This window comes from Labrys sp. E2SS-1L, assembly GCF_057073705.1.
This window is the reverse complement of the sequence record NZ_CP172712.1, coordinates 1-55,568: the sequence shown is the minus strand read 5'-3', so window position 1 is coordinate 55,568 and position 55,568 is coordinate 1. Positions and strand designations below refer to the sequence as shown.

At 63.8% G+C, this 55,568-nt stretch carries 53 protein-coding genes and 1 tRNA gene (1 of these 54 running past the window's edge); 29 read left to right on the top strand and 25 right to left on the bottom strand.

Annotated features, from left to right (window positions below):
- Positions 1-596, bottom strand: the 5' portion of a protein-coding gene (locus ACIGJE_RS00270; RefSeq protein WP_311934349.1) for an N-formylglutamate amidohydrolase. Its footprint begins 283 nt before the window's first position; only the first 596 of its 879 coding nucleotides appear in the window; its start codon is at positions 594-596; its stop codon lies off the left edge, out of view.
- A 358-nt stretch (positions 597-954) separates the two neighbouring features.
- Between ACIGJE_RS00270 and cpdR the strand changes: the two genes are divergently transcribed.
- The 6 genes from cpdR to ACIGJE_RS00240 all read left to right on the top strand — a co-directional run bounded on the left by cpdR (position 955) and on the right by ACIGJE_RS00240 (position 5,326).
- Complete coding sequence (gene cpdR / locus ACIGJE_RS00265; protein WP_105864233.1) at positions 955-1,320, top strand: cell cycle two-component system response regulator CpdR; 366 nt, start codon at positions 955-957, stop codon at positions 1,318-1,320.
- 77 nt (positions 1,321-1,397) lie between these two features.
- Positions 1,398-1,472, top strand: a tRNA-Val gene (locus ACIGJE_RS00260).
- Between the two features lie 497 nt (positions 1,473-1,969).
- Positions 1,970-2,686 carry an outer membrane protein gene (locus ACIGJE_RS00255; protein ID WP_415085857.1) on the top strand — a complete coding sequence of 239 codons (717 nt, stop codon included), beginning with the start codon at positions 1,970-1,972 and terminating at the stop codon, positions 2,684-2,686.
- A 398-nt stretch (positions 2,687-3,084) separates the two neighbouring features.
- On the top strand, positions 3,085-3,591 hold the full coding sequence (locus ACIGJE_RS00250; RefSeq protein WP_415085859.1) for a hypothetical protein: 507 nt from the start codon (positions 3,085-3,087) through the stop codon (positions 3,589-3,591).
- A gap of 14 nt (positions 3,592-3,605) precedes the next feature.
- Positions 3,606-4,229 (top strand): L,D-transpeptidase, encoded by a 624-nt coding sequence (locus tag ACIGJE_RS00245; RefSeq protein ID WP_376717638.1) that lies wholly within the window; start codon positions 3,606-3,608, stop codon positions 4,227-4,229.
- 77 nt (positions 4,230-4,306) lie between these two features.
- Positions 4,307-5,326, top strand: coding sequence for an amino acid ABC transporter substrate-binding protein (locus ACIGJE_RS00240; RefSeq protein WP_415085862.1), 1,020 nt, complete (start codon positions 4,307-4,309; stop codon positions 5,324-5,326).
- 10 nt (positions 5,327-5,336) lie between these two features.
- On the opposite strand, the gene ACIGJE_RS00235 is transcribed toward ACIGJE_RS00240, so the two are convergent.
- Positions 5,337-6,242, bottom strand: coding sequence for a ketopantoate reductase family protein (locus tag ACIGJE_RS00235; protein WP_415085864.1), 906 nt, complete (start codon positions 6,240-6,242; stop codon positions 5,337-5,339).
- Positions 6,243-6,511: 269 nt separating this feature from the next.
- The gene (locus tag ACIGJE_RS00230; RefSeq protein WP_311934343.1) at positions 6,512-6,970 is read right to left on the bottom strand and encodes an NUDIX hydrolase; all 459 of its coding nucleotides are present in this window, start codon (positions 6,968-6,970) and stop codon (positions 6,512-6,514) included.
- A 182-nt stretch (positions 6,971-7,152) separates the two neighbouring features.
- Here ACIGJE_RS00230 and ACIGJE_RS00225 point away from each other — a divergent pair, with 182 nt between their 5' ends.
- Positions 7,153-7,929, top strand: a complete 777-nt coding sequence (locus ACIGJE_RS00225; protein ID WP_415085867.1) for an SDR family oxidoreductase — start codon at positions 7,153-7,155, stop codon at positions 7,927-7,929.
- Between the two features lie 141 nt (positions 7,930-8,070).
- Here ACIGJE_RS00225 and ACIGJE_RS00220 read toward each other — a convergent pair whose 3' ends face one another.
- The 5 genes from ACIGJE_RS00220 to ACIGJE_RS00200 form a co-directional block, all read right to left on the bottom strand.
- Positions 8,071-8,727, bottom strand: a complete 657-nt coding sequence (locus ACIGJE_RS00220) for a hypothetical protein (protein WP_311934342.1) — start codon at positions 8,725-8,727, stop codon at positions 8,071-8,073.
- 522 nt (positions 8,728-9,249) lie between these two features.
- Positions 9,250-10,194: an ABC transporter substrate-binding protein gene (locus ACIGJE_RS00215; protein ID WP_311934340.1), complete on the bottom strand. Its 945-nt coding sequence runs from the start codon at positions 10,192-10,194 to the stop codon at positions 9,250-9,252.
- 72 nt (positions 10,195-10,266) lie between these two features.
- The gene (locus tag ACIGJE_RS00210; protein WP_311934339.1) at positions 10,267-11,268 is read right to left on the bottom strand and encodes an ABC transporter permease; all 1,002 of its coding nucleotides are present in this window, start codon (positions 11,266-11,268) and stop codon (positions 10,267-10,269) included.
- Positions 11,265-12,785 (bottom strand): sugar ABC transporter ATP-binding protein, encoded by a 1,521-nt coding sequence (locus tag ACIGJE_RS00205; RefSeq protein ID WP_367625986.1) that lies wholly within the window; start codon positions 12,783-12,785, stop codon positions 11,265-11,267. The genes ACIGJE_RS00210 and ACIGJE_RS00205 overlap by 4 nt, the downstream gene beginning before the upstream one ends.
- Positions 12,786-12,983: 198 nt before the next feature.
- A complete protein-coding gene (locus tag ACIGJE_RS00200) occupies positions 12,984-14,006 on the bottom strand; it encodes a GlxA family transcriptional regulator (protein WP_415085870.1) in 1,023 nt (340 codons plus the stop codon).
- Between the two features lie 65 nt (positions 14,007-14,071).
- Here ACIGJE_RS00200 and ACIGJE_RS00195 point away from each other — a divergent pair, with 65 nt between their 5' ends.
- Positions 14,072-14,764 (top strand): DJ-1/PfpI family protein, encoded by a 693-nt coding sequence (locus tag ACIGJE_RS00195; protein WP_415085872.1) that lies wholly within the window; start codon positions 14,072-14,074, stop codon positions 14,762-14,764.
- A gap of 297 nt (positions 14,765-15,061) precedes the next feature.
- The gene (locus ACIGJE_RS00190) at positions 15,062-15,754 is read left to right on the top strand and encodes a DUF1194 domain-containing protein (protein WP_415085874.1); all 693 of its coding nucleotides are present in this window, start codon (positions 15,062-15,064) and stop codon (positions 15,752-15,754) included.
- 52 nt (positions 15,755-15,806) lie between these two features.
- On the opposite strand, the gene ACIGJE_RS00185 is transcribed toward ACIGJE_RS00190, so the two are convergent.
- Positions 15,807-16,454, bottom strand: a complete 648-nt coding sequence (locus tag ACIGJE_RS00185; protein ID WP_415085876.1) for a VOC family protein — start codon at positions 16,452-16,454, stop codon at positions 15,807-15,809.
- Positions 16,455-16,735: 281 nt separating this feature from the next.
- On the opposite strand from ACIGJE_RS00185, the gene ACIGJE_RS00180 reads away from it, so the two are divergent.
- Positions 16,736-17,377, top strand: a complete 642-nt coding sequence (locus ACIGJE_RS00180) for a PadR family transcriptional regulator (RefSeq protein ID WP_311934335.1) — start codon at positions 16,736-16,738, stop codon at positions 17,375-17,377.
- Positions 17,378-17,595: 218 nt separating this feature from the next.
- Positions 17,596-18,948 carry an MFS transporter gene (locus ACIGJE_RS00175; protein ID WP_415085879.1) on the top strand — a complete coding sequence of 451 codons (1,353 nt, stop codon included), beginning with the start codon at positions 17,596-17,598 and terminating at the stop codon, positions 18,946-18,948.
- Positions 18,949-19,045: 97 nt separating this feature from the next.
- On the opposite strand, the gene ACIGJE_RS00170 is transcribed toward ACIGJE_RS00175, so the two are convergent.
- Complete coding sequence (locus ACIGJE_RS00170; protein ID WP_311934333.1) at positions 19,046-19,726, bottom strand: L,D-transpeptidase; 681 nt, start codon at positions 19,724-19,726, stop codon at positions 19,046-19,048.
- Positions 19,727-20,202: 476 nt separating this feature from the next.
- Between ACIGJE_RS00170 and ACIGJE_RS00165 the strand changes: the two genes are divergently transcribed.
- A complete protein-coding gene (locus ACIGJE_RS00165) occupies positions 20,203-20,895 on the top strand; it encodes a corrinoid protein (RefSeq protein ID WP_311934332.1) in 693 nt (230 codons plus the stop codon).
- 76 nt (positions 20,896-20,971) lie between these two features.
- Positions 20,972-21,595 (top strand): DUF1638 domain-containing protein, encoded by a 624-nt coding sequence (locus ACIGJE_RS00160; protein ID WP_311934331.1) that lies wholly within the window; start codon positions 20,972-20,974, stop codon positions 21,593-21,595.
- A gap of 248 nt (positions 21,596-21,843) precedes the next feature.
- Here ACIGJE_RS00160 and ACIGJE_RS00155 read toward each other — a convergent pair whose 3' ends face one another.
- A complete protein-coding gene (locus ACIGJE_RS00155; RefSeq protein ID WP_367625902.1) occupies positions 21,844-22,005 on the bottom strand; it encodes a hypothetical protein in 162 nt (53 codons plus the stop codon).
- A gap of 102 nt (positions 22,006-22,107) precedes the next feature.
- Between ACIGJE_RS00155 and ACIGJE_RS00150 the strand changes: the two genes are divergently transcribed.
- Positions 22,108-22,668: a queuosine precursor transporter gene (locus ACIGJE_RS00150; protein ID WP_367625901.1), complete on the top strand. Its 561-nt coding sequence runs from the start codon at positions 22,108-22,110 to the stop codon at positions 22,666-22,668.
- A gap of 131 nt (positions 22,669-22,799) precedes the next feature.
- On the opposite strand, the gene ACIGJE_RS00145 is transcribed toward ACIGJE_RS00150, so the two are convergent.
- The 4 genes from ACIGJE_RS00145 to ACIGJE_RS00130 all read right to left on the bottom strand — a co-directional run bounded on the left by ACIGJE_RS00145 (position 22,800) and on the right by ACIGJE_RS00130 (position 26,649).
- The gene (locus tag ACIGJE_RS00145) at positions 22,800-23,363 is read right to left on the bottom strand and encodes an invasion associated locus B family protein (RefSeq protein WP_311934329.1); all 564 of its coding nucleotides are present in this window, start codon (positions 23,361-23,363) and stop codon (positions 22,800-22,802) included.
- Positions 23,364-23,562: 199 nt separating this feature from the next.
- Positions 23,563-24,060 (bottom strand): hypothetical protein, encoded by a 498-nt coding sequence (locus ACIGJE_RS00140; protein ID WP_311934328.1) that lies wholly within the window; start codon positions 24,058-24,060, stop codon positions 23,563-23,565.
- 125 nt (positions 24,061-24,185) lie between these two features.
- Complete coding sequence (rlmN, locus tag ACIGJE_RS00135) at positions 24,186-25,457, bottom strand: dual-specificity RNA methyltransferase RlmN (RefSeq protein ID WP_415085883.1); 1,272 nt, start codon at positions 25,455-25,457, stop codon at positions 24,186-24,188.
- A 157-nt stretch (positions 25,458-25,614) separates the two neighbouring features.
- Positions 25,615-26,649, bottom strand: a complete 1,035-nt coding sequence (locus ACIGJE_RS00130) for a glutamine synthetase beta-grasp domain-containing protein (RefSeq protein ID WP_311934326.1) — start codon at positions 26,647-26,649, stop codon at positions 25,615-25,617.
- Between the two features lie 375 nt (positions 26,650-27,024).
- Between ACIGJE_RS00130 and ACIGJE_RS00125 the strand changes: the two genes are divergently transcribed.
- From ACIGJE_RS00125 to ACIGJE_RS00110, 4 genes are all read left to right on the top strand, one after another.
- Complete coding sequence (locus tag ACIGJE_RS00125) at positions 27,025-27,219, top strand: DUF2735 domain-containing protein (RefSeq protein WP_311934325.1); 195 nt, start codon at positions 27,025-27,027, stop codon at positions 27,217-27,219.
- A 347-nt stretch (positions 27,220-27,566) separates the two neighbouring features.
- Positions 27,567-28,463, top strand: a complete 897-nt coding sequence (locus ACIGJE_RS00120) for a fructose bisphosphate aldolase (protein WP_311934324.1) — start codon at positions 27,567-27,569, stop codon at positions 28,461-28,463.
- Positions 28,464-28,672: 209 nt separating this feature from the next.
- Positions 28,673-29,326 (top strand): DUF6963 family protein, encoded by a 654-nt coding sequence (locus ACIGJE_RS00115; protein ID WP_415085886.1) that lies wholly within the window; start codon positions 28,673-28,675, stop codon positions 29,324-29,326.
- A 61-nt stretch (positions 29,327-29,387) separates the two neighbouring features.
- Positions 29,388-30,860, top strand: coding sequence for an N-acyl-D-amino-acid deacylase family protein (locus ACIGJE_RS00110; protein WP_415085888.1), 1,473 nt, complete (start codon positions 29,388-29,390; stop codon positions 30,858-30,860).
- Between the two features lie 281 nt (positions 30,861-31,141).
- Here the strand turns inward: ACIGJE_RS00110 and ACIGJE_RS00105 are convergent, their stop codons facing one another.
- Together ACIGJE_RS00105 and zwf are read right to left on the bottom strand one after the other, a co-directional pair.
- The gene (locus tag ACIGJE_RS00105; protein ID WP_415085890.1) at positions 31,142-31,912 is read right to left on the bottom strand and encodes a transporter substrate-binding domain-containing protein; all 771 of its coding nucleotides are present in this window, start codon (positions 31,910-31,912) and stop codon (positions 31,142-31,144) included.
- A 185-nt stretch (positions 31,913-32,097) separates the two neighbouring features.
- On the bottom strand, positions 32,098-33,573 hold the full coding sequence (zwf, locus tag ACIGJE_RS00100) for a glucose-6-phosphate dehydrogenase (protein ID WP_311934355.1): 1,476 nt from the start codon (positions 33,571-33,573) through the stop codon (positions 32,098-32,100).
- Here zwf and ACIGJE_RS00095 point away from each other — a divergent pair.
- The 4 genes from ACIGJE_RS00095 to ACIGJE_RS00080 all read left to right on the top strand — a co-directional run bounded on the left by ACIGJE_RS00095 (position 33,551) and on the right by ACIGJE_RS00080 (position 38,144).
- Positions 33,551-33,676, top strand: a complete 126-nt coding sequence (locus tag ACIGJE_RS00095; RefSeq protein ID WP_311934366.1) for a hypothetical protein — start codon at positions 33,551-33,553, stop codon at positions 33,674-33,676. The genes zwf and ACIGJE_RS00095 overlap by 23 nt on opposite strands.
- Before the next feature lie 136 nt (positions 33,677-33,812).
- Positions 33,813-34,358 (top strand): cytochrome b, encoded by a 546-nt coding sequence (locus ACIGJE_RS00090; RefSeq protein ID WP_415085892.1) that lies wholly within the window; start codon positions 33,813-33,815, stop codon positions 34,356-34,358.
- Between the two features lie 184 nt (positions 34,359-34,542).
- On the top strand, positions 34,543-37,143 hold the full coding sequence (gene clpB / locus ACIGJE_RS00085; protein ID WP_311934319.1) for an ATP-dependent chaperone ClpB: 2,601 nt from the start codon (positions 34,543-34,545) through the stop codon (positions 37,141-37,143).
- A gap of 293 nt (positions 37,144-37,436) precedes the next feature.
- Positions 37,437-38,144, top strand: coding sequence for a DUF899 family protein (locus ACIGJE_RS00080; RefSeq protein ID WP_311934318.1), 708 nt, complete (start codon positions 37,437-37,439; stop codon positions 38,142-38,144).
- Between the two features lie 76 nt (positions 38,145-38,220).
- On the opposite strand, the gene ACIGJE_RS00075 is transcribed toward ACIGJE_RS00080, so the two are convergent.
- The 4 genes from ACIGJE_RS00075 to ACIGJE_RS00060 all read right to left on the bottom strand — a co-directional run bounded on the left by ACIGJE_RS00075 (position 38,221) and on the right by ACIGJE_RS00060 (position 42,086).
- Entirely contained in the window at positions 38,221-39,273 is a 1,053-nt protein-coding gene (locus ACIGJE_RS00075; RefSeq protein ID WP_311934317.1) for an ABC transporter substrate-binding protein, read from the bottom strand.
- A 95-nt stretch (positions 39,274-39,368) separates the two neighbouring features.
- Positions 39,369-40,163, bottom strand: coding sequence for an ABC transporter permease (locus ACIGJE_RS00070; RefSeq protein WP_311934316.1), 795 nt, complete (start codon positions 40,161-40,163; stop codon positions 39,369-39,371).
- A gap of 4 nt (positions 40,164-40,167) precedes the next feature.
- Positions 40,168-41,022, bottom strand: coding sequence for an ABC transporter permease (locus ACIGJE_RS00065; RefSeq protein ID WP_483679067.1), 855 nt, complete (start codon positions 41,020-41,022; stop codon positions 40,168-40,170).
- On the bottom strand, positions 41,019-42,086 hold the full coding sequence (locus tag ACIGJE_RS00060) for an ABC transporter ATP-binding protein (protein ID WP_367625893.1): 1,068 nt from the start codon (positions 42,084-42,086) through the stop codon (positions 41,019-41,021). The genes ACIGJE_RS00065 and ACIGJE_RS00060 overlap by 4 nt, the downstream gene beginning before the upstream one ends.
- Positions 42,087-42,270: 184 nt before the next feature.
- On the opposite strand from ACIGJE_RS00060, the gene ACIGJE_RS00055 reads away from it, so the two are divergent.
- Both ACIGJE_RS00055 and ACIGJE_RS00050 read left to right on the top strand, forming a co-directional pair.
- Entirely contained in the window at positions 42,271-43,110 is an 840-nt protein-coding gene (locus ACIGJE_RS00055; protein ID WP_415085899.1) for an IclR family transcriptional regulator, read from the top strand.
- Between the two features lie 53 nt (positions 43,111-43,163).
- The gene (locus tag ACIGJE_RS00050) at positions 43,164-44,456 is read left to right on the top strand and encodes an NAD(P)/FAD-dependent oxidoreductase (protein ID WP_483679065.1); all 1,293 of its coding nucleotides are present in this window, start codon (positions 43,164-43,166) and stop codon (positions 44,454-44,456) included.
- Between the two features lie 24 nt (positions 44,457-44,480).
- On the opposite strand, the gene ACIGJE_RS00045 is transcribed toward ACIGJE_RS00050, so the two are convergent.
- Positions 44,481-45,815, bottom strand: a complete 1,335-nt coding sequence (locus ACIGJE_RS00045; protein ID WP_311934311.1) for an MFS transporter — start codon at positions 45,813-45,815, stop codon at positions 44,481-44,483.
- Positions 45,816-45,986: 171 nt separating this feature from the next.
- On the opposite strand from ACIGJE_RS00045, the gene cyoA reads away from it, so the two are divergent.
- From cyoA to ACIGJE_RS00020, 5 genes are read left to right on the top strand one after another with little or no spacing between them, the layout of a single operon-like run.
- Positions 45,987-47,171 (top strand): ubiquinol oxidase subunit II, encoded by a 1,185-nt coding sequence (gene cyoA, locus ACIGJE_RS00040; RefSeq protein ID WP_376717635.1) that lies wholly within the window; start codon positions 45,987-45,989, stop codon positions 47,169-47,171.
- Positions 47,172-47,201: 30 nt separating this feature from the next.
- Positions 47,202-49,211 (top strand): cytochrome o ubiquinol oxidase subunit I, encoded by a 2,010-nt coding sequence (cyoB, locus tag ACIGJE_RS00035; RefSeq protein WP_394312281.1) that lies wholly within the window; start codon positions 47,202-47,204, stop codon positions 49,209-49,211.
- A gap of 17 nt (positions 49,212-49,228) precedes the next feature.
- Entirely contained in the window at positions 49,229-49,855 is a 627-nt protein-coding gene (cyoC, locus tag ACIGJE_RS00030; RefSeq protein ID WP_376717640.1) for a cytochrome o ubiquinol oxidase subunit III, read from the top strand.
- Positions 49,852-50,241, top strand: a complete 390-nt coding sequence (cyoD, locus tag ACIGJE_RS00025) for a cytochrome o ubiquinol oxidase subunit IV (RefSeq protein ID WP_367625888.1) — start codon at positions 49,852-49,854, stop codon at positions 50,239-50,241. Before cyoC ends, cyoD begins: the two co-directional genes overlap by 4 nt.
- A 10-nt stretch (positions 50,242-50,251) precedes the next feature.
- Entirely contained in the window at positions 50,252-50,983 is a 732-nt protein-coding gene (locus ACIGJE_RS00020) for an SURF1 family protein (protein ID WP_311934307.1), read from the top strand.
- A 4-nt stretch (positions 50,984-50,987) separates the two neighbouring features.
- Here the strand turns inward: ACIGJE_RS00020 and ACIGJE_RS00015 are convergent, their stop codons facing one another.
- The 3 genes from ACIGJE_RS00015 to ACIGJE_RS00005 form a co-directional block, all read right to left on the bottom strand.
- Positions 50,988-51,530: a response regulator transcription factor gene (locus ACIGJE_RS00015; protein WP_311934306.1), complete on the bottom strand. Its 543-nt coding sequence runs from the start codon at positions 51,528-51,530 to the stop codon at positions 50,988-50,990.
- Positions 51,511-52,806 carry an ATP-binding protein gene (locus ACIGJE_RS00010; RefSeq protein WP_311934305.1) on the bottom strand — a complete coding sequence of 432 codons (1,296 nt, stop codon included), beginning with the start codon at positions 52,804-52,806 and terminating at the stop codon, positions 51,511-51,513. Before ACIGJE_RS00010 ends, ACIGJE_RS00015 begins: the two co-directional genes overlap by 20 nt.
- 112 nt (positions 52,807-52,918) lie before the next feature.
- Positions 52,919-54,859: a peptidoglycan DD-metalloendopeptidase family protein gene (locus ACIGJE_RS00005; protein ID WP_415085909.1), complete on the bottom strand. Its 1,941-nt coding sequence runs from the start codon at positions 54,857-54,859 to the stop codon at positions 52,919-52,921.
- Positions 54,860-55,568 lie beyond the last annotated feature (709 nt).

The following is a 55,568-nucleotide window of genomic DNA, read 5'->3' as shown; positions in this document are numbered from 1 at the left end:
TGCGAGCAGCTCGTGCCGTAGCGGTCGCCCAGCACGATGTCGGCCCGAGGCCTGTCCTCGCGTGCCAGGCCGCAGGACGGCATGGAATGGCAGTCGACCAGCAGGGCCACGCCGAATTCGCGGTGGATCTGGCCGAGGAGACGGCGCAGCGTGCGATGATAGGGCTTGTAGAGCTCCTCGATCCGGCGCAGCGCCTCATCAACCGGCAGGCGGTGGGCATAGATTTCCTGATTCTCGCTGACCACCCGCGCCAGCGTGCCCAGGCCGCCGGCCACCCGCAGGGAGCGTGTATTGGCATAGTTCGGCAGCCGGCCGTCGAACATGCGGGGGTCGAGCTCGTAGGGCTCGCGGTTGACGTCGAGAAAGGCGCGCGGAAAGCGCGCGCTCATCACCGCCGAGCCGGTGGCGGCGACATCGGCGAGCAGGAGGTCGACGAAGGCATCCTCGGAACGGCGCAGCGAAAGCGGATCGAGGCGGGAAGCCTCCAGGAAGGAGCGCGGATAGACCCGGCCGGAATGAGGCGAGTTGAACAGAAGGGGCGCCGAATAGGCAGCCGGCTCGACCACGTCGAAGGGAGGGCTGAGCTCGATTTCCATGCCGTCCACGGACTCCAGCGGCGGTTGCTTTCACCTTCGCGACACGTCCCCGAGGGGACGCGGGCAAGCCAGGCGATACCGACATATCTCGACAAAATCATGCGCAGGCAAGCATCACAAGTCCCACCGCATGATTTTCTCCATCGCGAACAGAAGCAACCCCAGGGTCTGTCATCAGTTAGGGAGGCGATTTGACGGGTGCGGCCGGGGGCGGTGAAGTCGAACCATACCTGATGACAGGCTCTAGCAGCATCACGAATTCGGGATTAACTCTATTGCGATGTAAACGGGGCGTTTACCCTGACGACGGTTTATAGAGTTCGAACAAGCTCCGGCCCTGCCGGGGATTCGGGACGCCATCATGAACAAGATTCTCCTTGCCGAAGACGACAATGATATGCGCCGCTTTCTGGTGCGCGCCCTGCAGAATGCCGGACATGAGGTGATGTCCTATGACAACGGCCTATCGGCCTATCACCGGCTGCGGGAAGAGCCGTTCGAATTGCTGCTCACCGATATCGTCATGCCGGAAATGGACGGCATCGAGCTGGCCCGCCGGGCCACCGAGCTCGATCCCGACATCAAGGTGATGTTCATCACCGGTTTTGCGGCCGTGGCGCTCAATCCGGATTCGCAGGCGCCGCGCGACGCCAAGGTGCTGTCCAAGCCCTTCCATCTCAAGGATCTGGTCAACGAAGTCGACAAGCTTTTGAAGGCCGCCTGAACTTTCCTCAAAAATAGCGGGAGAATGGCTTGCGTGGCCTGATTCAACCTGCTATCAGGCCGGCCTCCGCAAGCGATGGGCGCGTAGCTCAGCGGGAGAGCACTACGTTGACATCGTAGGGGTCACAGGTTCAATCCCTGTCGCGCCCACCATCGCTTCTTCGAACGACGAAAAGACCCAGGGCATCGCAAGCGCGGTGCCTTTTGCGTTTCCGCAGCCCTCGCTGGCTTGGTGTTCTGCCGCTTCTGGCGCATCACACAGGATCTGCCGGCCACATTGACGAAACGCCCTTCAAGCCCCGAGCATATGCGGTGCTCTCGGACGGGCATTCGGGCGGCTTGAGGTTTCCAAAGGCGGGGCTCGCACAAGGTCAAGGATCCGATGCTCGCCAGCGACGGAAACATGGTGATTTGAACGGTCTGGCGCGCGCGACTGAAGAGATTGGAAGATTTGCTTCAAATCATATTTGAATAAATCGAATTGCGTTGCAAATTTAGCACGGTAAAAATCGTACGTTTAGCCGAGTGAATATGTAAAAACTGTTGCTGTAAAAGCACATACTCGCGAGGGATGGCGTGGTAGAAAAGTTCGTCACTCGGCAAGATCTGGGTTTGCGGACATGAAGTTACGGATTTCGATAGCCGCGTTCTTGCTTGCCACGGCCGGTGCTTCGGCTGCCGATCTGGCGCCTGCCGCAGTCGAGCCTGTCGTTCCCGCAACTGCTTATGACTGGACGGGCTTCTACGCCGGTATCAATGGTGGCTATGCCTTCGGATCCAGCCACGACGTAACGATGTCGGAGCTGTTTCCGGCCACTGGCCCCCTCGTGGACGGGTATGGCAGCCTTTCACCCAAGGGGGGCTTCGGCGGCGTCCAGGCTGGCTATAATCGGCAGGCGGGCAATTTTGTTCTCGGCCTGGAAGGCGATATCCAGGGCGGCGGCATCAGCGACAAGGCCGGACGCATCGGCACCGCCACGGGTTACTTCCTGAGCACGAAGAGCCAGGTCAACTGGTTCGGCACGGTTCGTCCGCGAATCGGCTACGCCTTTGACAACATCCTGATTTATGCGACCGGCGGTCTGGCTGTCGGCGGGGTCAAATACACCCAGAACTATGCCAATGGCGATTTCCTCGCTCACCCTCGTACCAGCGAGACCAGAGTCGGTTTCGCGGTTGGCGGCGGCGCGGAATACGCTTTCAACGAGCATTGGACCGCCAAGCTCGAATATCAATATATCGATCTTGGCCGGTCGAAAATCAGCGCGACCGAAATCAATGGTGGCGAGCCGACGGATTACACCATCCACACCAGGCTGCGCACGGTTTTCCATACCGTTCGTCTGGGCGCGAACTACAAGTTCTGATCATTCGATCGCGGAAGGCGCAGGGCTTGGCAAAGGTCGGGCAGCGCGTCACGGCGAATTCACACCAGGTGTCCAATTCTACATCCGCGGCTGATCACGACTCCGGAAGAGACCGGCCGCCAGAGATCCCCGAGCGACCTAACCCCGCCGACGAGGCGGGGTTTTCCTTGCGGTCAGAGTGCAGGTTATGGCCAGAAAACACTTGCGCCCGCCATTGCCAATGTTGCAGCTTGGCACTCGTGATCATTCATGCTCGGTCTTTGGTAAGCTGACTGTTCATAGCCGGCAAAGACGGGTGCTGTCCCTGATTTAACCGAACCACCTACTGATGTGGCGTCCATTATTGCTTGGCCGCTGTCCCGGGGTGGGTCGTTTTGTGTTCCGATGGGGAGGGATACATGGGCGCGGATCTGTTTGAGAAGACTCTCGCGGGGATGCCGCGACAAGGACGGTTCGTGCAGGCGAGCATTCTCCTCGGCTGCGCCGCCTTGCTGGCTGGCTGCGGCGCCTCCTCGGCACCGACGCCGGTGGTGGCGACACCGACGGTTGCGGTGACCTCCGAAGAACTCGTCGGCAAATGGGGCCTGGCCTCCTATCGCGAAGAAACCGACAAGGTTCGTACCGAGGTCGCCGCCAAGGCAGCCTGCTCCAATCCCTATGTGATCGGCAAGGGTGCCCAGGGCGGGGTGACCATGCATCTGGCCGACCAGGCGACGCCGCAGGAAGTCTATCTCAAGACCGCCTCCGATGGCGGGGTCTATATCGGGCCGCAGGGCAAGCCCGGGGAGCGGGCGGACCGCCAGATCCTGTCCTATGACAAGGGCGTGCTGGTGACGCGTTGGGTGGATCCCGGCGTTGCCAAGCGCTACGGCACGATGATGTTCGTGCGCTGCGCCACGGCATGAGAGGAGAGCTTGCCATGACGAGGCGCTCCTGGATCACCCGGCTCGGTGTCGGCTGCATCGCACTTGCCCTGGGACTGGCAGGCTCGATGCCGCAGGCTTTGGCCCAGCCGCGCCCTCTCGATCCCAGCAAGGATCTGGAAAAGCCCGGCTTCGTGCCGGATGCCGCCGAGGAGCAGCTCCTGCCCGAATACCGGCCGCAGCCGGTCTATTATCGCTCCAACGAGCCGCCCGGCACCATCGTGATCCAGACCGAGGAACGCTTCCTCTATCTCATCCAGGACAACAAGACCGCCATGCGCTACGGCATCGGTGTCGGGCGCGAGGGTTTCCAATGGTCTGGCCTGTTGAAGATCTCGCGCAAGCAGGAATGGCCCGATTGGCGGCCGCCGCCGGAGATGATCAAGCGCCAGCCCTATCTGCCACGCTTCATGGCGGGCGGCCCCGGCAATCCGATGGGGGCCCGCGCCCTCTATCTCGGCAGCACCAGCTACCGCATCCACGGCACCAACCAGCCCGAGACCATCGGCTATGCCGTGTCCTCGGGCTGTATCCGCCTGGTCAATCCGGACGTGATCAATCTCTATGACCGCGTTCCCGTCGGCACCCGCGTGGTGGTGCGCCAGGCACCCAAGCTCTAGTCGAGATCAGCCCGCCTCGCCCTTTCGGCGAGGCGCTTTCGTTTGTCCATCATCGAGCAAGGCACGGGGGGATAGCCATGCATCGGATCATTGTGGGGATCGTGGCGGTCCTGCCGCTGCAACTCGGGTTGGCGAGCGGCCCGCAGGCGCAGACCTTGGAGGCTGTCAAGGCGCGCGGCCAGCTCCTGTGCGGGGTCAATGAGGGGCTGGTGGGCTTTGCCAGCAGATCGGCCTCCGGCGAATGGGCGGGCTTCGACGTCGATTTCTGCCGCGCCGTCTCGGCCGCCGTCCTCGGGGATGCCGCCAAGGTGGCGTTCGTGCCGCTGTCGGCGAGCGGCCGTTTCGAAGCCCTGCGCTCGGGCAAGATCGACATCCTCTCGCGCAACTCGACCTGGACCTTGTCGCGCGAGCTCGACTATGGGCTGAGCTTTGCCGCCATCACCTATTTCGATGGCCAGGGTTTCATGGTGCCGCGCAGCGCCAAGGTGAATTCGGCCCTGGAACTTGGCGGCAGCAAGGTCTGCGTGCTCAAGGACACCACCACCCAGCACAATTTGGCCGATTATTTCGAGGCCAATTCCATGAAGTTCGAAGCGGTGCTGGTCGGATCGGCGGCCGAGGCGCTGGAGCGCTACAAGAAAAAGGATTGCCTGGTTCTCACCTCCGACGTCTCCCAGCTCTATGCCCAACGCCTGGACCTCGCCGATGCCGGCGAGCACCTGATCCTGCCCGATGTCATCTCCAAGGAGCCGCTCGGCCCGGCCGTGCGCCTGGACGATCCGAAATGGCGCAATCTGGTGCAATGGGTGCATTTCGCCATGGTCGACGCCGAGGAGCTGGGTGTCTCCAAGGCGACGCTCGATCAGGCCAAGGACTCGACGCGGCCGGCGATCAGGCGCCTGCTCGGCACGGAGGGCAAGCTGGGCTCCGGGCTCGGGCTGGCCAATGATTGGGCGGCCAATGTGGTAGGACAGGTCGGCAATTACGGCGAGGTGTTCGAACGCAATCTTGGTGACGCCACCAAGCTCGGCATACCGCGTGGCCTCAACCAGCTGTGGAGCCTGGGCGGCGTCCAATATGCGCCGCCGGTCGAATAGGGCCGGGCACTCAGGTCGAGGATGACGGCGGACCGGCTTCGCGCAGCTTGACCAGTGTCCACAGCGCCTGGTTCAGCGGCGCCTCGAGGCCACGTGCGGTGGCCCGGCGCAGGATGGCGCCGTTCAGATCGTCGATTTCCGTGCGCCGGCCCCTGGCGAGGTCCTGGGCGGTGGAGGAATATTGCTCCGCCATGCTGGTGCCGAGCCCAAACACGGTGTCCTCCAGCGTCGGAGGCAAGGTGACGCCGTAGGCCTCGGCTACGACACGGCACTCGGCCAGGATCCCCTTCAACAGCACATCCACGCCCTCGCGGCCGACCAGCCGGCCATAGGGCAGGGCGGCGAGCGCCGAGAGGGCATTGAGCGCGCAATTGACCGCCAGCTTGGTCCACAGCGTGCCGACGACATCCGGCGTGACACGAGCCGCAATGCCGGCGGCCGCGAACAGGCCCGCGAATTCCTCGCTTCGGGGCGAGAGGCCGATTACCATCTTGCCGCCGCCCTTGTGGCGGACATAGCCGGCGGCGGGCGCTTCGAGCGCGGCATAGACGGCGACGGGCACGGCCGGCCTGTCGAGGATATGGGCGAGCCTGTCGGCATTGTCGATGCCGTTCTGCAGGCTCCAGACCGAGCAATCGGCGCCAATATGGGGAGCGATGGCGGCGGCTGCCGCCTCGGTGTCGAAGGATTTCACGCAGAACAGCACCAGTTCGGCCCCGGCGACGGCCTCTGGTCTGGTATCGGCGAAAACGGCGACGTGCCAGCGTTCGCCATTGTGCTCGAGCAGCAATCCTCCATCCCTGACGGCCTCGACCAAGGCCGGGCGCCCGATCAGGGTGACGTCATGGCCGGCCTGGGCGAGCAGGGCGCCGAAGAAGCAGCCGACGGCGCCGGCACCCATCACCGCAATCTTCATGATGATGTTTCCTCGGCAAATATGGACAGGGCCGCCGCAACCCACGGTCCCGGCTCATCGCGCAAAGCTCGTGACGGCCGCTTCGAATCGGCTTGGGACCTGAGAGAGAGGCGCGGCATGCTCATGATCTTACCGATAGGCGAGGCCTCTATCCATGCCGATCATGGCCGGCGGTCGGACCGCCGCCAAGGATAGACGGGTTCTCCCGGTCGGCAAGGCCGGCGATAGGCGGGCCACGATGCGATCGCGACGCCCGCGCCTGGAGGCTGTCATGGCAAGGTGCGCGCCAAGGCCAGGGCCTCCCGGGCGAGCGTATCGACGTCGATGCTGGCACGGGCCCGATTCACCAGAAGGGTGGGCAGATCGAACCAGGCTGCTTCCAGGGCATCGTCGGCGGCGACGGCCTCGCCGGATTGCCAGCGGCAGAGCACGCCGACCAGCACATAATGGTGACCGCCTTCATCGATTGGACGGGCATCGATGGAATCGAGGGCCGCGAAGGCCTTCACGGCGTGGGCCGTGACGCCGGTTTCCTCCTGGAGCTCGCGCAGGGCCGCCTGCAGAACGCCTTCGCCGGGCTCGATCTTGCCGCCCGGAAAGCCCCACAGGCCCTGGTCGGGGGGATTGGCTCGGCGAACCAGCAGGAATTCCTCGCCGCGCAGCACCACGGCGAGCACGGCGGCGACCGGACGGGGCAGATTGTCACTTTCGGCCGGATCCGAGGCCATTGTCTGTTTCTCCGGAACTGCCTGCGGGTTGAAGGCTCAGCTATAGGCGCTGCCACGGTGCCATGCCAATCCCGCGGGGCGGTAATTGCGACCTCGCGCGTCTGCCGCATCACACGGGCTTGCCGGCGGTCTGCAGCCCTGCGAAAAGCCTGCTCTCGACCCGCATGAAGAGGCCCAGGACCATGAAGCTCGGTATCGAAGGAAAATCCGCCATCGTCTGTGCCTCCAGCCGAGGGCTCGGCAGGGCTTGCGCGCTGGCTCTGGCGCGTGAAGGCGTGAATGTGGTGATCAACGGTGTCACGCCCGCCACGCTGGAACGCACTGCGGCCGAGATCCGCGCCACGACGAGGGCAACGGTCACGCCGGTGGTAGCGGACGTCGCCAGCGAGGAGGGACGGCGCAAGCTACTGGAAGCCTGCCCGCAGCCCGACATCCTGGTCAACAATGCCGGCGGCCCGCCACCGGGGGATTTCCGCCAGTTCGGCCGCGAGCAATGGCTGGCCGCGCTCGATGCCAACATGCTGGCGCCGATCGAACTGATCAAGGCGACGCTCGACGGCATGATCGCTCGCCGCTTCGGGCGCATCATCAACATCACCTCCGTGACGGTGAAGGCGCCGATCTCCTATCTCGGCCTGTCGAATGGTGCCCGTACCGGCTTGACCGGCTTCGTCGCCGGCCTCGCCCGCGACATTGCCCGCCATAATGTGACGATCAACAATATCCTGCCGGGTTCCTTCGGCACCGATAGGCTGCGGGACAATGCGGCTGCCTCGGCCAAGCCGGGGCAATCGCCCGAAGCCGTCCTGGCGGAATGGCAGGACGGCGAGGCTTCCGGACGTTTCGGCGATCCGGACGAACTCGGTTTGGTCTGTGCCTTTCTCGCCGGTGCGCAGGCCGGCTACATCACCCGCCAGAACATCCTGATGGATGGCGGCAACTTTGCCGGATCGTTCTGAGGGGCTTGTTGCAATTGCGGGGCGATCGGACTGAAACGCCGGTTTCTCCGGCGCTCCCCGCCTCCTCCAAGGAAAAGGGGCTGGCCTTGAAGGCCAGCCCCTTGTCGTTCTGCGCAGTCCGGTTCCCTTCGTGGAACGGATTCAGAGCTTGGCCAGGATCTGGCACAGCTTGATGAGCTGCGCGTCATAGTCGTCGCTGGCCCCGAGGATCAACTTGCAGCGTTTCTTGAGGGCAATGCGCTGGGCGCTGCTCATCGAAGCGAGCTGGCTGGAGACATTGCCTATATTCACGCCCGTGCCGGGAACGCCCGGGGTACCAGGAGTTCCTGGACTGCCGGGTGTGCCGGGCGTTCCGGTGTCGGAACCGGGGACATTGACGCCCACGCCGACGTTCACGCCTGTGTTGTTGTTGAGCGAGGCGCTCACATCCGCATCGGCGAGCGAGGAGTTGACGCCGACATTGGCCTTGACGCCGGTGCTGGGTGTCGCCGATGCACTGACATTGGCCGTGGCGGCGTTGCCGACCGAGGCCGTCGTGTTGGAGTTCAATCCGCCGCTGTTGAGGCTGGTGTTGCTGTTGGCGCTGACCGGGCCCACTTTGGCGCTGACGCCGACATTCGCACCGCCAACGGCACCACCGACCGCGCCCACGGCACCGCCTACGGCGTTGCCGACGCCACCAACAGCATTGCCTACGCTACCGCTCAGAGCGGCCTGCGGAGCGACAAGAAGCAAAGTAGTCGCCAGTCCAGCGAACATTGCAACCTTGCGCCAGTCCTTCCGATAGTGCTCAGACATGTCGACCTCCACCTGGAAAACTCGAACATTCGGCCGGAACTCCGGGGAAGGGAGCCTTGGGTGCTTTCTCGATCGACCGGAAGCTGAATGTCGATAGAAAAATATGCCAAAATACAGTAAATCGCAATGTTGAATTATTAAAGATAAATCGATTTATTTAAACTACTTGGGTTGTATTATATTTTGTACAATCAGTAATTTAAAATATACTTACATAATTTGGTGCATTACGAACTCACTTAAGGCAGCTTAGGCCTATTTATGCTTTCGTTTTCTGCTGTTCCTGTGGGATGCAGGTGGATTTTGTCATAGATGAATTGCGTCTGGAATGTGACGCTTGTGGGGCGAAATTGGGTAGCAGGCTGCCGCCGCCATGATGATACTGAAGTATTAGATCGTGTCGGAGAGGTATGACTGTAGCTCCAAATAGGTATTGCTTTATTTGGTATTATAATACCTAATATCTGAGGTAAAAAAGCCGCCCTTCATCGTGAAGGGCGGCTTTCGCCTCGTCGCTTCCGCTCAGAATGGCGAGTCGGGGTAATAGAAATCCTTGGCGTTGTCCTTGGTCACCAACGTGGCATCGAGAATATAGGAACCGCGCACGGGCAGCTTGTCGTAGAGGCCGGCGGCGGTGAGATCCATCGCCACGGCCACCATGGCCGGCGGATAGAGCACGTCGGCCGGAATGGTGGCGTCGCCGTCCATGACCTTCTTGACCATGTCCTTCATGCCGGCGCCGCCGAGCACGAATTTGATGTCGCTGCGGCCGGCCTGCTTGATCGCCTCCAGCACGCCCACTGCCATGTCGTCATCCTGGCACCAGACCGCGTCGATCTTGGGGTGCTTGGTCAGGAAGTCCTGCATCACCTTGAAGGCGTCGTCGCGGCTCCAATTGCCGAACTGGCTGTCGATCACCTTGACCTCGGAGCCCTTGAGGCCCTCGTTGAAGGCATTGACGCGCTGCTCGTCGATGACGATGGGCAGGCCGCGGATCACCACGACGTCGCCCTTGCCGCCGAGCTTTTCCTTGACATAGGCGGCCGAGACGGTGCCCAGACCCGGATTGTTGCCGGCGACGTAGAGATCCTGGATCGGATCGCGCAAAGCGCGGTCGACCACGGTGATGAAGACGTTCTTGCCTTTGACCTGGCGGATCGGGTCGGTCAGCTCGTCGGAATTATGCGGCAGCACCACGAGGGCGTTGATGCCCTGCGTGGTCAGGTCCTCCAGGGCGTTGGCCTGCGCGGCGCCATCCGGCGAGGTCTTCACGATGACCTTGAGGCCGGGATAGCGCGCTTCGAGCGCCTTGGCCTCCTGCTGGGCGTGATAGACCACGCCGCCCGTCCAGCCATGGTCGGCGGCCGGGATCGAGACGGCGATGGTCTTGCTGTCGGCAGCGTGTGCCGCTGCCCCGGCGAGTGCGAAGAGACCGGCCGCCATCAGGCCGGTCAGCATTTTGCGCATGATATCCTCCCTAGCGCTTTTCATTCTGTCGGGGGCGGGTTCGTCCCGCCCGCTGCATATGGACCGGCGGGCTCAGCTCCTCCGGGCGAGCGAGCGCTGCACCAGCATGGCGATGATGATGATGGCGCCCTGCACGGCACCGACCAGATATTCGGAGACGAAGTTCGACAGCACCATGATGTTGGAGATCACTTCCAGGATCAGCGCGCCGCAGATGGTGCCCCAGATGCGCCCGACGCCGCCGCGCAGTGCCGTGCCGCCGACCACCACCGCGGTGATCGCCTGCAATTCCCAGCCAAGGCCGGTGGTGGAGGTGGTGGAGCCGAGCCTGGGCACATAGACCAGCACGGCGATTGCGACGCACAGGCCCTGGATGATGTAGGTGAGCATGCGCACGCGCCCGACCGAGATGCCGGAATAGCGCGCGACATCCTCGTTGGAACCGACGGCCATGACATGCCGTCCGAACGTGGTGCGGTAGAGCAGGAAGGCACCGATGACGGCCACTGCGATGATCACCCACACCGGGAAGGGCAGGCCGAGAATGGTGCCGAAATAGACCGGGCGATAGTCGGCCCTGAGCTCCATCGACTTCATGGCGATCGAGCCGCCATCGGCCAGCCAGATCAGGAGCGAGCGGAAGATCGCCATGGTGCCGAGTGTGACGATGAAGGGTTCGAGCCGCCCCGCGGTGACGCCCAGGCCGTTGGCGGCGCCGCACAGGGCGCCGAGCAGCAGGGCCAGGACCATGCCAATGGCGAGCAGCATATAGCCATCGCCGATCATGGCCTTGTTGAGGAAGAGGATCATCACGCCCGAGACCAGCGCCGCCATCGAGCCGACCGAGAGGTCGAGGCCGCCGGCGGTGATCACGAAAGTGGCACCGACGGCGATGGTGGCGATGAAGGCGCTGCGGGCCAGGACGTTGGTGATATTGTCGAGGTCGATGAAGCGGGCGTTGACGAAGTAGCCCAGGACCATCAGCACGGCGAGCGCCGCGAAGGGCGCGACAGCGCGCAGGTCGAAATCCTGGAACCGGCTTGTGGTCTTGGTCGGGGCGAGTTGCTCGCTCATACCTGTGCTCTCGCTTCTTGCCTGGAAACGCCGGTGGCGTGCACCACGATTTCGGCCTCCGTCATCGCCTCGCCGCTGACTTCTCCGGCGATCTGCCCACCCCGCATCACCAGGATGCGATGGCATACGCCGATCAGCTCCTGCATTTCAGAGGAGATCACGATCACGCCTTTTCCCCGGGCGGCCAGCGCCGCAATGAAACGGTAGATCTGCTCCTTGGTGCCGATGTCGATGCCGCGGGTGGGTTCGTCGATGATGACGATCCTCGGCTCCAGCAGCATCATCTTGGCGAGCAGCAATTTCTGCTGGTTGCCGCCGGAAAGCTGGCCGGCGAGCAGGGTCTTGGAACGGGCCCTGATGTCGAAATCCTGGAAGGCCTGGTTGAGGGCGCTCCATTCGCGCGCCTTGTCGATGAAGGGCCCCGAGGTGAAGTGATCCAGCGCGGCCAAGGTGAGATTGGTGCGCAGATCCTGCGCCAGCAACAAGCCCTTGCCCTTGCGATCCTCCGAAAGATAGACGATGCCGGCTTCCATGGCCTGGCGGGGTTCGCGAAAATGCACCGGCCGGCCGTCGAGCCTGAGGCTGCCGCTGCCGGAGCGCAGGCCCAGCAGGCCCTCGAACAATTCGGTTCGTCCTGCCCCGACCAGGCCGGCAAAGCCGAGGATCTCGCCGGCCTCGAGGCCGAAACTGACATCGGTGGCAAAGCCGGGCACGTTGAAATGCTCGACGGCGAGCAGCGGCTCTTCGGCTGCTGCTGCGTTCGCCTCCGCCGAAGCCTTGGCCGGGTAGAGATTGGCCATGTCGCGCCCCACCATCAGCTGCGCCATGTCGATGGGCTGGAGTTCGGCGGCGGGCCTGGTGGCGATCCATTTGCCGTCGCGCAGCACGGTGACGCGGTCGGCGATGGCCTTCACCTCGTTGAGGCGATGCGAGATGTAGAGCACCGCCGTGCCCTTGGCGCGGATGGCGCCGATCACCTTGAGGAGCGCGTCCGTCTCCACCGGGGTGAGGGAGGCCGTGGGTTCGTCGAAGATCACCACGCGGTGCGGCACTGCCAGGGCGCGTGCGATCTGGACCAATTGGCGCTGGGCGATGGAGAGGCGCTCGACCACCCGGGTCGGCGCAATCTCTGCCCCGAGTTCGCGGACTGCCCGAGCGGCCTCCCGGTTCATGGCCCGGTCGTCGACCATGGGACCACGGCGGATTTCGCGGCCGAGGAAGATGTTCTGTGCCACGGTGAGATGGGGGGCGAGCAGGATCTCCTGATGGACCAGCACAATGCCGCGATGCTCGGCGTCGACGGGGCCGGTAAAATGCACCGGCTCGCCGTCAATGGCCAGGCTGCCCTTGCTCGGCTGGAGATGGCCGGCCAGGATCTTCATCAAAGTGGACTTGCCGGCGCCGTTTTCGCCGATGATGGCGTGAACTTCGCCTGGCTTGAGGTCGAGCGCGATGTTGCTCAGCACCTCGATGGTGCCGAAGCTCTTGGACAGGCCACTGGCGGCCAGCACCGGCACGGTCTGGTTCTGCGCGGCAGCCCCGTTCGCTTCCCTTTCGGACAAATCCGGTTCCTGGTTTCCGTTTCCCGCCAACGTTCTCTTCGCCATCTGCCCGGGCGAATGAGTTACGTACCTCGCAATTGTCAGATTAACGGGACGGCAGGTTCTGTCAATCACGCTTTCCAGATCGGGGCAGCATGAAACGCTCCGCCAATATCATCGCCTGCCAGAAAATCGTTCGCGATAGGATTGCGGAGTTGTCGCCAGATGCCGGGCGAAGCCACGCCGCATGGTCTCCTCGCAGCCGAAGCCGCAGCGAGCGGCGATCTGCTTGAGGGGTTGGACGGTGTCGGCGAGCAGCGTACGCGCCTGTTCGACACGCAGCCTTTCGACGGCGCGGGCCGGCGGCATGCCGGTCGCCTCCCGGTAGCGGCGCTGAAAGCTGCGTTCGCTCATGCCGGCCCGCGCAGCAAGGGCAGGGACCGACAGGTCGGCTGCAAGGTTTTCCCGCATCCAGCCATGCAGGGTTTCGAAGCGGGAGGCGCCATGCTGGAGCGCCAGGGCAGCGCTGTATTGCGACTGTCCGCCCGGACGCTTGAGGAAGACCACCAGCTCGCGCGCCACCGCCAGCGCCATGGCGCGGCCAAGGTCGTGTTCGACCAAAGCGAGAGTGAGGTCGATGCCGGCGGTCACGCCGGCCGAGGTCCATAGATTGCCGTCCTCGATGAAGATCGGATCGGCTTCCACCTGCGCTGCCGGGAAGCGCTCGGCCAGCAGGGCGCAGGAATCCCAATGGGTCACGGCGCGCCTGCCGTCGAGCAGGCCGGCGGCACCGGCAAGGAACGCACCTGTGCAGACCGCCGCAACCCTTCGCGCGGTCGTCGCCCTGGCCGCGACCCAGGCAACGAGCACGGCATCCTCGGCGGCCTGATGCACGGCACGCCCGCCGGCGATAACCAGCGTATCACAGGTGTCGCCCGCATCCGGCAGGGGCTCGGCTTGCAGGGTCAGTCCGGCCCAAGCCGCGACCTGGGCCTGCCGGGCGACGATGCGCAGGCGATAGGCCGGAGGCAGCCCGTCATCCTCCAGGAGGCGATTGGCGGAGGCGAACACCTGCATGGGGCCGGCGATGTCGAGGAGTTGAAAGCCCGGGAAAGCCAGCAGGTCGACGGCGCGGGGTGGCCTGCCGGTCCACCGCCCGTCGATTGGGTTTGGCGTAAAGTGTGGGTCAAACGACATTTGCGCCAGAAGCTGCCGCGCTAGAGTGGCCCTGTCAACCTGAAGATTTGGAACGGAGCACCCACATGATCCTGCAGATCGGCTTTCTGGTTTTTCCCAAGGTGCAACTGCTCGACCTGGCCGGGCCTTTCGATGCCTTTGCCGCCATGCCGGGCGTCGTGCAGCACCTGATCTGGAAGGATCTCGATCCTGTGATGGCGACCTCGGGCTGGCCTGTCCAGCCCACGACGACACTGCAGGACTGCCCGGTTCTCGATGTGCTGTGCGTGCCGGGCGGGGCTGGCGTCAATCCGCTGATGGAGGACGAGGTCGTCCTCGACTTCCTGCGCCGCCAGGCCTGGAGCGCCCGCTTTGTCACCTCCGTTTGCACGGGCTCGCTCGTGCTGGGGGCAGCGGGGCTTTTGGAAGGAAAACGGGCGACGACGCATTGGGGCTCGCATCATCTGCTCGAACCGCTCGGCGCGGTGCCGGTGGCCGAGCGCATTGTCGCTGATGGCCGGCTGGTTAGCGGCGGTGGCGTCACGGCGGGTATCGACTTCGCACTCGATATCATCGCCCGGTTGCGAGGCCGCGAGGAGGCCGAGGCCGTGCAACTCAAGCTTGAATATGCCCCGGCGCCGCCCTTCGATGCCGGGTCTCCGGCAACGGCACCGGCCGGCGCGATCGAGGTGGCGAGGGCTTCCGCCTCGAGCTATGTCGAGGAGCGCGAGCGCATCGTTGCCAGGCTGCGAGAGAGGAAGGCCATCGCCGCCGTCTAAAGTAAAACGCCATGGGGATCGTTCGAGAATGAGCGCTCCGTCTTCTCCAGCCTTGCCGGGGACGACGGAGCGTCGTTTCTCAACGGCGCCTCAGTACCCGGGCAGCCTGCTCGCCCTATCTCGGGGGGGGGGCGGGGCCGAAGTGTTGCAGGCCATGCTGTATCAAGGCTCGAGGGCCTCGCCCAAAAAAGAGGTTTGTGACCGAAGGGGTAGAGACGCATAGTCAGGACGCTTTCTCGAACTTTTTGACTTGAGTGCGGTGTCTCACGTGGCGGCTGACCCCAAAGAGGGGCCCTCATGCGGAACTTGCTGCTTTTCCTGGTCGCAGCGACGATGCCGTGGGCACCGCCCTCGTCTGCGGGACAACTCGCCGTCGATCTCGAGCTGGTTCTTGCTGCGGACATTTCCTTTTCGATGTCAGACGAGAATCTGGCCGTTCAGACCGATGGCTATGCGCAGGCCTTTCGCGATCCCGAGGTCGTTGCGGCCCTCTCCACCGGGCCCTTGGGCCAGATTGCAGTCAGCTATGTCGAATGGTCGGACGGGCAGCGCGTCGTGGTGCCATGGACCTTGCTCCGGAACAGGGCGGATGCCGAGCGCTTTGCATCCCGCATCATGGCCGGCTCGGTGAAGCGCTCGGCTGGCACCACCTATATCACCGGCGTGATCCGGTTCGGGACAAGGATGATCGAGGAGAATGATTTCGCTGCCCTGCGTCGGGTGATCGATATTTCGGGCAATGGCGAGAACAACAGGGGCGAGGCGCCTGACCGTGCTCGCGACCTCGCAATTTTGCGGGGCATTACCATCAACGGCCTGCCTATGCCGACCTGGGTCGACCCCCGCCGGCTCGGCGAGGTGCCGGCGGATATCTATTACCGCGATCACGTCATCGGTGGCCCGGGGGCCTTTCTCCTGAAAGTGGACGACAGGGCCAATGTACTGAGATCGATCAAGTCAAAATTGCTGCGCGAGATCGCGGCCAATTGAGTGTCCATGCTCGACCGTGCCGCCCCGGGCAGTTCCGGCCAAGCGCTGCGTTTTACCCAGCCGGGCCGGCGAACAGGATCAGGTTGCCGTCGGGATCCAGGACGATGAAGGTCCTGGCGCCCCAGGGCTCTTTCCTGAGCGGCTGGTGGAAGACCACGTCTGTTGCTTGGAAATTCAGGAAAAGCTGCTTGATCTCGGCGGCGCTGTCGACCGTGATGGCGGCAGAGAGCAGATGTTCGCGCTGCCTGACATCGCCGACATAGACCGGCTCGCACACCAATCTGAGGGCCAGCAGGGCCCTGTCGCGGCTGACCTGCCCGTAGAAGGGCGGATTGCCATAGACGAAGTCGATGCTGAAGCCGAGCCTGGTGGTGAAGAAGTCGCAGGAGGTCTTGATGTCGGTGACGAAGAGCTGAGCCGCGGCCGAGCTCAAAAAGGGTTCCGGCAGGGTCGGTGCGGAGATATCCGTCATGGTCGAAGCTCCCGTCTTGAGCGCCTCCCATCCCATGAAGCCTGATTGGCGGGCGACGAGCTCCAGAGCGTCGGCAAGCTGGAAATTCGCCTCCAATATCTGATGATCGTCGAGGCCGTGGAACCGCGGCAAGGCAGCCCTGATCTCGGCGGCGACCGGGTGATAGTGCTCGCGATGCCAACGCAGATATTGCTTGGCCTGCTTCCTGAGGTTTTCGAGGTTCGGCATGGGCGCAATCGTGTTTTCGATTGTAGGCGGGCATTGCCCTTCCGGCGGTCCGCCGGTGCGCCCTACGCAGCGCCGAAAGAGTGCTGCAGGGGGCCTTCGCTGTCAATCATCGCAGCGTTGCGAGCCAGAACACGCTGCCCATGCGCCACAATGGCCCTTGTCTCACCTGTGTCTTCCATCATGTCCGCCGTGGCAGCAGAAATTTGAGAAAGGCTCTTGCGTAATCTATCTTTCGATATATCTTAAGATCCATCTTAAAGATAGAACGAAAGGTATATCGTATGTTTGGACGACATCATGAGGGCCGCGGACGCGGCGAGTTCTGGGGCCGCGGCGGTTTTCGTGGCTGGGGCCGCGAGGGGCAGCAGGAATGTGCACCGGGTCGCGGCGGGCGCTGGGGGCGCGGCGGTTTCGAAGGCGATGGTCCGGGCGATTTCTTCGGCAGGGGCTTTGGTGGCCGTGGCCGGGTCTTCGGCCATGGCGACCTGCGCCTGGTCATCCTGGCGTTGATCGCCGAGAAGCCGCGCCATGGCTATGAGCTGATCCGTGCCATCGAGGAAAAGTTCGGCGGCGCCTATGCGCCGAGCCCCGGCGCGGTCTATCCGACGCTGACCCTCCTGGAAGAGCAGGACCATATCCGCAGCGAGGCGTCGGAGGGCACCAAGAAGCTCTACACCATTACCCCCGAAGGCGAGGCCTTCCTTGCCGAGAACCGCGACGCGGTCGATGGCGTCATGGCCCGCATGGATCTTGCTGCCAGCGCCTTCTCCGCCCGTTCCACGCCGGAGATGGTGCGCGAGGCCCTGCACACGTTCCGGCACGCTCTGCAGATGCATCGCGGTCCCTGGACGCAGGCCGAGGCCGAGCGGGTCCGCGCCATCATCGAAAAGGCTGCCCGCGACATCGTCGGCGGACAGGGCTGACGGTCAGCCGGGTGAAGGCCACCCTTATCCAGGAAACCTTGCAGGATCACGGATCCTGTTGGTTTTAATGCTAGGATAAAGCTGGCACTTCCCCGGCGATCCAGGAAGCGTAGAAGCAGGGTGCCGTTGCGGCGCCCTGTTTGTCGTTTCAGGTAATTTTTTCAATTCATTGTCTTTAGAGGCTGCTACCGTCGGCCCTTGTCGGTTGTGAGTATTTGATGAACGCCGCCGCCATGGATGGCTTGCCCATTCCCCAACGCTTCCTGGCCTTCCTGACCATCGCCATGGCGCTGACCATGGCAGTGCTCGACAGTGCCATCGTCAATGTCGCCTTGCCTTCGATTGCGGGCGAACTCGCGGTCTCCCCCGCGGAATCGATCTGGGTGGTTACCGCCTATCAGCTCGCGGTCACCATCTCGCTGCTGCCTCTGTCCTCGCTCGGCGACATCATCGGCTACAAGCGCGTCTACTGGGCGGGGCTGGCCGTGTTCACCGCGGCCTCCTTTGCCTGTGCCCAGGCCTCGTCCCTGCCGGTGCTGGCGCTGGCGCGGGCGGTGCAGGGGCTTGGCGGGGCCGGCATCATGAGCGTCAACATCGCCCTGGTGCGCTATATCTTTCCCAAGGCCTCCCTGGGTTCGGGCGTCGGCTACACGGCGCTGGTGGTGGCGGTGTCCTCGGCGGCCGGGCCCAGCGTGGCCTCGGCCATCCTGACCGTGGCGAACTGGCAATGGCTGTTCCTGGTCAACGTCCCCATCGGCCTCATCGCCCTCTTCGTCGCAGCCCGGGCCTTGCCGCAAACGCCGGCATCCGGCCATCGCTTCGACTGGATCAGTGCCGTCCTCAATGCTTTTGCCTTCGGCCTGCTGATCGCCGGCTTGGATGGCCTCGGCGATACCGCAACCATGCCTGTGGCCCTTGCCATGATCGGCGGGGCCGCGGTGGCGGCCCTCGTCTTGGTGCGGCGCTCGGTGAAACTGCCGGTGCCCATGCTGCCGGTCGACCTCCTGCGGCGGCCGGTCTTCTCGCTGTCGATGGCGACCTCGATCTGCTCCTTCGCGTCGCAGAGCATGGCCTATGTGGCGCTGCCTTTTTTCCTGCAGCGCACGCTCGGCCATTCCGAGGCGGCGACGGGATTCCTGATGACGCCTTGGCCGCTGATGACCGCGCTGATAGCGCCCATCTCGGGCCGGCTGTCCGATCGGATCTCGCCCGAGAAACTCGGCATTGCCGGGCTCTGCCTGCTGGCCGCGGGGCTGGCGGCGGTCGCCAGCATGGGCGAGCGGCCCGACAGCTTCGACATCGCCTGGCGGCTTGCTTTGTGCGGCTTCGGCTTCGGCCTGTTCCAGTCGCCCAACAACCGCATCATCATCACCAGCGCGCCGCGCGAGCGCAGCGGCGGGGCGAGCGGTCTGCAATCGACCGGCCGGCTGCTCGGCCAGTCGATGGGCGCCGCCGTCGCGGCCGTCATCTTCAGCCTGGTTGCGCAGGGACAGACGGAAATGATCGCCTGGATCGGCGCAGGCCTTGCGCTGATCGGGGCGGTGTCGAGCGGACTGCGCAAGCCGGGCTAAAGCGCGCTCCGGAAAAGGCAATCGACTGTTCGATCAGCAAAGTGCGGTTCGAGGCAATCGCACTTTGCCCTGAGGACGATGGCAGCAGCGGCCCCTGTCAGCTCGCCTCGGTACCGCCGTGGGAAGGCCGCACCACCACCCGCACGCCCACCGGGGTGTTGTGATAGAGGGCCATGATGTCCTGGTTGAGCAGGCGGATGCAGCCCGACGACATCGACTTGCCGATCGAGGTCGGATCGTTGGTGCCATGCAGGCGATAGAGGGTGTCGCGGTCGCCCTGATAGAGATACATGGCGCGGGCACCGAGCGGGTTTTCGACACCGCCCTCCATGCCGCCTGCAAATTTGGCGGCCAGCGGGTCGCGCTTGACCATCTTCGGCGGCGGCGTCCAGCGCGGCCATTCCGCCTTGCGCCGAATGGTGGCCTTGCCGCTCCAGCCAAAACCTTCGCGGCCGACACCGACGCCATAGCGCGTGGCGGTGCCGTCGTCATGGACATGGTAGAGAAAACGATTGTCGGGATCGACGATGATGCTGCCGGGCGCCTCACCGGCGGGGGCGACCACGACGCGCCGCAAATATTTGGGATCGATCGCCTTCAGATTGATGGGCGGATAGTCATGGCCGTTCTCCGTGCCGCCGGCATAGATCTCGCGATAGTTGAAGCCGCTGTCGCTCGATCTATCGAACAGGGAGCCGATGGTGGCACGCGAGGAGGCGCAGCCGGCGAGCAGCAACGGAGCACCGAGAACAAAGACACGACGAGATAAACCGGGCATCACAACCTTTTCCGAACAGCCATCAGTATCGAAGTCACGCCAAAGGCCGGCGCCACGACATTCCGTTAGGTAGGCCTACTATTTCATGCAGCGTTCACGCAAGCCAATACCGACGTCAGGCGCCAACGTTTTGCCGAAGCGATCTGCGGATAGCCGGACTCGGCGGGAATCGCAAAGGCTCGCGAGCGGCAGGCTGTGGGGCAAATGAGCGCCCTTGCGAAAGGTGCCGGACCACAAGCTCGGACGAGCGGGCCGGGCCAATAGCGGGCTCGATCTGCGGGAACCCGATTGCGGATAAGATCGGCCACCCAATCGGGTTTCAGCTGCCTGGCAGCCATCGCTCTTTTGAGCCGTTGTCGCAGATTGAATATACGATGTCCCCGGTGCGACAGCGCAAGGCGCCCCTGTCAGGCTACCTCGCATTAAGAAGCGTTCTATAGTAATCCGTGCTTCACCCAGTGCAGGAACAGCAAGTCATGTCCGACGGCGATCTCGATCTCAACTCACTCCCCGATGACGAGCTCGTCGAGCAGATGCACGACGACCTCTATGACGGCCTGGCCGACGAGATCGTCGAGGGCGTCAATATCCTGCTCAAGCGCGGCTGGACGCCCTATGACGTGCTGACCAAGGCGCTGGTCGAGGGCATGCGCATCGTCGGCGTCGACTTCCGCGACGGTATTCTGTTCGTGCCGGAAGTGCTGATGTCCGCCAATTCGATGAAGGCCGGCATGAACGTGCTGCGCCCGTTGTTGGCTGAGACCGGTGCCCCCAAGGTCGGCAAGATGGTGATCGGCACCGTCAAGGGCGACATTCACGACATCGGCAAGAACCTCGTCACCATGATGATGGAAGGCGCCGGCTTCGAGGTGATCGACCTCGGCATCAACAACCCGGTCGAGAACTATCTCGAGGCGCTGGAGAAGCACCAGCCCGAGATTCTCGGCATGTCGGCTTTGCTCACCACCACCATGCCCTATATGAAGGTTGTGATCGACACGATGAAGGAGAAGGGCATCCGCTCCGACTATATCGTGCTGGTCGGCGGCGCGCCGCTGAACGAAGCCTTCTCGGAAGCCGTGGGCGCCGATGCCTATTGCCGCGATGCCGCCATTGCGGTGGAGATGGCCAAGTCGCTGATCGGCAAGCGCCAGGGCATGGCGGGCTAAGCTCGGTCGCAGACCTGTGCGGAGCGGTCGATGCCGTTCCGCCCTTGGAGCGGCGGCCGATCTCGGGGAGTGGGCGATGACCAGTCCTTCGAAACAAACAGATGGGCCCCGCTCGACGCTGGTGATCGCCTGCGGGGCGCTGGCGCGTGAATTTCTGGCGGTGAAGACGGCCAATGGCTGGGACCATATGGAGGTCACCTGCCTGCCGGCGATCTGGCACAACTACCCCCAGAAGATTCCGGACGGCATCAGGCGCAAGATCCGCGCCAATCGCGCCAAATATGACGAGATCCTGGTGCTATACGGCGATTGCGGCACCGGCGGCCTGCTCGACGCAGTCCTCGCCGAGGAGGGCGTCGAGCGCATCGACGGACCGCATTGCTATTCCTTTTTCGCCGGCGCGGACGTTTTCGACCGCATGCAGGAGGAGGAGATCGGCACCTTCTACCTCACCGACTTCCTGGTCCGGCATTTCGACCGCTTCGTGATCAAGGGCCTGAAGCTCGATGTCCATCCGCAATTGCTGCCGATGTATTTCGGCCATTACAAGCGGGTGATGTTCCTGGTGCAATTCCCCGACCCGGTGCTCGAGCGCAAGGCGAAGGCCGCCGCCGAGCGGCTGGGGCTGCCCCTCGAGGTGCATTACACCGGACTGACCGGGGTGGAGCGCTTCCTGGAAACGGGCCAGGCCCGGACATAGGGCGCGTCGCGGCCAAGACGGCTCGCGGACCGGTCCGGCTGTACCTTACCGATATGTCATTTGCTCCTCTAGCGACTGTAGAAGCTAGGCTTTCTTCTCATCCTGAAGAGGAGAGCAGGACGATGGGGCACTTTTTCGATCGATTGTTGTCGGGTGGCAGGCATGGCGCCGGCGGCCATCACGGTGGCCACGGGTCTGAGGGGCGCCATCAGGGCGGATGGGGCCGGTCTCCTGCCCAGGATGGACTTTCACCGAATGTTGCGCAACGCGTCATGGCGTGCAGCAAATGCGGTGGCGACAATCCGGCCGATGCGCACTTTTGTGCCCAGTGCGGTGGCCGGGTGCTGCCCAGGGCGAAATTCTGCACCGCCTGCGGAAAGGCTGCCGCGTAAACGCAAAAAAGCGGTCATGCCGGCCCTGGGAAGCACAATTGCGATGGAGAGGCTACACGGGAAGCTGTTTTTGCTGTATGGCAGCGCCCCAGAAAATCTCCTCCTTCGCGTAGGTATGCCGTGACCGCCAATCCCCTGTTCAACTCTTTCGCCGGCTTGCGCTGGCGCTACGTGCTCGCCCACGCCGTGATCGTGGCAGCCGCCAACTGGGGCGTGCAGTATGTCGTGCCGGGCACTTCCGATTTCCTGACCTGGGGCGCCTTCATCTTCCCGGTCGCCTTCTTCATCACGGATCTGTGCAATCGGCGCCATGGCGTGGAAATGACGCGCAAGGTGGTGATGGCCTCCTTCGTGATCGCGGTGATCGTCTCCTTCGTGGCGGCGGACCCGCGCATCGCCATCGCCAGCGGTGTCGCCTTCATTTCCGGCCAGATGGTGGATGCGCAGGTCTTCAACCGCTTCCGCCAGCATGCCTGGTGGGTGCCGCCCTCCATCTCCAACATCCTGGCCTCGACGGTCGACAGCGTGCTGTTCTGGGTGATCGCCTTTGTCGGGACGGACGTGCCCTGGGTCAGCCTCGGCTTTGCCGACTATGCCATCAAGATCGCCATGGTTTTCGTGGTGATGCCGGTTTACGGCTATCTCGTCTTCCGCGACAGGCTCGCTGCCAAGACGGTGTAGTTTTGGAGCGCGGACATCCTGTCCGCTCTTGGAAATAGAGACCTACAAGAAATGGGCGCGGCTTGATCTGGCTGCGCCCTTTTTGCGAGTTCTATGCTTCAAGAGCAGACAGGATGTCCGCGCTCCAAATCTTACGGGCAGCCCTTGGTGATGGCGTCGAGGGCCTGCGGCAGGCCGTCGAGCGAATAGCGGTCGGTGGTCTTGTTGCCGCGCTTGGAAGCGCCGGTGAAGACCGCCTCGCGGCTCTTGCGCATGGTATTGACCACGGTGCCTTCCTCGGCGGCGTTCTTCACCCAGGCATTGCTGCCCTTGGTGTAGAGCGTATAGGAGGAGCGGCCGATCTTCAGCGTGGCGTCGCCGCCATCCTTCATGCCGAAGCCGGTGATCATGCTCAGCTCGTTCTTCACACCTTCGCCAGGGCGGCGGGTGATGAAGAGCGTGGCCGGATCGCGTTTCAGCCGCGCAGGCTTGCGGTCCTTCGGGCTGGTGATGGCAAAGCAGGACTTGCCCTTGGCCGTGCCGTTCTGGAAGGCCTGCCAATCGCCGAACTGGCCGAGCGGCGTCGGCTGGGCGCCGGCTGCGGCGGCCGGCGCCGGCGCTTCGGCCTTGGGTTTGCGAGGTGCTGCCAGAGCCGAACCGGTGAATGCGACGACGGCGGTGGCGATGAGCGCGATGCGAAGGGTTGAGGACATCATGCTGGCTCGATCGATCCCGAAGTAAGAGGGCAGAAAGCGGTGGCGCCGATCATCGTGAATCGGAGCGCCTCGCGCAACTGCGACGAAAGACAGGGATTCCGGCGAAAGTTCGACCGGAACGGCTCGCAGCCTACGCGGACGCGGTGAGCAAATGGTTAAATCGGGCCAAAAGAACCATGGCGTGCAATTCTGGCTCCGCTCAACCCGCCGCGTTGCGGCCGGCCACCAGCCAATAGACCGTGCCGGCGACGATGCCGATGGCGGTGAGACCGAGCAAGGCACGGTAGAGCAGCACGATGGCGAGGATGTTCAGGCTCATCACCATCGGCGCCACCGCAAAGGCGAGCGCCATCCCGATGGCATAGAACATCCAGCTTGCCTTGCCCATGGTTTCGCCGATCACAGCCACCAGGGCGATCGGGGCGAGCCAGATCGCCAAGGCAGCGGTTGCGGCTTGCCGGATCATCGCACCGATGTCTTCCACGGGAGTCCCGTCGATCAGCGTCGCCAGGGTCTTGAGGCCCAACAATTCGGCGGTGCCGGTGAGCTCTTGCCCGAAATCGTGATTGGCAAGGCCCATCACGCCGACCACAAGCGCGGCGATCGCGGCCAGGACGGCGGCGAAGGCCACCAGCACCAGACGGTCGACGAAGCCAATGACGCCACGCGGGCTATTGGGGGAGGGAGGAGAGGACATCGAACTCCTGGGACCGCAGGCTTCTCGGCAACAACCATCAGCGAAGATTGTTGCGACACCTGCTCGTGGCAATGCCCATAGGGGGAGAAGAGATGCAGGCTGGAAGCCTGCGGTCCCGGAGGGTACTATTCCCCGTCCGCCCCGTGGGCGTAGAAAGCCTCAACCGCCAGCTTCTTCATGGCGTCGGCCTCGATGGCGAGGCGCTCGCGGGCCCGCATCTTCTGGCTTTCGCTCTTGAGCTGGCCGCAGGCGGCGAGGATGTCGCGCCCGCGCGGCGTGCGGATGGGCGAGGCGTAGCCGGCATTGAAGACGATGTCGGAGAAGGCCTCGATCGTCTCCCAGTCCGAGCATTCGTAGAAGGTGCCGGGCCAGGGGTTGAAGGGAATCAAATTGATCTTGGCAGGGATGCCCTTAAGCAGCTTGACCAAAGCGCGCGCCTCGGCCGGGCTGTCATTCACGCCCTTGAGCATGACATATTCGAAGGTGATGCGGCGGGCATTGGACAGGCCCGCATAGTTGCGGCAGGCATCCAGGAGCTCGGCGATCGGATATTTCTTGTTCAGCGGTACCAGCTCGTTGCGCAGATTGTCGTTGGTGGCATGCAGCGAGATGGCGAGTGCCGGATTGACGTCGTCGCCCAGCGGGCCGAGCATCGGCACCACGCCCGAGGTCGACAGGGTGATGCGCCGGCGCGACAGGCACAGGCCGTCCTGGTCGGACATCACTTTCAGGGCGGTCGTGACGTTGTCGTAGTTGTAGAGCGGTTCGCCCATGCCCATCATCACGACATTGGAGACGTAGCGCCCGCCGTCACGCGGCACGATCGCCCCTTCCGGCGCTTCCTGGCCCGGCCAGTCGCCGAGACGGTCGCGCGCCACCAGGAGCTGGGCCACGATCTCGGCGGCGGTGAGGTTACGCACCAGCTTCTGCGTGCCGGTATGGCAGAAGGAGCAGTTGAGCGTGCAGCCGACCTGGGAGGAGACGCACAGCGTGCCGCGGCTCTCGTCGGGGATGTAGACGGTCTCGATCTCGGCGCCCTTGTCGGCGGGGCCGGTGGAGGGCATGCGCATCAGCCATTTGCGCGTACCGTCGGCCGAGATCTGCTCGGCGATGATCTCCGGGCGGTCGAGCGTGTAGGACTGCTCCAAGAGGGCCCGCAGATGCTTGGACACGTTGGTCATGGCATCGAAACGGCTGGCGCCGCGAACATAGAGCCAGTGCGAAAGCTGGTTGACGCGCATCTTCACCTCGCCGGCGGGTACGCCCACGGCAGTGAGAGCTTCGGTCAGCGCCGCGCGATCCATCCCGGCGAGGGAGGGCTTGGCGGCGGGAATAGTGGTTTCAGCAGCGGCAACGGGCGCAGTGCTCGCTGCCTGTTCGAGCGGGAGGGCCGACATGCAAAATTCCTGATGTTGGCCGGCGCTATAGCACAGCCAGCCCAAAAGGGCGACCGGCAAAGATGCATGGTGGGCGCGCGCTGGCCTCATCCGGACGCAGCATGCGAAACGGCGCGGATCGCAAGATCCGCGCCGTTTCGTCGGAAACCGTTCGGGCTCAGGCCGCGGCCTTCACCGCGGTCGAGACGGAAGCGATGGTCTTCAGCACCTGGGAGGCGATCTCGTAGGGATCGGCCTGGGAGTTGGGACGGCGGTCTTCCAGGTAGCCCTTGTAGTCGTTGCGCACGAAGGAGTGCGGCACGCGGATCGAGGCGCCACGGTCGGCCACACCCCAGGAGAAGGTGTCGATCGAAGCGGTCTCGTGCTTGCCGGTGAGGCGCAGATGGTTGTCCGGGCCGTAGACGGCGATATGGGCTTCCTTGTTGGCGGCGAACGCTGCCATCAGGGCCTCGAAATAGGCCTTGCCGCCGACTTCGCGCATATGGGTGGTCGAGAAGTTGCAATGCATGCCCGAGCCGTTCCAGTCGGTGTCGCCGAGCGGCTTGCAGTGCCATTCGATGTCGATCGAGTATTGCTCGGTCAGGCGGAGCAGGAAGTAGCGGGCGAGCCACATCTCGTCGGCAGCGGCGCGGGAGCCCTTGCCGAAGATCTGGAATTCCCACTGGCCCTTGGCGACCTCGGCATTGATGCCTTCATGGTTGAGGCCGGCGGCCAGGCAGATGTCGAGATGCTTTTCGACGATCTCACGGGCGATGTTGCCGACATTCTTGTAGCCGACGCCGGTGTAGTAGGGACCCTGCGGAGCGGGGAAGCCATGTTCGGGGAAGCCGAGCGGGCGGCCATCCTTGTAGAAGAAATATTCCTGCTCGAAGCCGAACCAGGCGCCGTCATCGTCGAGGATGGTGGCGCGGGTGTTGGAGGCGTGCGGGGTGACGCCGTCGGGCATCATCACTTCGCACAGCACCACGGCGCCGTTCAGGCGCTCCGGATCGGGGACGACACGGATCGGCTTGAGTACGCAATCCGAGCTCGATCCCTCGGCCTGCTTGGTCGAGGAGCCGTCGAAACCCCAGAGAGGCAGTTGCTCGAGCGTGGGGAAGGCGTCAAATTCGCGGACCATGGTCTTGCCGCGCAGGTTGGCGGTCGGCCGGTAACCGTCGAGCCAGACATACTCGAGCTTGTACTTCGTCATTCTTAGGATACTCGCTGGTGTGAATGGAATGGACGGCAGCCGGTTCGCCGGGCTGCCGCCGGTTGCAGTGCAATAAGCAGGAAGCGTGCCAGAGCGCATGGTGCGGCGCTTTTGTCGCAGATGATGGCCCTCCCGTCGGCGCAGACGCGGCGAAATCCGCGTCTTTCCGCGCCATCGACGGAAGAAAGAGGCACGAGCTGTCATTGCCGGGAGTGCTGCCTTCATGCGCAGTGTCCCGATATAGCCCAGAATGCACATAGTTTAGGCAAACACTGCCTGCAAAGCAGGCAAATGATAGGAAGGGGAGGATCGCTGTGCTAAGACTTGATCCTGGTTTGGTTGCGCCCCAGGGCGCGCCAGGCAAGGGAGACGAGCATGACTGCGAGTACCCGGCAAGAGACCGCCAAGATCTACCTCTTCCCTGCGCGGCCGCGTATGGGGTCCAGCCTCGGGCGTGACGAGACCCGGCTTTCCTCGCGCGAGACCCAGCCCTTGCCGCCCGTCGACGTCGACGGCGCCTGGTATCACCAGGCCGCCATTCGCGATGCGGCCGATCCGCGCAAGCGCTGACGATACGGGCAGACAGGACAGGTCCGATCCACCCCCGCCATATCCGTTGGCTGTGTCAGGGCCGGAAGGTGTCCGGCGCCGATTTCTCACTTCCGCGCCAAAGCTTTTCACCGCGCAGCCCCTTGCTTCACCTTCCTTCCATGCCGATACTCGCGCCGACTCGAAACACGAGCATTTCGTGATTTGGCGCGATCGCCGTGAATCGCAGAGACGCTCTCGCCAATCCGTCGGATTGGCTTGGAAACAATGAGCTAGAGCGAAGGAGCGTTTTCGTCTAAACGCGCTGTGTTCTAGGCAACCGCGGAGGCTGGGCGCGCCGCGCACCGGCCCGCAACAGGGAGACCAGCATGGCAGACGCCAAGATGATGTCACAGATAACCGGCAAGGATGGCTTCATCGCCGCCCTCGATCAGAGCGGTGGTTCCACCCCCGGCGCCCTGCGTCTCTATGGCATCGCCGAATCCAGCTATAGTGGCGACGAAGAGATGTATCGCCTGGTGCATGAAATGCGCGTGCGCATCATGACGTCGCCCGCTTTCTCCGGCGACAAGGTGATCGGCGCCATCCTGTTCGAGAAGACCATGGACGGCGATGCCAAGGGCAAGCCGGTGCCGACCTATCTGTGGGAAGATCGCGGCGTGGTGCCTTTCCTCAAGGTCGACAAGGGCCTGGCGGCAGAAGAGAACGGCGCCCAGGTGATGAAGCCGATGCCCGAACTCGATGCCCTGCTCGCGCGCGCGGCGAAGAAGGGTATCTTCGGCACCAAGATGCGCTCGGTGATCGCCAATGCCGACAAGACCGGCATTGCCGCCGTCGTCAAGCAGCAGTTCGAAGTCGGCAAGCAGATCCTCGGCCATGGCCTCGTGCCGATCATCGAGCCGGAAGTCTCGATCAAGAGCCCGACCAAGCAGGAAGCCGAGGCCATCCTGCGCGATGAGATCGCCCGGGAACTCGACGCGCTGCCGGCGGGCGAGCAGGTGATGCTCAAGCTCACCATCCCGACCGTCGCCGATTTCTACAAGCCGTTGGTCGACCACAAAGCCGTGGCCCGTCTGGTGGCCCTCTCGGGTGGCTACACCTGTCCGGATGCCTGCGAGAAGCTCAGCCACAATCATGGCATGATTGCTTCCTTCTCGCGCGCTCTCGCCGAAGACCTGCGCGTCTCGATGAGCGATGCCGAATTCAACGATACGCTGGGCAAGGCAATCGATCAGATCTACAAGGCGAGCGTCGTCAAGGTCTGATCCCGAGAGCGTTTTGCGATTTGGTGGCATCGCCAGGAATCGCAAGGACGCGTCGAACCAAAGAGCTGGAGCAAAACAGCGTTTTCGTCTGATCGCGCTTTGCTCCAGGGCCGTTCGAGATCACTGGCCGCGAGCGGGGCAGGGTGCCCGGCTCGCGGCCGGATTCGTTTAGGGAACGCAATCTTGATGGCAATCGGGGAGTTCGGGTCGTGACGATCGGCATTGCTGCCTTCGGGGCCGAAGCGGGCCGGGCGGTCTGGGCAGCCTGGGCCGAGGCTGAGAGGCTGGGCAAGGGCGACCTGCATGGCTTTGCGGTGTTCTACGCCCTGGCGCCGGATGGTGAGCCGGTCAGCCTGGAGTGCCAGCGCGGCGGGCTCGAGACCATTCGCGCCCAATGGTCCACCCGACCTGATCTTGCCTGGATGATGGCCTCGCCGCTGGCGGCGGTGATCACCAGCGGACCTGATCGCCCCGAGCCGCTTGCCCAGTTTCTCGCCGCAAGCCGCAGGGGCTTCGTCACCGGCCACCGGTTGCCGAACAGGGTAGGCGCTTCCGGCTTTCCTGTGAACAGGGAGGCGCTGTCGCTGATCGAAAGGGGCGTCCGTCCCGATGAAGCCGTGCGTATGGTGCTCCAAGCCAATCCGCGCGTCGATGCTGGCCTGATCGCCGTGACGCCCCATGCCGTCGGCGTGGAGGACAGCGAGTTGGTGCGCGAGCGCGCCGATCGCGGCCAGGCCCATGTTCTTGCCACCGATGGGCGTTACGGCCTGGCCCTCTTGCACAACTCCATCGAGCCGGCAGCGGGCCTCGCCGACAGCGCCGCGCGACGGGGCGCCGCAGTGCTGGCCGGGCACGAATCATAAGGCCGGGCTATAGCGAAGTAGAGGCCGGCATACCGGTCCGGAACGACCCAGGGACCTCATCATGACTGCCACCTGCGACCTGATCTTCCGGCAGGCGAAGATCTTCGACGGCACGGGCGCCACGCCGCATCTCGCCGATGTCGCCGTCATCGGCGAGCGCGTCGTCGCCCTCGGCGAGAAGCTGCCACACCAGGCCAGGACCGAGATCGACGCCGCCGGGCTTGCCCTCGCGCCCGGCTTCATCGACGTGCACACCCATGACGACCGCGCGGTGATCGCCACCGACATGGCGGCCAAGCTCAGCCAGGGCGTGACCACGGTGGTGGTCGGCAATTGCGGCATCAGCCTCGCTCCGCTGCGGGCGAAGGGCGAGGTCGTGCCACCGCTCGACCTGATCGCCAAAGGCGAGCATGAATTGTTCGAGCGTTTCGCCGATTATTTCGAGGCGGTGGAAGCGGCGGGAACCACGGTGAACGTCACCTGCCTGGTCGGCCACACCACGCTCCGGCTCGCCACTATGGACCGGCTCGACCGCCCGGCCACCAAGGCCGAATGCGCCCGCATGCGCGATTTGCTCGACCAGGCGCTGGCGGATGGGGCCATCGGCCTTTCGACCGGGCTTTATTACCAGCCGGCCAATGCCGCCTCGACGGCGGAGGTGATCGCCGTCGCCGAGCCGCTGGCGAAATATTCGGCCATCTACACCACCCATCTGCGCGACGAGGCCGATCACCTGCTGGAAGCGATGGAAGAGGCCTTCGCCATCGGGCGCGAGGCCGATGCGCCGGTGGTGCTGTCGCATCACAAGGCGACCGACCCGCAGAACCATGGCCGCACCCGCGTGTCCCTGCCGATCATCGAGAAGCGGGCGCGCGAGCAGCCCGTCACGCTCGACGTCTATCCCTATGCGGCGTCCTCCACCGTGCTGGAGGCCAAGCGTGCCGGCCAGGTCGAGCGCATCCTGATCACCTGGTCGAAGGCGCGGCCCGATCTCGCCGGCAAGACGCTCGACGTCATCGCCCGCGAGCTCGGCGTCTCCAGGGAGGAGGCGGTGGCGAAGCTGCAGCCGGCCGGTGCCGTCTATTTCACCATGGACGAGGAGGACGTGCGGCGCGTGCTGCAGTTCCCGCTGACCATGGTGGGCTCGGACGGGTTGCCGCACGACGTGCGCCCGCATCCTCGGCTCTGGGGCACCTTTCCCCGCGTGCTCGGTCATTATGCCCGTGATATCGGCCTGTTCGGCATGGAGGAGGCGGTTCGCCGCATGACGGCATTGCCCGCCGCCCGCTTCGGCCTCGCCCAGCGCGGCGTGATCAGGCAGGGCGCCTATGCCGACCTCGTGCTGTTCGATCCCGAGACCATCCGGGACAAGGCGACCTTCGACGATCCCACCCAGCTCTCGGCCGGCATTCGTTCGGTCTATGTCAATGGGAGCCTGGCCTGGAGCGAGGGCAAGGCGGCCGGCCCCCGCGCCGGCAAGGTGCTGCGCAACCGCGACCTGGTGGCGAAGAATTTCACCGCCGCATTTGCGTGAAGAAGAAGTGGTGAGGGCGCGCTGAGTGAGGCGCAACGATCCCTCCCCGGTTTCGGCTATCGGATTCATACATCTCGACGAGGCAAGAAAAGGCGCCGGAGTCCTTCCCCGACTTCGGGGAAGGTGGCCGAACGCAGTGAGGTCGGAAGGGGGAGAGTGGTGGTTTTCGGACCAAAATTGGCACTGTCGCGCCACGCTCCCCCATCCGCCGCTTCGCAGCACCTTCCCCGAAGCCGGGGAAGGATAATGGCGCTCTATTCCGAGAGCTGTCCTGACCACCCTCACTTGGGCGGCATGCCGATATCGTATTTGAAGTATTTCCCGGCGATCTGCTTGAATTCGCCGCTGGCATAGACGGCCTTGATGCCGGCATCGAGCTTGGCTTTCAGCTCGGTGTCCTCCTTGCGCAGGCCGCCGCCGATGCCACCCTCGAACAAGGGATCCTTGGGGAAGCCCTTGGAATCGCAGCAGGCGCCGTCCTTGCCTTCCAGGAACGGCCCGACGGAATCGGCGTCGCCCAGCACCAGTTCGATGCGCCCGGCGGCTAGGTCAGCCATGGCGGCATCGAGCGTGGCATAGTTGCGGATCTCGGCCTCCGGATAGGCCTTCTGCACATATTGGGCGTGGATGGTGCTGGTCTGCACGCCGACCGCCTTGCCCTTGAGGCCGCCTGGCACGAATTCGAACTTGTCGTCCTTGTTGCCGATGAACTCAACCGGCGTGTTGTAGATCGGGATGGTGAAGGCGATCTGCTTCTGCCGCTCCGGCGTGATCGACATGCCCGCCCAGATCACGTCGATCTTCTTGGCGAGGAGGGCCGGCATGATGCCGTCCCAGGCGGTGGCCACCACCACGCAATCGAGTTTGGCCTCCTTGCACACCGCCTTGGCATAGTCGGGCAGGAAGCCCTGCCAACTGCCCTGGCCGTCCAGCGAGAAGAAGGGCGGGATCGGCTCGGCCGAGACGCTGATCCTGACGGGATCGGCGTGCGCCACGGCTATTCCCATCAGAAGGGCCGCGCCCGCCAGCAAACTCGTCTTGAAACTCTTCATGGACCCAATGTCCTCCCTTTGCTCCCGCTCTGTCGGCGTTTTTGATTGGGCCGAGAGGAAAAAGCCTCCGGCGCGTGGCAGCAGAACGTATTCGTCAGACAAGGTCAATCGGCCCGATGACGGCCAAAGCCGGCAGTTTGCCGGTGGCGGAGCGGTTCGCGACGATGCCGGTGGGGGGCCGATGCCTATTCCTTCCCGGCCGGTTTACGCCACACTCGCTCGAAGGGCAGGCGCCAGGCGTTGGGGGCGATGAGCTGGTGGATCGACTTCGGGCCCCAGCTGCCCTGGTCGTAGAGGCGCACGGGCGGCGGATTCTCGAGCAAAGGCTGGGAGACTTCCCAGAGCCGCTCGATGCCCTCGGCCGTGGTGAACAAAGTGTGGTCGCCGCGCATGGCGTCGAGGATCAGGCGCTCATAGGCCTCCAGCACGTCGCCGATCAGGCCGGTTTCGCTGAGGGCGAATTGCAGCGAGAGCTTGTCGAGCCGGAAGCCCGGGCCGGGGCGCTTGCCGTAGAAGGAGAGCGAGACCTTGGAGGCGTCGGCGAGGTCGAAGGTGAGGTGGTCGGGGCCTTGCGCACCGACGCCGGAGCCCGCCGGGAACATGCTCTTGGGCGGCTCGCGGAAGGCGATCGAGATGATGCGCTGGCCTTCGGCGAGGCGCTTGCCGGTGCGCAGGTAGAAGGGCACGCCGGCCCAGCGCCAATTGTCGATGGCGCATTTTAGGGCAATGAAGGTCTCGGTGTCGCTTTCAGGGTCGACGCCCGGCTCCTCGCGATAGCCGATATACTGTCCGCGCACCACCTCGCGCGGATCGAGCGGCACCATGGAGCGGAACACCTTGTTCTTTTCCTCCGAGATCGGCTGGGGCTCCAGCGCGGTCGGCGGCTCCATCGCCATGAAGGCGAGGATCTGGAACAGGTGCGTCACCACCATGTCGCGATAGGCGCCGGTGGATTCGTAAAACGCGGCGCGGGTGCCCAGGCCCAGCGTTTCCGGTACGTCGATCTGGACGTGGTCGATGAAATTGCGATTCCAGATCGGCTCGAACAGGCCATTGGCGAAGCGGAAGGCCAGGATGTTCTGGGCCGGCTCCTTGCCGAGGAAGTGGTCGATGCGGAAGATCTGGCTCTCGTGGAAGACCTCGTGCAGGCGGGCGTTAAGGGCGACGGCACTGGCCAGATCCGTGCCGAAGGGCTTTTCCATGATGATGCGGCAGCGGTCGACGAGGCCCGCCTCCGACAGCATCTGCACGGCCGAGAGTGCGGCGTTGGGTGGCACGGACAGATAATGCACGCGGCGGGCTTCAGGGCCGAGTTCGGCTTCGGCCCGCGCCACAGCTTCCTTGACCGGGCCGGCACCGGCCGAGATCGGCACATAGTCGAGGCTGGCGGCAAAGGCTTCCCAATCGGCCTGGGAGACCTTGCGGGTGGAGAATTTGTCGAGCGCGTCGCGTGCGATGGCACGGAAGCCGTCGGCATCGATGTCATCGAGCGAGACGCCGATGATGCGGCAGCCCGGGATGAAGCCGGCACTGGCCAGATGGAAGAGGCCGGGGATCAGCTTGCGGCGGGAGAGGTCGCCCGTGGCGCCCACCAGCACCACGACCTGCGGCTTGCCCGGGCCGACGCGCGAGGAATTCTTGATCAAGGCTCTCGTTCCCATTGGTTTTGCACTGCGCCGGCGCGCCACGCCGCGGGCCGATCCAGGCCCGTCCTTGCCTGAAGCCGCCATCGCCGAGCCCCATACCGGTTCGAGGCAGGAATAGGGGCATAGACGGGAGGGATGATCAAGGGCGGCAAGAAAAAATGGGCGGCGCAGAATTAATTCGCCTGGCGCGGTCGATGTCATATCGTCGCCGCAGTTTTGCGCAGCTTAGAATTAATCTAATCTGGAGCCCGAACATGTCCTCCGCGTCCTACCGCCCCGTTCAAAAAGCCCTGCACTGGGCGATCTTCCTGCTGGTGCTTGCCTGTTATGGCCTCACCTATAATGAAGTGTTCTTCGCCAAGGGGGACCCGATCCGGGATCTGTCCTGGTGGAGCCATATCTCGCTGGGCCTCCTGCTTACGGCCTTGATCGCCGCCCGTCTCCTCGCCCGCCTGGCGCTCGGCACCCCGCCCTTGCCCTCGACCATGTCGGGCATGGAGGTCGCGGCGGCGAAAGGAGCCCATTTCCTCCTCTATGCCCTGATGATCGGGATCGTCGGCCTCGGCATCACTCTCACCTGGCTGCGCGGCGATGCCCTGACCTTTTTCGGCCTGTTCACCATACCCGCCCCCATGGCCCCCGATCGCGATTTGGCGCATCTGGTCAAGGAGGTGCATGAGCTGTGCGCCGATGGGATCCTGGTCGTGGCCGGCCTCCATGCCGTTGCAGCGCTCTGGCACCATTATGTCCGGGGCGACGATGTGCTGACACGCATGCTTCCAGGCCGCCCGGCGCGGTGATGCAGGGCGGCGACACGGACGTCTTGGCTTCTTGTTTGATCTGGCTCAGACTCTTGCTTCGATACCCCTTGTAGCTTCGTTCCGGCACCCCACATCATTCTCAGCGAATGCCTGCGGGGTTCGCAAATCTGTATGGCGCCTGGACGATGCTACGGGTCCCCGGGCGTGCTGGAAGGGACATAGAATGAATTTTGAACGCTATACCGAACGGGCCAGAGGCTTCGTGCAGTCGGCGCAGTCGCTCGCTTTGCGCGAGGGGCATCAGCAGTTCGCTCCCGAGCATCTCCTGAAAGTCCTGCTCGACGATCCCGAGGGATTGGCGGCGGGCCTCATCGATCGTTCCGGCGGCAATTCGCGCCAGGCGCTGAATGCCGTCGAGGCCGCGATCAAGAAGCTGCCCAAGGTGCAGGGCACGGGTGCCGGCCAGGTCTATCTGACGCCGGGACTCGCACGTGTGTTCGAGGCGGCCGAGAAGGCGGCCGACAAGGCTTCCGACAGTTTCGTCACGGTCGAGCGGCTGTTGCTGGCGCTCGCCGTCGAGAAGGATACCGAGGCCGGCAAGGCGCTGGCGGCTGCCGGCGTGACGCCCCAGAACCTCAACAAGGCGATCGAGGCCCTGCGCAAGGGCCGCACCGCCGATAGCGCCACGGCGGAGAACGCCTATGACGCCCTGAAGAAATATGCCCGCGACCTCACCGCCGATGCCCGCGAGGGCAAGCTCGACCCGGTGATCGGCCGCGATGAGGAGATCCGCCGCACCATCCAGGTGCTGTCGCGGCGCACCAAGAACAACCCCGTGCTGATCGGCGAGCCCGGCGTCGGCAAGACGGCGATCGTCGAGGGCCTGGCGCTGCGCATCGTCAATGGCGACGTGCCCGAGAGCCTCAAGGACAAGGCTTTGCTGGCGCTCGACATGGGTGCGCTGATCGCCGGCGCCAAATATCGCGGCGAGTTCGAGGAGCGCCTGAAGGCCGTCCTGAACGAGGTGACATCCGCCGACGGCGAGATCATCCTGTTCATCGACGAGATGCACACGCTGGTCGGCGCAGGCAAGGGCGAGGGGGCGATGGACGCGTCCAACCTCTTGAAGCCTGCTTTGGCACGCGGTGAGCTGCATTGCGTCGGTGCCACCACGCTCGACGAATATCGCAAGCATGTCGAGAAGGATCCGGCCCTGGCGCGGCGCTTCCAGCCCGTCTTCGTCGAGGAACCCACGGTGGAGGACACCATCTCCATCCTGCGCGGCCTGAAGGAGAAGTATGAGCAGCACCACAAGGTGCGCATCACCGACAGCGCGATCGTGGCGGCGGCGACCTTGTCGAACCGCTACATCACCGACCGCTTCCTGCCGGACAAGGCGATCGACCTCGTCGACGAGGCCGGCTCGCGGCTGCGCATGCAGGTGGATTCCAAGCCCGAGGAGCTCGACGAGCTCGACCGGCGCATCGTCCAGCTCAAGATCGAGCAGGAAGCCCTCAAGCGCGAGAACGACGACGCCTCCAAGGATCGCCTCGCCAAGCTCGAAAAGGAGCTGGCCGATCTGGAGGAGCGTTCGTCCGAACTCACCCAGCGCTGGAAGTCGGAGAAGGACAAGCTCGGCCGCGCCGCCGATCTCAAGGGCCAGCTCGACAAGGCCAAGAACGAACTGGCCGAGGCCCAGCGCCGCGGCGAGTACCAGCGCGCGGGCGAATTGACCTATGGCATCATTCCCAAGCTCGAAAAGGAGCTGGCGGAGGTCGAGGCGTCCGAAGGCAAGGTCGGCATGGTGGAAGAGGCCGTGACGGCGGATCATGTCGCGCAGGTGGTCTCGCGCTGGACGGGCGTGCCCGTCGACAAGATGCTGGAAGGCGAGAAGGACAAGCTCCTGCGCATGGAGGACGTGCTGGCGACCCGCGTGGTCGGCCAGGGCGAGGCCGTGCAGGCGGTTTCGACCGCGGTTCGGCGCGCCCGCGCCGGCCTGCAGGATCCCAACCGGCCGATCGGTTCCTTCATCTTCCTGGGCCCCACGGGCGTAGGCAAGACGGAGCTGGTGAAGGCGCTTGCCGCCTTCATGTTCGACGACGACACGGCGATGACCCGCATCGACATGTCCGAATATATGGAGAAGCATTCGGTGAGCAGGCTCATCGGCGCGCCTCCGGGCTATGTCGGCTATGACGAAGGCGGTGCGCTGACCGAAGCCGTGCGGCGCCGGCCCTACCAGGTCGTGCTGTTCGACGAGATCGAGAAAGCCCATCCCGACGTCTTCAACGTCCTCCTGCAGGTGCTGGACGACGGCCGCCTGACGGACGGGCAGGGCCGCACCGTCGACTTCCGCAACACTTTGATCATCATGACCTCCAATCTGGGGGCCGAATATCTGGTCAACCAGAAGGAAGGCGAGGATTCGGACAAGGTGCGCGAAGAGGTGATGGCGGTGGTGCGCAGCCACTTCCGGCCGGAGTTCCTCAACCGGGTCGACGAGATCATCCTGTTCCACCGCCTGAAGAAGGCGCAGATGGGCGCGATCGTCGATATCCAGATGACCCGGCTGCAGAAGCTACTCGACGAGCGCAAGATCACGCTGCATCTCGACGATGCCGCGAGAACCTACCTTGCCGACAAGGGCTACGACCCGGCCTATGGCGCACGTCCGCTCAAGCGCACCATCCAGCGCCTGGTCCAGGATCCGCTGGCCGAGATGATCCTCTCCGGCAAGGTGAAGGACGGCTCGACCATCGAGATCGGAGCGACCGGTTCGGGCCTGGTCATCGGCGGCCAGGCAGTGAATGCCAGGGCGGCGTAAGGAAATATCAGCCGAAAAACGAGAAAGCGGGCCTTCGGGCCCGCTTTTTTATGGCAGCTGAAGCTGAAACAGCCACCATATGAATCGCGGCAACTATGCGCTAGAGCAAAACGCGTTCAAGTGTGAACGCTTATTTTCTCAAACTTTTTGTCCCGACGCGTCTTTGCGATTCTTGGCGACTCGGTCAAATCGCAAAACGCTATAGGCTCAAAAATGGAACCCGATTGTCGGGTCGGTGCGTTGAGAAACGTCCTTGGAGCGTAGCGCCATCGACGACAATCGAGGAGAAACGCATGACCGCGACCATGAGCGGGCTGAAACCCGCCACCGAACTGGCAGCCTTGAACGAGGCCCGGATCCCGAATGAGAACGAGGAGTATCGCCGCGCCCGAACCGCACTGCTTGCGGAGGAAATCGAACTTCGCCGCCATATCGAACGCGTGGCAGAAATGCGCCGCGCGCTGCCGCCGGGAGCACCCGTGACAAAGGATTATGTCTTCGAGGGGGAGAACGGGCCTGTTCGTTTCGCAGACTTGTTCGGCAGGCATGAGAGCTTGATCGTCTACAACTACATGTTTGGTCCCGAGCGCAAACGCCCGTGTCCGATGTGCACCGCGCTCCTCGGCGCGCTGGCGGGTAATGCGCAGGATATCCAGCAGCGCGCGGCGCTTGCCGTCGTCGCGCGCGCCCCGATCGGGCGGCTCACCGATTTCAAGCAGGAGCGGGGCTGGCGGCATTTGCCGCTCTACAGCGACACCAGCGCCGAATTCGGCCGTGATTTCGGGACCTGGCGCCCGGACGGGGATTATCCGGGCTACAATGTCTTTACCCGGCGCGACGGCTCCATCCGTCATTTCTGGGGCGGCGAGATGGGCGGCGTGACCGCCGATCCCGGGCAGGACCCGCGCGGCGCACCCGACTTCACGCCGCTCTGGAACGTGCTCGACACCACGCCAGAGGGGCGCGATCCGCATTGGTATCCGAAGGTGGACTATGATTGACCGATAGCGACAGTGCTGCGAGGCAGCACGGCTGCGCCGGGGCCGGCATGGCCGGGCCGGTCCGGCGCAGGTGATGTCAGCGCTCGATGGTCTTGTTCCAGCGATTGTTCCATTCGGGGCGCTTGGCGTTGATGGCGTCCCAATCGAGCGTGATGACGGTCTTCATATAGCCGTTGAAGGCATCGAGCTTGGATTGGGCGACGGGATTGGAGGCCTTGGTGCTGGGATTGGAGGGAATGATGTTGCCGGCATTCAGGGCCTTTGCCTGCGCTGCCGCCGACATCAGATAGGCGGCCAGCTTCTGCGACAGCTCCGGCTCCGAATTCTTGGCGGTGACGCACTGGGCGATCATCAGCAGCACCGAGCCTTCCTTGGGCTGGACATATTCGACCGGCAGGCCCTTGTCCTTCAGATTGCCGATCGCCGTCGGCGTCAGCGGGAAGATCGCGGCTTCGCCCGTCTGCACCATTTCCGACAATTTGGCCGAGCTTGGAATGAACTCCAATACGTTGGGGGCAATGTCCTGCTTGATCTTGGTAAAGCCCGGCTCGACATTGCCCTCGCTGCCTCCTTCGATGCGGTTGACCATCAGCAAGGCATGCAGGCCATAGGTCGAGGTGGCGGCGGATTGGAAGACGAGCTTGTCCTTGAATTTCGGGTCGGCCAGGTCGAGCCAGGAGGTCGGCGCCGGCCAGCCATTCTCGTCGAAGATCTTCTTGTTGTAGCCGATGCCGGTCATGCCCATGTCGATCCCGGCTGCCATGTCGCCCTTGATGCGGGCGCTGGCCGCGATTTCGTTCAGTTCGGGCGAGGGCTGCAGCTTTTCGCACAGGCCCGAGGAGATCGCACGCATCATCACACCGTCATCGAGGAAGATGAGATGCATTTGCGGGTTGTCCTTGGACGCCGTCGCCTTGGCGAGGATGTCGGTCGAGGTGCCGGGCACGACGACGATCTTCACCCCATTGGCTTTCTCGAAATCCGGGAAGACGGCTTCGGTGAAGGTCTTCTCGTAGGGGCCGCCATTCATGCCGACATAGAGCGTCTTGTCTTGGGCCAGTGCGGCAGATGATGCGCTGATGGCCACGGCGAACGACGCGGCGGCTCCTGCCAGAAATTTCAGGTTCATTCCAATCCCTCTCGTGATGTGCAGGCCCATGTCGGTTTTCGGTTGTCGGCCTGGCGCGGACCTGCACCCCGCGTGGGCCATTTTCCGGAAGGTTCTTACCCTTTGCCGATCAGCACCCTGTCGAGCCCGAAGGCACGGTCGAGGATCAGCATGGCGCAGGCCGTCAGGGCGATCATCAAGGCCGAGACCGCCGCCATCATCGGATCGATCGACTCCGTCGCGTACATGTACATGCGCACCGGCAGCGTGACGGTCGATGGAGCAGTGACGAAGATCGACATCGTCAGTTCGTCGAAGCTGTTGATGAAGGCGAGCAGCCAGCCGCCGGTGATGCCCGGCAGGATCAGCGGGGCGGTGATACGGCGGAAGACCGTCCACTGCGAGGCTCCGAGCGTTCTTGCCGCATGCTCGGCACTGCGATCGAAGCCGGTGAGCGCCGACAGCACCAGCCGCAAGACATAGGGCGTGATGATGACGGCATGGCTCAGCACCAGCCAGGCGAAGCTGCCCTGCACGCCGATGAGGGCGAACAGGCGCAGCAGGGCGACGCCGAGCACCAGGCTGGGAATGATCAGCGGCGAGAGGAACAGCGCATTGAGGGCGTCGCGCCCGGGGAACTCGAAGCGGTCGATGGCCAGGCCCGCCGGTACCGAGAATAGCACGGCGATCGAGGCCGAGAGTGTCGCGACCCAGATGCTGTTCCAGAACGAGGCGACGAAGTCGGGATGGGCGAACACCGCCTTGAACCAGCGCAGGGAGAGGCTGGTGGTCGGCAGGGTCAGGGTGTTTTCGGGGGTGAAGGCGACGATGCAGATCACCACCAGCGGCGCGAGAACGAAAGCCACCACGAGCGTGTGGAAGATGAGGGCGAGGGGGCCATTCTTCTGCATCGATCTACCCCAAAGCCTTTCTCGCCCGCGACTCGACGATGCGGTTGTAGGTCACCATGATCGCGAGATTGGCGACCAGCACGACGATGGCGATGGTGGCTCCCAGCGGCCAGTTCAGCTCCTGGAGATATTCGTCATAGACCAGTGTCGCCGCCATCTTGAGGCGGCGTCCGCCGAGCAGGCCGGGGATGGCGAAGGCGCTGGCCGACAGGCCGAAGACGATCAGGCTGCCGGAGAGAATGCCGATCGTCGCCTGCGGCATGACGATGCGGCGGAAGCTGGTGAAGCGCGAGGCGCCGAGGGTACGGGCAGCCGCCTCGACCATGGGATCGAGCTTCTGCAGTGCGGTCCAGACCGGGATCACCATGAAGGGCAGCATCACATGGACCAGCGCGATGACGATCGCCGTTTCCGTGTAGAGCAGCCGTACCGGCCCGAGCCCCATCAGTTGCAGGGCGGCGTTCACCAGGCCGGTCGGGCCGAGCAGCATGCTCCAGCCAAAGGCACGCACCACCACCGATACCAGCAACGGCCCGATGATGACGAGGAGGAAGACGGAGCGCCAGGGTTCGCGCATGCGCGAGAGGATGTAAGCCTCCGGCATGCCGATCAGCGCGCAGATTGCCGTCGTGATCGCGGCTATCTTCAGCGTTCGCCAGAAGATCCCGAGATAATAGGGGTCGGTGATCACCTTGACGTAGTTGTCGAGGGTGACGGCATCACCAATGCCGGTCGAATAGTCGTAGACGCGGAAGGAAAGCGTGACCGTAAGGATCAACGGGACGATCACCATCACGGTGAACAGCAAGAGGTTCGGGCCCGCCAGCAACCAGGGGGTGGCTCCCTTGCGGCCGGTCATGACGCGGCACCCGGCAGGGGTAATTCCAGGCGGGCGCTGGCGGCATCCCAGCGCAGGGACACCGCGTCATGAGGGCCAGCCGGCTCCTGTCCGTCGTTGGGAGCGGAAACGGTCAGGGGCCCGGCTGGTGTGTCGACGTTGAAGAGCCAGTAGCTGCCGAGGAAGAAGCGCGAGGCGATGCGCCCGTCGACCACGCCCTCTCCCGGCCTGCCCAGCAGGATGCGTTCCGGACGAATTGTCAGGGTGATGGCCGCCCCGTTCTCGGCATGGTCGGCCTGTGCCGGCAATTGGCTTCCGCCTGCCAGCGCGACGCCGAGAGCGCCATCGGTATGCCAGATCGCCTCGAGCCGGTTCATCTTGCCCACGAAGCCTGAAATGAACGGCGTAGCCGGGCGCTCATAGAGGCGATAGGGCGGGTCGACCTGCGTCATCCGGCCGGCTTCCATCACGACCACGCGATCGCTGATCGACAGGGCCTCGGCCTGGTCGTGAGTCACCATGATGGTCGTGGTTCCCACGCTTTGCTGGATGCGCCGCAATTCGAACTGCATCTCCTCGCGCAGCTTGGCGTCGAGATTGGACAGAGGTTCGTCCAGCAGCAGCACTGGAGGGCGGATGACCAGGGCACGCGCGATGGCGACGCGTTGGCGTTGTCCACCGGACATCTGGCGCGGATAGCGGTCCGCAAATCCACCGAGTTGGACGAGATCGAGGGCTTCGGCGACGCGCTTGTCGCGCTCCGGTCGCGATACGCCCCGCATCTCCAGCCCGAATGCTACGTTCTGGGCGGCCGTCATGTGCGGGAAGAGGGCGTAGTTCTGGAATACGATGCCAAGACCGCGTTTCTCGGGCGCAAGGCCCGTAATGTCCTGGCCATCCAGCACGATGCGCCCGTTGGTGGGTTCCACCAGCCCCGCGATCATTTGCAGCGTGGTGGTCTTCCCGCAGCCCGAGGGACCGAGCAGCGAGATGAACTCGCCCTTGTGAATCGCGAGGTCGACGTCGCTCACCACAGTCAGGGCGCCGTATCGCTTCGACAGCGATTCCAAGGCCAGGAAACTCATCTCACCTCACAGAGAACGTTTGGGGCCTTCAGCCTTGGCGGAAGCGAGGCGATGGAAACGCATTGGGGACTAGGCAGTCAACATTAAATTCCGTAGAATAGAATTCGGAATAATTTAATTCTGGTATATAGAAAAATTATACATTTTATGACTAAAATTTTCTGAAATAAGGAATACCATTGAGATGGCCGCTTCCGATGACATGGCGATTTCCACCGTAAGGCGGGCTCTGGAGCTCTTGCGCATCCTGGCTGGCGGTCCGCCGGAAGGAATGCGCCTGAAGGATATTGGCGAGGTGGTGGGCTATGGGCAGTCGATGGTCCACCGGCTCTTGCAGGATCTGATCCTGGAAGGCGTCGTCGAACAGGTATCCGGGAGCAAGCGTTACCGGCCGGCCCTGGAATTTTTCGTCCTGGCGGCGCGGATCGGGGAATCGAGCGGGCTGCGCAGATTGGCCGGGCCGACCTTGCTGCGGCTCTCGGCGACGCTGAGCGAGTCCATTTTTCTGCTGGTGCGTACCGGCTTTGACGCCGTCTGCCTCGACCTTGTCGAGGGGCCCTATCCCATCCGCTCGTTCACCGGTGATATTGGCGGCAAGGTGCCGCTCGGCCTGGGACAAGGGAGCCTGGCCATTCTCTCTCACCTTCCCGAGGCGGAGCAGGAAGCCGTGATCCGCTTCAACATGCCCCGGCTGATCGACAAGGGCTTCCTGGATGAGGCCACCTTGAGGGTGGCGATCGCCAAGGCCCGCGAACAGGGCTGGGCCGATCTCAACTCGGGCTTGATTCCCGGCATGGCGGGCGTCGGTGTTCCCGTCTTTGACGCGCATGGCCTGGCGGTCGCCTCGCTCAGCGTGGGCACGCTTGCCGAACGGCTGACGGAGAGCCGGCTCGCCGGCGTCGTCAAGGTGATGAAAGCCGAGGCCGAGGAACTCAGCCAGCGCCTCAATCCCTTTGACATGACGCTGCGTCACCCCATGCGCAGCCTGGCATTCGCCAAGCCCGTCTCCTCCGGGCGGAGCTAGAGGCTGCCATGGGCCATGGATAGCGTGCCGATGAACACTTGCGGGAGTACCTGATGGCGCGTCTGACTTATCCGAACTACTCCAGTCATTGCGGATGGAATGCGATGCTGCCGGCGCGGGAGGCCCGTGCCGCGCTGGAGGGCGACATCCGGGTTCGCTATGCCGTCATCGGCGCCGGATATACCGGCGTGGCGGCGGCGTGGCGCCTCGCCGAGCTCGACCCCACCGCCGAGATCGTGCTGCTCGAATCCGGCAGTGTGGGTGAGGGCTCCTCGGCCCGCAACTCCGGTTTCCTCGGCCGAAGGGTGATGCCAAAGGACGCTTCCGACGACATGGCGGCGAAGGCGCAAATCCTGTCGCGCTATCAGGCGGAAGGGTTCGACTGGCTCAAGGATCGGATCGACGCCCACGGCATCGATTGCCAACTCAAGCGCACCGGCTATATCCGGACGGCCGCCACCGAACGCGGCAGGGCGGTCGTGGAGGCTGCCCGCGACATTGCCCGCAAGAACGCCATCCCCCATGAGGTCCTGTCACGGCTCGATCTGGAGCGGCGGATTGGCACGGCCTATTACACCATCGGCCTTCATCTGGAGGACAACTACCTGCTGCAGCCCGCCGCATTGATCCGTGGCCTCGCCGATGCGCTGCCATCCCAGGTGACGCTGCACGAGAACACGCCCGTGCTCGCCATGCGCCATGACGGCAAATGGCGTCTGGAAACACCGAATGGTGTGGTTACCGCCGATAAGGTCGTGCTCGCCACCAATGGCTTCATTACCAAATTCGGCTATCTGAAATCGCGCCTGGTGACGATCTACACCTATGCAGCGGTCACCGCGGCGATGCCGGATGCCGACAGTCGCTGGGCCGGTGCCGATGCCGATTGGGGCGTCCTGCCCTCGCATCGCTTGGGCACGACGCTGCGCCGCATCGGCGACAACCGGCTGATGGTTCGCAGCCTCTATTCCTATGAAGATGAACTGGACGAGCCACGCGTCATCCGTGCCTTGAGGACACGTTTCGAGCGGCGTTGGCCGGCGCTGCGCCATGTGCCGTTCGAATATGTCTGGGGCGGGACGACGGCCTTGACCATGAACGGCTCGCCCTGGTGGGGCAGGGTGGATGAAAACCTCTATGCCTCCGGAGGATGCAATGGCGGCGGCATCGTCAAGGGAACGCTGCTCGGCAAGCATATGGCGGAAATGATGACGGGGCACGGCGACCAGAGCGAATTGTTCGCCTCGCTGGGACTGGCCAACTGGATCGCACCCGAACCGTTCCGCACAATGGGATTCCGGGTGATTTCAGCCTATGAACGGCACCGCGCCGGCCTCGAAATGTAGAGGCCGGCAAAGCCGCAATACCGATCAGTCCTTCGAATCGCTGGTGCCCTTGCGGATGCCTTCGAGGTTGATCCACAGTGCGATCAGCGTGCAGACCGCGCCCGAGAGCAAGTAGACGCCGGAGGAGGCGAGGCCGAACCAGGAGGCCAGCGCCAGGGCGACGAAGGGGGCAAAGCCCGCGCCGAACAGCCAGGCGAGGTCCGAAGTCAGGGCTGCGCCGGTATAGCGGTAGTGGATCGGGAAATTCATGTTCACCGCACCCGAAGCCTGGCCGAAGGTCAGGCCGAGCAGGATGAAGCCGCCGATCATGTAGATGAGCTCGCCCGTCTGGCCGCCATTCAGCAATTGCGGCGCATAGCCTGAATAGATGGCGATCGCCATGGCACAGACCGCGATCAGGTTGCGTCGGCCGAAGCGGTCGGCGATCGGGCCGGAGGCGACGATGGCGGCGAGCCCGAACAGGGCGCTGAAGATCTCGATGATCAGGAACTGCACCACGCTCTCATTGGTCTCCAGCACCACCCAGGCAAGTGGGAACACCGTGACCATGTGGAAGAGGGCGAAGCTCGCCAGCGGCGCGAAGGAGCCGATGATGATGGTGCGGCCCTGGGCAGCCACCGTCTCCGCGATCGGCTTGGGCTGCAGTTCCTGGCTCTGGAACATCTCGGCATATTCGGGCGTGGCGATGATGCGCAGGCGCGAGAACAGCGCCACCACATTGATGGCGAAGGCCACGAAGAAGGGATAGCGCCAGCCCCAGTCGAGGAAGTCGCCCGGGCTGAGCTCGGTGTAGAAGAAGGCGAACAGGCCGCTGGCGACGATCAGGCCGAGCGGGGCGCCGAGCTGTGGGATCATCGCCCACCAGCCGCGCTGGCCTTCCGGGGCGTTCAGGCTGAGCAGGGCCGGCAGGCCGTCCCAGCTGCCGCCGAGCGCGATGCCCTGGCCGATGCGCAGCAGCGCCAGCAGGACGCCGGCCCAGGCGCCGATGGTGCCGTGATTGGGCAGGAAGGCGATCGCGGCGGTGGAGCCGCCGAGCAGGAAGAGCGCGATGGTCAGCTTGACCTCGCGGCCATAATGCCGGTCGAACAAGGTGAACAGCGCCGAGCCGAAGGGACGTGCGAGGAAGGCGAGGGCGAAGATCGCGAAGGAATAGAGCATGCCCGTCAGCGCATCGAGATGCGGGAAGGCAAGCTTGGGGAACACCAGCACGGAAGCGATGGCATAGACGAAGAAGTCGAAATATTCCGACGTCCGGCCGATGATCACGCCGATGGCGATCTCGCTGGGCGTGATGGTGTGGCGCTTGGCGCCGTGCTGGCCCGCGGCCCCGGCCGGATGCATGGAAGTCGTGGTGCTCATCGTCCCTCGGCTTTCTCCAAAGCCCCTAGCCCGCTCGACGGAAGCCGTGCAGTATGGGGGTCCCTTGCGTACCTATTGCCGTCTTCATGATGATATTGTCATTGGACAAAATGTCCAATGGGCAGCCTGAAACCGGAGGCGTATCGGCACGACATGCGAATGCTATCCCGAATGCCGTCCCTTAGCTCCGTCCGCTTGCGCAAGCTTGCCCGCCTGGCCATGGCACTGCCCCTGGCGGGCCTGCTGGCGGGCTGCAATGCCGTGGTGCTCAGTCCCTCCGGCGACATCGCCGCCCAGCAGCGCGACCTCCTGGTGTTCTCCACCGTGCTGATGCTGGTGATCATCATCCCGGTGATGGCGCTGACGGTGCTGTTCGCCTGGCGTTATCGCCAGTCCAACAAGGCGGCGCGCTACGAGCCGGATTGGGACCATTCGACCCAGCTCGAACTCGTGATCTGGGCGGCCCCGCTCTTGATCATCATCATCCTCGGCGCGATCACCTGGACGGGAACCCACCTGCTCGATCCCTACCGGCCGCTCGAACGCGTGGCCGCGGGCAGGCCGGTGACCAAGGAGGTCAAGCCGCTCGAGGTCCAGGTCGTGGCGCTCGACTGGAAATGGCTGTTCATCTATCCCGAATATGGCGTGGCCAGCGTCAACGAGATGGCGGCTCCCGTCGACCGGCCGATCAATTTCAAGATCACCGCCTCGGCCGTAATGAATTCCTTCTATGTGCCGGCACTGGCGGGCATGATCTATGCCATGCCGGGCATGGAGACCAAGCTGCATGCGGTGATCAACGCGCCGGGCGAGTATGAAGGCATTTCGTCCAATTACAGCGGCGCCGGCTTCTCGGGCATGCGCTTCCGCTTCCACGGGCTCGACCAGGCCGGCTTCGACCAGTGGGTCGCCAAGGTCCGTGCCGGCGATGCCGGAACGCTCGACCGCCCGGCCTATCTCGCACTGGAGAAGCCGAGCCAGAACGTGCCCGTACGCTATTACAATGCGGTTGCCGATGATCTCTATCACGCCATCCTGAACATGTGCGTCGACGCCAACAAGATGTGCATGGACAAGATGATGGCGGTGGATGCAAAGGGCGGGCTCGGCAAGGAGGGCATCAACAATGTCCGGCCGCTGCTCTACGACAAATATGCCCGTCGTGGTGCGGTGTTCGGCCCTGAGCCCTATTTCGTCTCCTCATTTTGCGAGGTGCCGCGGTCCGGCGCGCTCGATACCTGGAAGCGCAGCGTTCCGGCGCTGAGCCCCAAGCCCGCCGGCCTCACCGGGGCCAGCCTGTCGATCCCGCCCGCCTCCCGCCAGTTGCCGCAGCTCTCCGCTGCGCAGCCCGGCTAAGTGCAACCTCATTCACGAGCGGTTTTTGCCATGTCTTCTGAAACGGTTGCGGTGAGCCCGATCTTCGGTCGGTTTACGCTTGAAGCCATCCCCTATCACGAGCCGATCCTGGTCGCGACCTTCGCGGCGGTGGCCATCGGCGGCATCGGCCTCCTCGGTGCGCTGACCTATTTCCGCGTGTGGGGCTATCTGTGGCGCGAATGGTTCACCAGCGTCGACCACAAGCGCATCGGCGTGATGTATATCGTGCTGGCGCTGGTCATGCTGCTGCGAGGCTTTGCCGATGCCATCATGATGCGCCTGCAGCAGGCGATCGCCTTCGGCGGGTCCGAGGGCTACCTGCCGCCCCATCACTACGACCAGATCTTCACGGCGCATGGCGTCATCATGATCTTCTTCGTGGCGATGCCCTTCGTCACCGGCTTCATGAACTTCGTGGTGCCGCTGCAGATCGGTGCGCGCGACGTCTCCTTCCCCTTCCTCAACAATTTCTCGTTCTGGATGACGGCGGCCGGCGCGGCCATCGTGATGATGTCGCTGTTCGTCGGCGAATTCGCCAAGACGGGCTGGCTCGCTTATCCGCCGCTCTCGGGTATTGCCTACAGTCCGGATGTCGGGGTCGACTATTACATATGGGGCCTGCAGGTCGCCGGCGTGGGCACGCTGTTATCGGGCGTCAACCTGATCGCGACCATCGTCAAGCTGCGCGCCCCCGGCATGACGATGATGCGCATGCCCGTCTTCACCTGGACGGCGCTGTGCACCAACGTGCTCATCGTCGCCGCCTTCCCGGTGCTGACGGCGGTGCTCGCCCTGCTGTCGCTCGACCGCTATGTCGGCACCAACTTCTTCACCAACGACCTCGGCGGCAATCCGATGATGTATGTCAACCTCATCTGGATCTGGGGCCATCCGGAGGTCTACATCCTCATCCTGCCGGCCTTCGGCATCTTCTCGGAAGTAACGGCCGCCTTCTGCGGCAAGCGCCTGTTTGGCTACACCTCGATGGTCTACGCCACGGTGGTGATCACCATCCTGTCCTATCTGGTCTGGCTGCATCACTTCTTCACTATGGGCTCGGGCGCCAGCGTCAACTCCTTCTTCGGCATCACCACCATGGTGATCTCGATCCCGACCGGCGCGAAGATCTTCAACTGGCTGTTCACCATGTATCGCGGCCGCATCCGCTTCGAGCTGCCGATGATGTGGACGCTCGCCTTCATGCTCACCTTCGTGATCGGCGGCATGACGGGCGTGCTGCTGGCCGTGCCGCCGGCCGACTTCGTGCTGCATAATTCGCTGTTCCTGATCGCCCATTTCCACAATGTGATCATCGGCGGCGTGCTGTTCGGCATGTTCGCTGGCGTCAACTACTGGTTCCCCAAGGTCTTCGGCTTCCGGCTCGATCCGTTCTGGGGCAAGATCTCGTTCTGGTGCTGGGTCGTTGGCTTCTGGGTCGCCTTCATGCCGCTCTACATCCTCGGCCTGATGGGCGTGACCCGGCGCGTCAGCCATTTCGAGGATCCGTCCCTGCAGATCTGGTTCGTGATCGCCGCCTGCGGCGCCGCGATCATCGCCGTCGGCATCGCCGCGATGCTGATGCAGTTCTTCGTGAGCTTCCGCAAGCGCGAAGAGCTCAAGGACGTCACGGGCGATCCCTGGGATGCCCGTACGCTGGAATGGTCGACCTCCTCGCCGCCGCCGGCCTACAACTTCGCCTTCACGCCGGTGGTGCATGATCTCGATGCCTGGGCGGACATGAAGCGTCGCGGCTACAAGCGCCCGCTGGAGGGCTACAAGCCCATCCACATGCCCAAGAACACCGGGGCCGGCATCATCCTGGCCGGCTTGAGCGCGGTCTGCGCGGTCGCGCTGATCTGGTATGTCTGGTGGCTCGCAATCGCCAGCTTCGTCACCCTGCTGGCTGCGATCATCATCCATACCTTCAATTATAACCGCGACTTCCACATCCCCGCCGAGGAGGTGGCCACCGCCGAGAATGCCCGCACGCGCTTGCTGGCGGCGGCAGGAGAACGCTGATGTCGCAGACCATCCTGATGCCGCAGACCGAGGCCGCAGACAGCCAGGCGCCGGTCTTCCACCTGCCGGAAGAACCGCATCATCCGGAAGGGTCGAGCACCATGCTCGGCTTCTGGATCTATCTGATGAGCGACTGCCTCATCTTTGCGATCTTGTTCGCCACCTATGGTGTGCTCGGCGGCAATTACGCTGCCGGTCCCTCGCCCAAGGATCTGTTCGACCTGAAACTGGTGGCCTTGAACACCACCATGCTGCTGCTCTCCTCCATCACCTATGGCTTTGCCATGATCTCGATGCAGGAAAGCAAGGTCGGCTCGACCCAGGCCTGGCTCCTAGTCACCGCTTTGTTCGGCATGGCCTTCGTCGGCATCGAACTCTACGAGTTCTCGCACATGATCCATGAGGGCGCGACGCCACAGCGCAGCGGCTTCCTCTCCGCCTTCTACACGCTGGTCTCCACCCACGGCCTGCACGTTTCCACCGGCATCCTCTGGCTGTTCACCTTGATGGTGCAGGTCGCCCGCTACGGCCTGACCTCGGCGAACCGCCGGCGCCTCATGTGCCTGAGCCTGTTCTGGCACTTCCTTGACGTCATCTGGATCGGCGTCTTCACCTATGTCTATCTGATGGGGATGCTGCGATGAGCGCCCACACCCACCAAGACTCCCACCACGGCGCCCATCACGACGAGCATGGCTCTTCGCATGGTTCGCGCAAGAGCTACCTGATCGGCTTCGGCCTTTCGGTGGTGCTGACCTTCATCCCGTTTTGGCTGGTGATGACGGGCGCGCTTGAGTCCAAGGTCGCGACCTCGTTGATCGTGATCTCGCTGGCCGTGATCCAGATCATCGTGCACATGATCTATTTCCTGCATATGGACGCCAAGTCCGAAGGCGGCTGGAACCTGATGGCCCTGATCTTCACCATCGTGCTGGTGGTGATCACGCTGACGGGCTCGCTGTGGGTGATGTACCACCTCGTCAACAACATGATGCCGATCTCGGCGCATGACATGCGCAACATGCCGTGAGCCTGATGCGATGACGACGCCGGGTGGCCGGCCGGACCGGCCACCACGTTCTCGACGTGGTTTCACCGTCTTGGTGGCGGCTCTCGTCGTCGCCTTTGCCGGCTTTTGTGCCCTGGGCGTGTGGCAGGTCCAGCGCCTGGGCTGGAAACTCGACCTGATCGCCCGCATCGATGCCCGTATCCATGCCGAGCCAACGCCACCGCCGGGCCCGGCAGCATGGCCCGCAATCGCTGCGGACAAGGACGCTTACCGCCGCATCCGCCTGGCGGGTGAATTCCTCGATCGCCCGCCCGCCTTCGTGCAGGCGACCACGGCGCGGGGAGGCGGCTTCTGGACGCTGTCGCCGCTGAAGACGGAGCAGGGCTTCGTGGTGCTGGTCAATCGCGGCTTCGTGCTGCCGGAAGAGCGTGCCAAGGCGGGCAATGCTGCCGGGCCGGCCGAGGTGATTGGGCTGCTGCGGCTCAGCGAGCCCAAGGGCGCTTTCCTGCGCAGCAACGATCCCGGGGCCGATCGCTGGTATTCGCGCGACGTGGCTGAAATCGCCGCCGCCCGCGGCCTCGGTGCCGTCGCTCCCTATTTCATCGATGCCGAGCGGCGGCAGGCCGGCGAAATTCCAGCCGGCGGCATGACGGTGGTCGATCTGCCCAACAACCATCTGGTCTACGCACTGACCTGGTTTGCCCTCGCCCTGATGACGCTTGGCGGGCTGGTCTATACCGTGCGCGAGCGAAGAGCGGGTTAATCCCTCATTTCAGCCGCCGCTTCTCCAGCTTGCGCGCCAGGGTGCGCCGGTGCATGCCGAGACGGCGTGCGGTTTCGGAAATATTGAATTCCGTCTCCACCAGCGTCTCGTGGATGCGTTCCCATTCGAGATTCTTGATCGAGGTCGGGGTCTGCGTGGTCGGCACGCTGGTGTCGCCGTCGCTGCGCTGGAAGGCCGCCTCGATATCGTCGGTATTGGAAGGCTTGGCCAGGTAATGGCAGGCTCCCAGCTTGATCGCCTCGACGGCGGTGGCGATCGAGGCAAAGCCCGTCAGCACCACGATCTTCATGACGGGGTCATGGCCATGCAGGGCCTTCACGCATTCCAGCCCCGAGCCGCCGGCAAGCTTGAGGTCGACCACGGCAAAGCCCGGTGCATGGCTTGCGAGCAAAGCCTGCATCGGTTCGAGGCCGGCCGCGACCTCCACGGCATAGCCGCGGCGCTCGAAGGATTTGCGCAGGGTTCGGGCGAAGGTCGCATCGTCCTCGACGATGATGAGGCGGCGTTCAGCCGGGGAGGGGGGCATCGGTTACTCCTTCGGGCGACAGCGTCGCCATCGGCAGGGTCAGTTCGACCAGGGCGCCGCCATTCAAGAGGTTCTTGGCCGTGACGGTGCCGCCGAGCTTGCGGGCGACATTGACGACCAGGAACAGGCCGAGCCCGCCGCCCGGCCGATTCTTGCTGGAATTATAGGGTTTGCCGAGCTGATCCAGTATGTCCTTGCCGAAACCCGGCCCTGCGTCGGTGACAGAGAGCGTGAGGCGGTCGCCGCGCCGCTCCAGGGCGATGCCCACCCAATTGGGCGAGGCTTCGAGCGCATTGTCGAAGATGTTGAACACCACCTGCTTGAGGGCGTTGTCCGAGACGATGGAGACATCCGTGCCGAAGGTGTTGTTGTAGTCGAGGCGGGCGGGGGAACGGCTGGCGCGCCATTCCTCCACGAGCTCGTTGAAGAAGCTGATCACGCTGGTGCGCCGGGTGCCTTCGCCACGCACCTCGCCCGATGACATCAGGATGCCGGTGACGATCGTCTTGCAGCGGTCGAGCTGGCCGCGCATTTCGGTGAGTTCGGCGGCGATCTCCTCGTCTTCCCGGAACATCGCCATGCGCTGCCAGTCGCTCAGGATCACCGAGAGCGTCGCCAGCGGCGTACCGAGCTCATGGGCGGCGCCGGAGGCGAGCAGGCCCATGCGGACGATATGGTCCTCTTCGGCCGATTGCTGGCGCAGGCTTGCCAGATGGGCATCGCGGGCGCGCAGGTTGCGGTTGATGCGGGTGACGAAGAACACCAGCAGGATCGCTGCCAGCACGAAGCAGATGAAGGTGCCCTGGACATGCAGGTCGGCCAGGTCCGTGCCGCTCTGCACCGGGATCGGCAAGGGGCGGTTGAAGGTCGCCAGGCCGACGAAGCAGGCGCTGGTGGCCGCCAGCAGCGTCCAGGTCGACCACGCCTCCAGCAGGACGCCGCCGATGATGACCTGCAGGAGGTAGAGATAGATGAAGGGATTGGAGGCGCCGCCGCTCAGATAGAGCTGTACGGTGAGGGCGGCGACATCGAGCATGAGCTCGAGGAAGAGCTCGGTATTGCCCACCAGACCCTGGCTGCGCAGCCGGACCAGGCCGACGACGTTGAGCGCGACCAGGAAGCCGATCACCACGGCCATCTCGAACAGCGGCAGGGGAATGCCGAGCGCGAGGTCGACGAACAGGATGGTGATCACCTGCCCGATCACGGCGAGCCAGCGCAGCTGGATCAGCAGAGCAAGGTTTTTCTGGTCGGTGGTGTCACGAATGGTGGTCATGACAACTTACTAGAGCGTTTTCCAGAAAAGTTGATAGCAGAACGGTTGGCGAAAATGCCGCGGGGGCGGGCCGTCGTCGAGCCATTGCCGGCGGTTACCCGGCCTCAGCTCCTCAGCTCTTGTTGGTGCCGGTCGCAATCTCGGCGACGGGGGCTTTGCTCATCAAAGCGTTGATGCGGTCGCGCTCGGCCTTGAAGGAGGCGAGCAGCTCGCCATTGAGCTCGCGGCCCTGAGGCAGCTTGATGCGCATCGGATCGACGAAACTGCCGTTGATCTTCACTTCGTAATGGATATGCGGGCCCGTCGCCAGGCCCGACTGGCCGAGATAGCCGATGACCTGACCCATCTTGACCTTGGCGCCGACGCCTGTGCCCGAGGCGAAGCTGTTCATGTGCGAATAGGTCGAGAGATAGCCGTTGGCGTGCTGGATCTCGATGTGGCGGCCATAGCCGTTGGTCCAGCCGGATTTGACGATGGTGCCGTTGCCGGTGGCCAGGATCGGCGTGCCGACCCGGTCGGCCCAGTCGACACCCGTATGCATCTTGTAATAGCCGAGGATCGGATGGCGCCGCATGCCGAAGGTGGAGCGCATCTCGCCGCCATTGATCGGCTTGCGGGTCAGGAATTTGCGCGCCGATTTGCCGTCCTCGTCGTAATAGTCGACCTGGCCGTCGTCGGGGCTGGCGAAATGATAGTAGCGCTTGAGCTCGCCATTCACGGTCAGCGCCGTGTAGAGGATGTCGCCGACCGGATTGCCGGCGTCGTCCTGCTCGTAGAAGAGCTCGAAATTGTCGCCCGGCCGGGTGTGGCGGGTGAGGTCGACGTCATAGGCATAGACGCGCAGCAGGCGCTCGATCATTTCCTTGGGCACCTGCTGCTTCAGGGCCGTCTCGTAGATGGAATAATAGAGGCGGATACCGGTGCCGCTGTCGCCTTCATCCTCGTCGTCGCCGCCCTGATTGTCCTGGGCGTTGGCGGCGATGTCGGTCGAGCTCGGATCCTGTACGGAAACATAGCCGCCGGTATCGGCAAGCACCACGGTGCCAAGATGCTTGTCGGCATTGTAGACCGACAGGCGTACGGGCCTGGAATGGGGGTCCTCTTCCTCGCCCGGAGCGACCAGAACCCGTAGGCGCAGCCCGCCATGCAGCTTGCCGGCATCGCCGAGCGCCTTGGCGATCTCCTGGATTTCCTGCGGTGTTGCGCCGAGGCGCCCCAGAATGCCGGCGAGCGTGTCCTTGTCCTCCACCGTGATGGTCTGCTCGCGGGAGGAGACTTCGGGCGCCGTCTTGGCGATGTTGGTGAAGTTCTCGGGCACGATGGTGATCTTGAGCGCCGAGTCGGGGTCGGTCTGCACGTCGGTCTCGCGCAGGGCCGTCAAATCGGCGCTCTCGGCGCGATCGTCGTCGGCGGCGAGCGCCACGAATTGCGGTGGGATGATCGCGGCGGAGGGATCGTTACCTTGGGTCTGTGCCCGCACCAGCGCGAGCACCTGCTCGTCGGGCAGCAGGGGGCCGGAGGTCGGCTGGAAGTTCACACCGACGAGGTCGCGGTTGGCCACGGTGACCTCGCCGTCGTCGGGCGCCTGCTCGACATGGGCGGTGGCGGGCGCCAGGGCCGCGTCCGGATCGGCGGAAAGAGCCTGGGGATTATAGGGAGGCACCTGGGAGGCGAGGGGGCCAGAAGCAATCTGCAGGCTGGCGAGCACGCGCGCGAAGGGCTTGACCTTGATGACGTCCTTGTCGCCCACCTTGGTGGTGGTGGAGACGCGAATGACCTGATGCGCTTCCATCGTATCGGTCTGGATCAGGATACGATCGGTCTTCTGGGTAGAAGTCTGGGCCTCGCTCTCGCGCACGACGGTGGGGGCGATCTGCGGTGCATGGCCCACGCTGTATTCGCCGTCCAGAGCGGCATAGACGGCTCCGCCCATGAGGCCGGCACCGCACAGGCCCGTGAGGACCGTTCCCGTCAGCCAGCGGATCGAGACCTTGCGCCGATCGGGCGCTCGCCCGCCATCTGCCGAAAGCGGCGCCTGCGTTCCGGGATCCACGATCCCGTACCGATCCTGCCGCCTGTCTCTATAGGTCGTCCGTGGTGACAAATTCGATCGTTCCGCCAGAAATACGCTGAACCCAAAACGCCGAGGCGTGAGGCGGGCGCATGGTTGGTAGGAAGTTGCCCTTTTCTTGGGGGCGGACCGTGCCCTAGCTGGGCGCGCCGGTCAATTCCAGATCCATCTTAACCCCTGATCAATTGGGCCGATTTGGGGCGATGCATGACGATTCCATGAAATTCGGGGTGGAATTGATGATCGGGCGGCTGCCCATATGGAGCGGGGATAGGATCCGAGGGGCTAGCTATGGAACCCGCGCGCGCTGCGCGCGCGAGAGGGCGAGGGCCGTGCTTTGAAAGGAGGGCCGGGACGGTTGCGTGTCGAGGCCCCGAACAGGGAGACGGCGTCCAGGGCTTGAAATGCCAGTGTCGAATATCCATGTAGTGACAAGCGGTTAGCGGGGTACGCCGGGTAGCTTTCCACAGGCCCTCCAAAAAAAGCGTCATGCAACCGTCAAAAAAATGAAATCGGCTGTTGACGGGCGGAAAGAGCCCCTCTATACAGCACCCATCGACGGACGGCGCTGCCGCGAATGAGCGGCGGGGCTGATTTGTTGCCTCTTCTGCTTAAGATCGCAAGGTTCTGAACCTGGTGAGAGCTGGGTCGAAGAGGCGTCTGGAAGATTGAACGGGTTCGGCTCGTTCCA

Bases quoted from the DNA above. Each gene is read 5' to 3' on its own strand.
- ACIGJE_RS00160 (WP_311934331.1), top strand. From the start codon at position 20,972: ATGACCAGTCCTTCGAAACAAACAGATGGGCCCCGCTCGACGCTGGTG.
- ACIGJE_RS00045 (WP_311934311.1), bottom strand. From the start codon at position 45,815: ATGAGCACCACGACTTCCATGCATCCGGCCGGGGCCGCGGGCCAGCAC.
- ACIGJE_RS00075 (WP_311934317.1), bottom strand. From the start codon at position 39,273: ATGAACCTGAAATTTCTGGCAGGAGCCGCCGCGTCGTTCGCCGTGGCC.
- ACIGJE_RS00200 (WP_415085870.1), bottom strand. From the start codon at position 14,006: ATGTCGTTTGACCCACACTTTACGCCAAACCCAATCGACGGGCGGTGG.
- rlmN (WP_415085883.1), bottom strand. From the start codon at position 25,457: ATGTCGGCCCTCCCGCTCGAACAGGCAGCGAGCACTGCGCCCGTTGCC.
- ACIGJE_RS00210 (WP_311934339.1), bottom strand. From the start codon at position 11,268: ATGAGCGAGCAACTCGCCCCGACCAAGACCACAAGCCGGTTCCAGGAT.
- ACIGJE_RS00190 (WP_415085874.1), top strand. From the start codon at position 15,062: ATGCGGAACTTGCTGCTTTTCCTGGTCGCAGCGACGATGCCGTGGGCA.
- ACIGJE_RS00185 (WP_415085876.1), bottom strand. From the start codon at position 16,454: ATGCCGAACCTCGAAAACCTCAGGAAGCAGGCCAAGCAATATCTGCGT.
- ACIGJE_RS00155 (WP_367625902.1), bottom strand. From the start codon at position 22,005: ATGACCGCTTTTTTGCGTTTACGCGGCAGCCTTTCCGCAGGCGGTGCA.
- ACIGJE_RS00120 (WP_311934324.1), top strand. From the start codon at position 27,567: ATGGCAGACGCCAAGATGATGTCACAGATAACCGGCAAGGATGGCTTC.
- cyoA (WP_376717635.1), top strand. From the start codon at position 45,987: ATGCCGTCCCTTAGCTCCGTCCGCTTGCGCAAGCTTGCCCGCCTGGCC.
- ACIGJE_RS00145 (WP_311934329.1), bottom strand. From the start codon at position 23,363: ATGATGTCCTCAACCCTTCGCATCGCGCTCATCGCCACCGCCGTCGTC.
- ACIGJE_RS00130 (WP_311934326.1), bottom strand. From the start codon at position 26,649: ATGACGAAGTACAAGCTCGAGTATGTCTGGCTCGACGGTTACCGGCCG.
- ACIGJE_RS00140 (WP_311934328.1), bottom strand. From the start codon at position 24,060: ATGTCCTCTCCTCCCTCCCCCAATAGCCCGCGTGGCGTCATTGGCTTC.
- ACIGJE_RS00020 (WP_311934307.1), top strand. From the start codon at position 50,252: ATGACGACGCCGGGTGGCCGGCCGGACCGGCCACCACGTTCTCGACGT.
- ACIGJE_RS00170 (WP_311934333.1), bottom strand. From the start codon at position 19,726: ATGCCCGGTTTATCTCGTCGTGTCTTTGTTCTCGGTGCTCCGTTGCTG.
- cyoB (WP_394312281.1), top strand. From the start codon at position 47,202: ATGTCTTCTGAAACGGTTGCGGTGAGCCCGATCTTCGGTCGGTTTACG.
- cyoD (WP_367625888.1), top strand. From the start codon at position 49,852: ATGAGCGCCCACACCCACCAAGACTCCCACCACGGCGCCCATCACGAC.
- ACIGJE_RS00240 (WP_415085862.1), top strand. From the start codon at position 4,307: ATGCATCGGATCATTGTGGGGATCGTGGCGGTCCTGCCGCTGCAACTC.
- ACIGJE_RS00225 (WP_415085867.1), top strand. From the start codon at position 7,153: ATGAAGCTCGGTATCGAAGGAAAATCCGCCATCGTCTGTGCCTCCAGC.
- ACIGJE_RS00090 (WP_415085892.1), top strand. From the start codon at position 33,813: ATGTCCTCCGCGTCCTACCGCCCCGTTCAAAAAGCCCTGCACTGGGCG.
- ACIGJE_RS00215 (WP_311934340.1), bottom strand. From the start codon at position 10,194: ATGCGCAAAATGCTGACCGGCCTGATGGCGGCCGGTCTCTTCGCACTC.
- ACIGJE_RS00220 (WP_311934342.1), bottom strand. From the start codon at position 8,727: ATGTCTGAGCACTATCGGAAGGACTGGCGCAAGGTTGCAATGTTCGCT.
- ACIGJE_RS00175 (WP_415085879.1), top strand. From the start codon at position 17,596: ATGAACGCCGCCGCCATGGATGGCTTGCCCATTCCCCAACGCTTCCTG.
- ACIGJE_RS00070 (WP_311934316.1), bottom strand. From the start codon at position 40,163: ATGCAGAAGAATGGCCCCCTCGCCCTCATCTTCCACACGCTCGTGGTG.
- ACIGJE_RS00055 (WP_415085899.1), top strand. From the start codon at position 42,271: ATGGCCGCTTCCGATGACATGGCGATTTCCACCGTAAGGCGGGCTCTG.
- ACIGJE_RS00015 (WP_311934306.1), bottom strand. From the start codon at position 51,530: ATGCCCCCCTCCCCGGCTGAACGCCGCCTCATCATCGTCGAGGACGAT.
- cyoC (WP_376717640.1), top strand. From the start codon at position 49,229: ATGCCGCAGACCGAGGCCGCAGACAGCCAGGCGCCGGTCTTCCACCTG.
- ACIGJE_RS00125 (WP_311934325.1), top strand. From the start codon at position 27,025: ATGACTGCGAGTACCCGGCAAGAGACCGCCAAGATCTACCTCTTCCCT.
- ACIGJE_RS00050 (WP_483679065.1), top strand. From the start codon at position 43,164: ATGGCGCGTCTGACTTATCCGAACTACTCCAGTCATTGCGGATGGAAT.
- ACIGJE_RS00110 (WP_415085888.1), top strand. From the start codon at position 29,388: ATGACTGCCACCTGCGACCTGATCTTCCGGCAGGCGAAGATCTTCGAC.
- zwf (WP_311934355.1), bottom strand. From the start codon at position 33,573: ATGGGAACGAGAGCCTTGATCAAGAATTCCTCGCGCGTCGGCCCGGGC.
- ACIGJE_RS00250 (WP_415085859.1), top strand. From the start codon at position 3,085: ATGGGCGCGGATCTGTTTGAGAAGACTCTCGCGGGGATGCCGCGACAA.
- ACIGJE_RS00230 (WP_311934343.1), bottom strand. From the start codon at position 6,970: ATGGCCTCGGATCCGGCCGAAAGTGACAATCTGCCCCGTCCGGTCGCC.
- ACIGJE_RS00105 (WP_415085890.1), bottom strand. From the start codon at position 31,912: ATGAAGAGTTTCAAGACGAGTTTGCTGGCGGGCGCGGCCCTTCTGATG.
- ACIGJE_RS00235 (WP_415085864.1), bottom strand. From the start codon at position 6,242: ATGAAGATTGCGGTGATGGGTGCCGGCGCCGTCGGCTGCTTCTTCGGC.
- ACIGJE_RS00065 (WP_483679067.1), bottom strand. From the start codon at position 41,022: ATGACCGGCCGCAAGGGAGCCACCCCCTGGTTGCTGGCGGGCCCGAAC.
- ACIGJE_RS00010 (WP_311934305.1), bottom strand. From the start codon at position 52,806: ATGACCACCATTCGTGACACCACCGACCAGAAAAACCTTGCTCTGCTG.
- ACIGJE_RS00060 (WP_367625893.1), bottom strand. From the start codon at position 42,086: ATGAGTTTCCTGGCCTTGGAATCGCTGTCGAAGCGATACGGCGCCCTG.
- ACIGJE_RS00080 (WP_311934318.1), top strand. From the start codon at position 37,437: ATGACCGCGACCATGAGCGGGCTGAAACCCGCCACCGAACTGGCAGCC.
- ACIGJE_RS00245 (WP_376717638.1), top strand. From the start codon at position 3,606: ATGACGAGGCGCTCCTGGATCACCCGGCTCGGTGTCGGCTGCATCGCA.
- ACIGJE_RS00180 (WP_311934335.1), top strand. From the start codon at position 16,736: ATGTTTGGACGACATCATGAGGGCCGCGGACGCGGCGAGTTCTGGGGC.
- ACIGJE_RS00195 (WP_415085872.1), top strand. From the start codon at position 14,072: ATGATCCTGCAGATCGGCTTTCTGGTTTTTCCCAAGGTGCAACTGCTC.
- clpB (WP_311934319.1), top strand. From the start codon at position 34,543: ATGAATTTTGAACGCTATACCGAACGGGCCAGAGGCTTCGTGCAGTCG.
- ACIGJE_RS00165 (WP_311934332.1), top strand. From the start codon at position 20,203: ATGTCCGACGGCGATCTCGATCTCAACTCACTCCCCGATGACGAGCTC.